Source organism: Roseococcus thiosulfatophilus (assembly GCF_017311575.1).
Classification (GTDB): domain Bacteria; phylum Pseudomonadota; class Alphaproteobacteria; order Acetobacterales; family Acetobacteraceae; genus Roseococcus; species Roseococcus thiosulfatophilus.
The window spans coordinates 1-52,783 of record NZ_JAFFQY010000009.1; the positions used below are offsets into that span (position 1 = coordinate 1).

The 52,783-nt window shown below is 73.0% G+C and carries 41 protein-coding genes; 21 read left to right on the top strand and 20 right to left on the bottom strand.

Annotated features, from left to right (window positions below; all coding sequences use genetic code 11):
- Positions 1-103 precede the first annotated feature (103 nt).
- Entirely contained in the window at positions 104-1,234 is a 1,131-nt protein-coding gene (locus JTN19_RS05190; RefSeq protein WP_206930853.1) for an alcohol dehydrogenase catalytic domain-containing protein, read from the bottom strand.
- A 79-nt stretch (positions 1,235-1,313) separates the two neighbouring features.
- Here JTN19_RS05190 and JTN19_RS05195 point away from each other — a divergent pair, with 79 nt between their 5' ends.
- Positions 1,314-2,075 (top strand): N-acyl homoserine lactonase family protein, encoded by a 762-nt coding sequence (locus JTN19_RS05195; RefSeq protein ID WP_206930854.1) that lies wholly within the window; start codon positions 1,314-1,316, stop codon positions 2,073-2,075.
- Here the strand turns inward: JTN19_RS05195 and JTN19_RS05200 are convergent.
- From JTN19_RS05200 to JTN19_RS05210, 3 genes are read right to left on the bottom strand one after another with little or no spacing between them, the layout of a single operon-like run.
- A complete protein-coding gene (locus JTN19_RS05200; protein ID WP_206930855.1) occupies positions 2,062-2,733 on the bottom strand; it encodes an ATP-binding cassette domain-containing protein in 672 nt (223 codons plus the stop codon). The two genes, JTN19_RS05195 and JTN19_RS05200, sit on opposite strands and share 14 nt — an antisense overlap.
- Positions 2,733-3,902: an FtsX-like permease family protein gene (locus JTN19_RS05205; RefSeq protein WP_206930856.1), complete on the bottom strand. Its 1,170-nt coding sequence runs from the start codon at positions 3,900-3,902 to the stop codon at positions 2,733-2,735. The genes JTN19_RS05200 and JTN19_RS05205 overlap by 1 nt, the downstream gene beginning before the upstream one ends.
- Positions 3,899-5,017 carry an HlyD family efflux transporter periplasmic adaptor subunit gene (locus JTN19_RS05210; RefSeq protein ID WP_206930857.1) on the bottom strand — a complete coding sequence of 373 codons (1,119 nt, stop codon included), beginning with the start codon at positions 5,015-5,017 and terminating at the stop codon, positions 3,899-3,901. The genes JTN19_RS05205 and JTN19_RS05210 overlap by 4 nt, the downstream gene beginning before the upstream one ends.
- A gap of 68 nt (positions 5,018-5,085) precedes the next feature.
- Between JTN19_RS05210 and JTN19_RS05215 the strand changes: the two genes are divergently transcribed.
- Positions 5,086-5,796, top strand: a complete 711-nt coding sequence (locus tag JTN19_RS05215; protein ID WP_206930858.1) for a TetR/AcrR family transcriptional regulator — start codon at positions 5,086-5,088, stop codon at positions 5,794-5,796.
- On the opposite strand, the gene JTN19_RS05220 is transcribed toward JTN19_RS05215, so the two are convergent.
- Positions 5,729-6,625, bottom strand: coding sequence for a fumarylacetoacetate hydrolase family protein (locus tag JTN19_RS05220; RefSeq protein ID WP_206930859.1), 897 nt, complete (start codon positions 6,623-6,625; stop codon positions 5,729-5,731). The genes JTN19_RS05215 and JTN19_RS05220 overlap by 68 nt on opposite strands.
- A gap of 146 nt (positions 6,626-6,771) precedes the next feature.
- On the opposite strand from JTN19_RS05220, the gene JTN19_RS05225 reads away from it, so the two are divergent.
- The 10 genes from JTN19_RS05225 to JTN19_RS05270 all read left to right on the top strand — a co-directional run bounded on the left by JTN19_RS05225 (position 6,772) and on the right by JTN19_RS05270 (position 21,629).
- A complete protein-coding gene (locus tag JTN19_RS05225) occupies positions 6,772-7,836 on the top strand; it encodes a glycosyl hydrolase family 8 (protein WP_242530888.1) in 1,065 nt (354 codons plus the stop codon).
- 100 nt (positions 7,837-7,936) lie between these two features.
- Positions 7,937-8,698 (top strand): hypothetical protein, encoded by a 762-nt coding sequence (locus tag JTN19_RS05230; protein ID WP_206930860.1) that lies wholly within the window; start codon positions 7,937-7,939, stop codon positions 8,696-8,698.
- A 13-nt stretch (positions 8,699-8,711) separates the two neighbouring features.
- A complete protein-coding gene (locus JTN19_RS05235) occupies positions 8,712-9,512 on the top strand; it encodes a cellulose synthase operon protein YhjQ/BcsQ (protein WP_206930861.1) in 801 nt (266 codons plus the stop codon).
- Positions 9,509-14,242: a UDP-forming cellulose synthase catalytic subunit gene (bcsA, locus tag JTN19_RS05240; RefSeq protein WP_206930862.1), complete on the top strand. Its 4,734-nt coding sequence runs from the start codon at positions 9,509-9,511 to the stop codon at positions 14,240-14,242. Before JTN19_RS05235 ends, bcsA begins: the two co-directional genes overlap by 4 nt.
- On the top strand, positions 14,239-15,219 hold the full coding sequence (locus JTN19_RS05245; RefSeq protein WP_206930863.1) for an alginate O-acetyltransferase AlgX-related protein: 981 nt from the start codon (positions 14,239-14,241) through the stop codon (positions 15,217-15,219). Before bcsA ends, JTN19_RS05245 begins: the two co-directional genes overlap by 4 nt.
- Positions 15,216-15,911 carry an ABC transporter permease gene (locus JTN19_RS05250; protein WP_206930864.1) on the top strand — a complete coding sequence of 232 codons (696 nt, stop codon included), beginning with the start codon at positions 15,216-15,218 and terminating at the stop codon, positions 15,909-15,911. The genes JTN19_RS05245 and JTN19_RS05250 overlap by 4 nt, the downstream gene beginning before the upstream one ends.
- Complete coding sequence (locus JTN19_RS05255; protein ID WP_206930865.1) at positions 15,908-19,828, top strand: cellulose synthase subunit BcsC-related outer membrane protein; 3,921 nt, start codon at positions 15,908-15,910, stop codon at positions 19,826-19,828. The genes JTN19_RS05250 and JTN19_RS05255 overlap by 4 nt, the downstream gene beginning before the upstream one ends.
- Positions 19,825-20,595, top strand: coding sequence for a GDSL-type esterase/lipase family protein (locus JTN19_RS05260; protein ID WP_206930866.1), 771 nt, complete (start codon positions 19,825-19,827; stop codon positions 20,593-20,595). Before JTN19_RS05255 ends, JTN19_RS05260 begins: the two co-directional genes overlap by 4 nt.
- A 39-nt stretch (positions 20,596-20,634) precedes the next feature.
- The gene (locus tag JTN19_RS05265; protein WP_206930867.1) at positions 20,635-21,276 is read left to right on the top strand and encodes an alginate O-acetyltransferase AlgX-related protein; all 642 of its coding nucleotides are present in this window, start codon (positions 20,635-20,637) and stop codon (positions 21,274-21,276) included.
- A 32-nt stretch (positions 21,277-21,308) separates the two neighbouring features.
- Positions 21,309-21,629: an alginate O-acetyltransferase AlgX-related protein gene (locus JTN19_RS05270; protein WP_278008359.1), complete on the top strand. Its 321-nt coding sequence runs from the start codon at positions 21,309-21,311 to the stop codon at positions 21,627-21,629.
- Between the two features lie 151 nt (positions 21,630-21,780).
- Here JTN19_RS05270 and JTN19_RS05275 read toward each other — a convergent pair whose 3' ends face one another.
- On the bottom strand, positions 21,781-22,884 hold the full coding sequence (locus JTN19_RS05275; protein WP_206930869.1) for an alginate O-acetyltransferase AlgX-related protein: 1,104 nt from the start codon (positions 22,882-22,884) through the stop codon (positions 21,781-21,783).
- Between the two features lie 10 nt (positions 22,885-22,894).
- Entirely contained in the window at positions 22,895-24,313 is a 1,419-nt protein-coding gene (locus tag JTN19_RS05280) for an MBOAT family O-acyltransferase (protein WP_206930870.1), read from the bottom strand.
- A gap of 169 nt (positions 24,314-24,482) precedes the next feature.
- Here JTN19_RS05280 and bcsD point away from each other — a divergent pair, with 169 nt between their 5' ends.
- The 3 genes from bcsD to JTN19_RS05295 all read left to right on the top strand — a co-directional run bounded on the left by bcsD (position 24,483) and on the right by JTN19_RS05295 (position 26,619).
- Positions 24,483-24,968: a cellulose biosynthesis protein BcsD gene (gene bcsD / locus JTN19_RS20030; protein ID WP_206930871.1), complete on the top strand. Its 486-nt coding sequence runs from the start codon at positions 24,483-24,485 to the stop codon at positions 24,966-24,968.
- A gap of 476 nt (positions 24,969-25,444) precedes the next feature.
- A complete protein-coding gene (locus JTN19_RS20035) occupies positions 25,445-26,194 on the top strand; it encodes a CarD family transcriptional regulator (protein WP_340643280.1) in 750 nt (249 codons plus the stop codon).
- Positions 26,191-26,619, top strand: coding sequence for a SufE family protein (locus JTN19_RS05295; RefSeq protein WP_206930873.1), 429 nt, complete (start codon positions 26,191-26,193; stop codon positions 26,617-26,619). Before JTN19_RS20035 ends, JTN19_RS05295 begins: the two co-directional genes overlap by 4 nt.
- A gap of 9 nt (positions 26,620-26,628) precedes the next feature.
- Here JTN19_RS05295 and JTN19_RS05300 read toward each other — a convergent pair whose 3' ends face one another.
- The 5 genes from JTN19_RS05300 to JTN19_RS20040 all read right to left on the bottom strand — a co-directional run bounded on the left by JTN19_RS05300 (position 26,629) and on the right by JTN19_RS20040 (position 38,478).
- A complete protein-coding gene (locus tag JTN19_RS05300; RefSeq protein ID WP_206930874.1) occupies positions 26,629-27,837 on the bottom strand; it encodes a capsular polysaccharide export protein, LipB/KpsS family in 1,209 nt (402 codons plus the stop codon).
- Positions 27,834-28,556: a formyltransferase family protein gene (locus JTN19_RS05305; RefSeq protein ID WP_206930875.1), complete on the bottom strand. Its 723-nt coding sequence runs from the start codon at positions 28,554-28,556 to the stop codon at positions 27,834-27,836. The genes JTN19_RS05300 and JTN19_RS05305 overlap by 4 nt, the downstream gene beginning before the upstream one ends.
- A 55-nt stretch (positions 28,557-28,611) precedes the next feature.
- Positions 28,612-29,919, bottom strand: coding sequence for an aminotransferase class I/II-fold pyridoxal phosphate-dependent enzyme (locus JTN19_RS05310; RefSeq protein WP_206930876.1), 1,308 nt, complete (start codon positions 29,917-29,919; stop codon positions 28,612-28,614).
- Positions 29,916-37,028, bottom strand: a complete 7,113-nt coding sequence (locus JTN19_RS05315; protein WP_242530897.1) for a type I polyketide synthase — start codon at positions 37,026-37,028, stop codon at positions 29,916-29,918. The genes JTN19_RS05310 and JTN19_RS05315 overlap by 4 nt, the downstream gene beginning before the upstream one ends.
- Before the next feature lie 184 nt (positions 37,029-37,212).
- Positions 37,213-38,478, bottom strand: coding sequence for a glycosyltransferase (locus JTN19_RS20040; protein WP_206930878.1), 1,266 nt, complete (start codon positions 38,476-38,478; stop codon positions 37,213-37,215).
- An 87-nt stretch (positions 38,479-38,565) separates the two neighbouring features.
- On the opposite strand from JTN19_RS20040, the gene JTN19_RS05325 reads away from it, so the two are divergent.
- Entirely contained in the window at positions 38,566-39,015 is a 450-nt protein-coding gene (locus JTN19_RS05325; RefSeq protein ID WP_206930879.1) for a PaaI family thioesterase, read from the top strand.
- A complete protein-coding gene (locus tag JTN19_RS05330) occupies positions 39,012-40,010 on the top strand; it encodes an asparaginase (RefSeq protein WP_206930880.1) in 999 nt (332 codons plus the stop codon). Before JTN19_RS05325 ends, JTN19_RS05330 begins: the two co-directional genes overlap by 4 nt.
- Here JTN19_RS05330 and JTN19_RS05335 read toward each other — a convergent pair.
- The 6 genes from JTN19_RS05335 to gnd all read right to left on the bottom strand — a co-directional run bounded on the left by JTN19_RS05335 (position 40,007) and on the right by gnd (position 44,946).
- Positions 40,007-40,408 carry an acyl-CoA thioesterase gene (locus JTN19_RS05335; RefSeq protein WP_206930881.1) on the bottom strand — a complete coding sequence of 134 codons (402 nt, stop codon included), beginning with the start codon at positions 40,406-40,408 and terminating at the stop codon, positions 40,007-40,009. The genes JTN19_RS05330 and JTN19_RS05335 overlap by 4 nt on opposite strands.
- 4 nt (positions 40,409-40,412) lie before the next feature.
- Positions 40,413-40,826 (bottom strand): hypothetical protein, encoded by a 414-nt coding sequence (locus JTN19_RS05340; RefSeq protein ID WP_206930882.1) that lies wholly within the window; start codon positions 40,824-40,826, stop codon positions 40,413-40,415.
- Positions 40,827-40,909: 83 nt separating this feature from the next.
- Positions 40,910-41,626 (bottom strand): ribonuclease activity regulator RraA, encoded by a 717-nt coding sequence (locus JTN19_RS05345; RefSeq protein WP_206930883.1) that lies wholly within the window; start codon positions 41,624-41,626, stop codon positions 40,910-40,912.
- Between the two features lie 58 nt (positions 41,627-41,684).
- Positions 41,685-43,334 (bottom strand): AMP-binding protein, encoded by a 1,650-nt coding sequence (locus tag JTN19_RS05350; RefSeq protein ID WP_206930884.1) that lies wholly within the window; start codon positions 43,332-43,334, stop codon positions 41,685-41,687.
- Positions 43,335-43,362: 28 nt separating this feature from the next.
- A complete protein-coding gene (locus JTN19_RS05355) occupies positions 43,363-43,836 on the bottom strand; it encodes a gluconokinase (RefSeq protein WP_206930885.1) in 474 nt (157 codons plus the stop codon).
- 111 nt (positions 43,837-43,947) lie between these two features.
- The gene (gene gnd, locus JTN19_RS05360; RefSeq protein WP_206930886.1) at positions 43,948-44,946 is read right to left on the bottom strand and encodes a phosphogluconate dehydrogenase (NAD(+)-dependent, decarboxylating); all 999 of its coding nucleotides are present in this window, start codon (positions 44,944-44,946) and stop codon (positions 43,948-43,950) included.
- Between the two features lie 56 nt (positions 44,947-45,002).
- On the opposite strand from gnd, the gene JTN19_RS05365 reads away from it, so the two are divergent.
- From JTN19_RS05365 to JTN19_RS05380, 4 genes are all read left to right on the top strand, one after another.
- Positions 45,003-46,229 carry a pyridoxal phosphate-dependent decarboxylase family protein gene (locus tag JTN19_RS05365; RefSeq protein WP_206930887.1) on the top strand — a complete coding sequence of 409 codons (1,227 nt, stop codon included), beginning with the start codon at positions 45,003-45,005 and terminating at the stop codon, positions 46,227-46,229.
- Positions 46,226-47,272: an ArsO family NAD(P)H-dependent flavin-containing monooxygenase gene (locus tag JTN19_RS05370; protein WP_206930888.1), complete on the top strand. Its 1,047-nt coding sequence runs from the start codon at positions 46,226-46,228 to the stop codon at positions 47,270-47,272. Before JTN19_RS05365 ends, JTN19_RS05370 begins: the two co-directional genes overlap by 4 nt.
- A gap of 84 nt (positions 47,273-47,356) precedes the next feature.
- Positions 47,357-47,905 (top strand): phosphonate degradation HD-domain oxygenase, encoded by a 549-nt coding sequence (locus tag JTN19_RS05375; protein ID WP_206930889.1) that lies wholly within the window; start codon positions 47,357-47,359, stop codon positions 47,903-47,905.
- Between the two features lie 36 nt (positions 47,906-47,941).
- Positions 47,942-48,232: a hypothetical protein gene (locus JTN19_RS05380; RefSeq protein WP_206930890.1), complete on the top strand. Its 291-nt coding sequence runs from the start codon at positions 47,942-47,944 to the stop codon at positions 48,230-48,232.
- A gap of 10 nt (positions 48,233-48,242) precedes the next feature.
- Here the strand turns inward: JTN19_RS05380 and JTN19_RS05385 are convergent, their stop codons facing one another.
- Together JTN19_RS05385 and JTN19_RS05390 are read right to left on the bottom strand one after the other, a co-directional pair.
- Complete coding sequence (locus JTN19_RS05385; protein ID WP_206930891.1) at positions 48,243-50,885, bottom strand: HAD-IC family P-type ATPase; 2,643 nt, start codon at positions 50,883-50,885, stop codon at positions 48,243-48,245.
- 83 nt (positions 50,886-50,968) lie between these two features.
- Positions 50,969-52,603 carry a sensor histidine kinase gene (locus JTN19_RS05390; RefSeq protein WP_206930892.1) on the bottom strand — a complete coding sequence of 545 codons (1,635 nt, stop codon included), beginning with the start codon at positions 52,601-52,603 and terminating at the stop codon, positions 50,969-50,971.
- Between the last annotated feature and the right edge of the window lie 180 nt (positions 52,604-52,783).

The following is a 52,783-nucleotide window of genomic DNA, read 5'->3' on the forward strand; positions in this document are numbered from 1 at the left end:
ACCTTACTATCTTACCATCTTACCCGTGATGGTCGCGGCGGGCGCGGTGCGCCCGTTGGCGGCCTTCACCATGCGCTCGCGCCCAAGGAAAAGTCCAGAACAACTACCCGTTCGGCCGCAGGATCTGCCGCAGCACACGCCCCTCCGCCAGCCAGTCGAAGCCCTCGTTCATCCCCTCCAGCGTGACGAAGCCGGAGCGCAACCGGTCCACCGGCAGCTTGCCGCGCCGGTAGAGGTCCAGCATCAGCGGCAGGTCGCGCTTGGGCACGCAGCTTCCCATGTAGCTGGTGCGCAGGCTGCGCTCCTCGCTGACCATCGCGGCGGGGGCGACGGAGAGGCGGGCGTTCACATGGGGCAGCCCGGCCGTGATGGTCTCGCCGCCGCGCGCGGTGATGGCCATGGCGAGTTCCAGCGCGGGAATCACGCCCGCCGTCTCGATCACGGTGTCGAGCCCGCCGCGCGTCGCCTCGCGCACCGCGGCCACGCTGTCGCCATCGGCCAGGAAGGCGTCGGTGGCGCCCCATTGCCGGGCCAGCGCCAGCTTCTCCGCGCTGCGGTCCACCGCCACGATGCGCGATGCCCCCGCGGCGACCGCGCCGAGCAGCGCGCTCATCCCCACGCCACCCAGGCCCACCACCGCCACTTCGGCACCCGGGCGCAGCTTCGCCGTGTTGAACACCGCGCCCGCGCCGGTCATCACGGCGCAGCCGAAGATGGCGGCGTCCTCCAGCGGGATGTCCGGGTCGATCTTCACCAGGCTGTCCCGCATCACCACCGCGTATTGCGCGAAGAGCGACAGGCCGGAATTGTGGTTCACCGAAGCGCCGCCGAGCCGCTTGAGACGCCGCGCGCCGGACATCAGCGTGCCCTTGGCGCGCGCGTCGAAGGAGGCCCCGCAGATATTGGGCTTGCCGCGCGCGCAGTCGCGGCACTCGCCACAGCTGGTGACGAACAGCGCCACCACATGGTCGCCGGGCTGGAGGCCCCTCACACCCGGCCCGCATTCGCGCACGATGCCCGCGCCCTCATGTCCGATGATGATGGGCAGCGGGCGCGGGCGCTGGTTCTCGATGGTGGAAAGGTCCGAATGGCAGAGGCCGGCGGCCGCGATCTCGATCAGCACCTCGCCGGGGCCGGGGGGTGCGAGTTCCACCTCCTCGATGGAAAGCGGGCGGGTCTCGGCATAGGGGCGCGGCAGCCCCTGGGCGTAGAGCACGGCGGCCTTCATGCGCATGGCGTGTTTCCTTCCTGCCCTCAAGGCTGGACGCGCCGCGCGCCATTGTCCAGCATCGCCAGCCAGGGAGAACGCGCCAATGACCTGGGACCTCTACGCCATCCGCTACGCCACCAATCCGCGGCGGCTGGCGCGCGACAATTTCATCGCGGCCAGCGGTGATCCGCATGACGCCGCCATGCCGATGGATTTCTTCATCTGGTGCGCGGTGAAGGAGGGGCGCGCGGTGGTGGTGGACAGTGGTGCCGACGCCGCCACCTGCGCCGCGCGCGGCAACGACTTTCTGCGCTGCCCGGCCGAGAGCCTCGCCGCCATCGGCGTGGACGCGACGCGCGTGGAGGATGTGGTGTCCACCCACCTGCATTGGGACCACGCCGGCAATTTCGGAAAATTCCCGCGCGCGCGCTTCCACGCCCAGCCCTGCGAGATCGCGCACGCCACCGGCCCCTGCATGTGCCAGCCCTTCCTGCGCCGCGCCTATGATGTGGAGCATGTGGTGGGCTTCGTCCGCCTGCTCTACGCCGACCGCGTGGCCTTCCACGGGCAGGAGGGCGAGGTGGCGCCCGGCATCACCGTCCGCCAGGTGGGCGGGCATGCGCCGGGGCTGCAGGTGGTGCGGGTGCACACGAGGAAGGGCTGGGTGGTGCTGGCGTCCGACGCCATGCATTTCGCGGCCAATGCGCGCACCGGCAATCCCTTCCCGGTGGTGGTGAATGTGAAGGACTATCTGGACGCGCTGGCCCTGCTGCCGAAGCTGGGGGACCACGTCATTCCGGGCCATGACCCGGAGGTGATGGCGCGGCACGAGGAGGTCGCGCCGGGGATCGTCAGGCTGGCATGAGCCGCCCGTCGCGCATCGTCAGGATGCGGTCGGCCAGGTCCAGCACGCGGTTGTCATGCGTCACCATCAGCGTGGTGGTGCCGCGCGCCTGGCCCAGCCGCTTCAGCAGCGCCACCACGGCCAGGCCGTTCTCGGCGTCCAGCGCGGCGGTGGGTTCGTCGGCGAAGATGATCTCGGGGCTGCCGGCCAGCGCGCGGGCCACCGCCACGCGCTGCTTCTGCCCGCCGGAGAGCCGCGCCGGGTGATAATGCAGCCGGTCCTCCAGCCCCACCAGCGACAGGGCACGTGCGGCGGCGGGCTCGGCCTGCGGCACCGCGCCATGCACGTCGAGGGCGAGGCGCACATTCTGCACCGCCGTCAGGCTCTCATGCAGGTTGTGCGCCTGGAAGATGAAGCCCATGCGCCGCCGCGCCTCGGCCAGCGCCGTGGCGGAGGCGCCGGCCATCTCCCGCCCCAGCACCCGCACCGAGCCGGCCTGCACCGATCGCAGCCCGCCCAGCAGCGTCAGCAGCGTGGTTTTGCCGGAGCCGGAGGCGCCCATCAGCACCACCAGCGCCCCGCGCGCGATGTCGAGGTCGAGGCCGAACAGCACCTGGCGCCGCGCCTCGCCCTCGCCGAAATGGTGGTCCAGGCCGCGCACCGTGATGGCGGGTTCCATCAGAACAGCTCGGCCGGGTCGGCGCGGGCGAGGCGCCGCGTGGCCAGCGCGCCCGACGCCACGCACATCACCACCGTGCCGAGGAAAACGCCCAGCAGTCGTTCGGGCGGCATCAGCACGTCGATGCCCGTCACCGCCGTCAGCAGCGCATAGAGCCCGTAGGCCATGAGGCTGCCGGGGATGAAGCCCAGGCTCGCCAGCACCACCGCCTGCTCCATGATGATGCCGAGGAAGAAGCCCTGCCGGTAGCCCATCGCCTTCATGGTCGCGTATTCGCGCAGGTGGTCCGCCACGTCCGAGGACAGCACCTGGTAGACGATGATGATGCCCACCAGCGCGCCCATCAGCACGCCCATGCCGAAGATGATGCCGACCGGGCGCTGGGTTGTCTGGAAGGCCTGGTCGCGCGCCAGGGCCGTGGCGATGGGCCGGGCCACCGCGTCGAGGCCGGGCAGCGCCGCGTTGATCCGCGCGGCCAGCGCCGCCACGTCCTGCCCAGGTGTGGCCCGCACCAGGATGATGTTCGGCGCGCGGAGCGAGCGGTTGGGGAAGAGGCTGACCAGGCTCTGGTCCGACATCACCAGCCAGCCATCGCCGCTGAAGCTGCCGCCGATGGTGAAGCTGCCGTGCAGCGTCAGCGTGCGCCCCTGGAATTCGAAGCGCTGCGGCGTGCCGGCATCGAGCGCGTCGAAGATCTCGGGCGGCACGTTTCGCGTGGCGCGGTCAATGAAGGCGGCGCCGGGCAGGGTCAGCACATCCCGCCGCCCCTTCAGCGCCCGCAGCGAGGGCAGGCGCGGGTCCACCCCCATCACATCGAGCGAGCGCGCGGAACCATCGGCCGAGCGCCATTCCAGCTTGCCCATGAGGACCGGCGCGGCGGCGGCGACGCCGGGCACCGCGAGCGCATCCAGCATGCGCTGGCGCGGCAGGGGGCTGCCATCGGTCAGGGTGTTCGCGTCGGGCGCCTGGATCAGGATGTCGGCGTCCAGCGCGGCATAGGGAAGGCCGACGGTGCTGGTCAGCGCGCCCATGAAGCCCAGCTGCATGAAGACCAGCAGGTTGGCGAAGCCCACGCCCAGGATGGCGGCGAGGAAGCGGCCGCGCCGGTGCGTGAGCTGCAGCCAGCCGATGGGCAGCCGCCCCAGCAGCCGGGTGGCCAGCGCGATCACGGCGTGATCCGCGCCGTGACCTGGAGGTTGACCAGCGCCGCCGCGCGCCTGGCCGCCTCGCCCTCCAAGGCCACCACGGCGCGCACCACGCGCGCATCGGTGGCGGCGGCCGGGCTCGGGTCGGTCAGGGTCTGGCGCTGCACCTCGCGGCCGAGATGGGCCAGCGTGCCGTGCAGCGGCGCCTCCAGCGCGGGAGAGACCAGCGTGACCGGCGCGCCGGCGCGCAGCCGCGCCACGCGGTCCTCATGCACCTCGATCTCCGCGATCATGTCGTCGAGGCGCGCGAAGGTCATCAGCCCGGCATTGCCAGGGCGTTCGCCGGGGCGGGCGTGCAGGGTCAGCACCGTGCCCGCGCTGGGGGCGCGGATGGTGGCGCGGGCCAGGTCGGCCGCGGCGCGGTCGCGCTCGGCGGCGGCGGCGTCGAGGTTGCGGCGGGCCAGCAGGATGTCCGGCTGGGTGTCGGGGCTGCCGGCGTGGCGGGCCAGGGCGGCGCGGGCGCGGGCGGCGTCCTGCTCGGCCTGGGCATGGGCGAGGCGCCGCTGGTCCAGCGTCTGGGCGGGGGTGGCGCCGCGCGCGGCCAGGGCCTCGGCGCGCTCCAGGTCGCGGCGCAGCACGGGGAGGGAGGCCTCGGCGCGGGCGAGCGCGGCCTCCGCCTCGGCCAGGCTGGTGGCGACGGCGAGCATGGTCTGGGCGAGGGCCGCCTCGCGCTGGGCCCGCTGCGCCTCGGCGGCGGCCAGGGCGGCGGCGAGGGCGGGCGCGCTGTCGAGGGTGGCGAGAATGGCGCCCTCCTCCACCGTGTCGCCCTCGCGCACCCGAAGCTCCGCCAGCCGCGCATCACCACCGCCGAAGGGGGGCGCGATGGTGATGACGCGGCTGCGCGGCACCAGCCTGCCCATGGCGAGCACGGGGGCTGGGCCCCCCTCCGCGGAGCGGAACTGGTGTGTTTCCGCAGCGGGGGCTGCGGGCGGCAGGGCGATGCGTGGCCATGCCATGACGGCCACGGCGCCCACGGCCAGCGCCGCGAGCAGCCCGCCGAGCCAGCCGAGGCGGCGGCGCGCGGGGGGGCGCGCCACCTCCATCGGCAAGGCGCCGTCACGGGTGGTATCGAGGGCCACGCACCATGTTCCTTTGCGATATTGACCCTTTGGTCATTATCATGGTGCGTGCGTGAGGGGAAGCAGTAATGACCGATAGGTCAGCAAAGCCGCGCCGCCGGCGGAAGGAGGCGCGGCCGGGTGAAATCCTGGAGGCGGGCCTCGCCGAGTTCACCGAGCGTGGCTTCGGCCCGGCGCGGATGGAGGACATCGCGCGCCGCGCCGGCGTCGCGAAGGGCACGGTGTTCCGCTATTTCCCGACGAAGGAGGCGCTGTTCGAGGCCGCGGTGCAGTCGCGCCTCGCGCCCGTGCTGGCCGGCGCCCAGGCCGCGCTGGCCGACCCGCCCGGGACCGCCACCGAAATGCTCCGCGCCCTCATCGTGGACGCGCATCGCGGCGTGATGGACAGCGACATGCCGCAGATCATGCGCATGGTGCTGACCGAGGGGCCGCGCTTTCCGCAGCTGCTGGAGGCCTATCACCGCCTGTCCATGGCGCGCGGCCAGGAGGTGATCCAGCGGGTGCTGGCGCGCGGCGTGGCGGCGGGCGAGTTCCGGGACAGCGCCCTGCTGCGGGCGCCCATGCTGATCATGGCGCCCGCGCTGATGGCCGCGATGTGGCGGCTGAACTTCGAGCGCCTGAACCCCGTGCCCCGCGAGGCCCTGCTGGAGGGCCACCTGGAGATGGTGTTCGGCGCGCTGGCCTCCGATGGGAGGCGCGGCGAACCCGCCGTCAGCCCACCGGGTTCACCAGCTCCCCGATCCCCTCGACCGCGATCTTCACCACGTCGCCGGTCTTGAGCACCTGCGGCGGGTCCATGGCATAGCCCACGCCTTCGGGCGTGCCGGTCATGATCAGGTCGCCGGGGCGCAGCGTGAAGCCGAGCGAGAGGTGGTGCATGATCTGCCCCACGTCGAAGATCATCTTGCTGGTGCGCGAGGATTGCCGCTGCTCGTCGTTCACCCAGAGCTGGATGGCGATGTCGGAGGCGTCCAGCTCATCGGCGGGGATGATCCAGGGGCCCATGGGGCAGGAGCCGTCGAGCGACTTGCCCTTGAACCACTGCCCATAGCGGCGCTGCAGGTCGCGCCCCGTCACGTCGTTGGCGATCGTCCAGCCGAAGATGTGCTTCAGCGCGTCCTCGGGCGCGATGTTGGTGCCGGCGGTGCCGACGACGATGGTCAGCTCCGCCTCATAGTCCAGCCACTTGGTCACGCCGGTGGCGCCATGGTCCGGGATGGTGGCGCCATGGGCGATGACCGTGTCCGGCGCCTTGGTGAAGAATTGCGGGAACTTCGGCAATTCGCTGTTGGTGATGCCGCGGGTCCGGTCGCCCTCGGCCACATGGTCCATGTAGTTGCGGCCCACGCAGAAGACGTTGCGCGCCGGGCGCGGGATGGGCGCGCAAAGCGCCACCTCGGACAGCGGCAGCCGGGCGGTGGCCACGGGGTTGGCCATGGCGGCGCGGATGGCGGCCAGCGCCTCGGCCCCGCCCTCGATCACCTGCGTCATCTCGGCATAGGGCAGGCCGGCGGCGGCGAAATCCAGCACCTCGCCGTCATTGAGCAGGGCGCCGGCACGGGCGGGGCCACCACCATGCGGGGCAAAGGTGACGAGACGAAGCGCCATGTCGTGATCCTTCCGGAAGGGTTTCCTGATTAGGGGCGTGCGCGGCACGGCTTGGCAAGCCGGGGGTCTTCACCGATTGGCAAGGCGGGTGCGGGCAAGAACGGCTGCTGGCGCCCCCGCGCCCCGCTGGAGGTTCCACACCCCCCATGATCCCGTGCTTCCTGGCCAAGCGGCGCGCGGTCCTGGCCGCGGGCCCGCTGTTGCTGGCGGCCCGCCCCGCCGTGGCCAGCCCGGAGGACGCGCTGCGCCGCCAATGGGCCCGCTTCCGCGACCAGTTCATGGCGCCGGAAGGGCGCGTGGTGGACACGGGCAATGGCGGCATCTCCCACTCGGAGGGGCAGGGCTGGGCCATGCTGTGCGCCGTCCGCGCCGATGACCCCATCAGCTTCCACCGCCTGCATGGCTGGACGATGCGCGTGCTGAAGCGGCCGCAGGATGAGCTGTTCTCCTGGCGCTACGCCCCCCATGCCGCCACGCCGGTGGGTGATGCCAACAACGCGACCGACGGCGACCTGTTCATCGCCTGGGCGCTGCTGGAGGCCGGCGTCCGCTGGGGCGATGCGGGGCATGCGGCACAGGGCGCCGCGCTGGCGCGCGACATCCTGCGGCGCCTGGTCCGGATGGTGGGGGGGCACCTGGTGCTGATGCCCGGGCTGCGCGGCTTCGAGCACCAGGCGCATGTCGTGCTGAACCCATCCTACTATGCCTTCCCGGCCATCCGCGCCCTGGCCGCCGCGGTGCCGGACCCCGCCTGGCTGCGGCTCGCGGCGGATGGGCTCAGCCTGCTGCGCCGGGCACGCTTCGGCCGCTGGGGCCTGCCGCCCGACTGGCTGAAGCTGATGCGCGACAATGCGCGGCTCCGGCCCGCCTCCGGCTGGCCGCCCCGCTTTTCCTATGACGCGGTGCGGGTGCCGCTCTACTTCGCCTGGGTGGGGCTGACCGAGGAACCCGCGCTGACCGCCGCCGCGCGCTTCTGGTCCGACCGGGCGCACCGCCATCTTCCCGCCTGGGTGGACCTGACCAATGATGTTGTATCGCCCTATGCGGCCTCGCCCGGCATCGCGGCGGTGGCGCAACTGATCCGCGCGCTGCGATCATCGGCGGCAATCCAAGATTGTATTCATCAAGAGGAAAGCGCGGCGGTGGATTATTACTCCGCGTCACTGTCCCTGCTGGTTGCATTAGCTGCAAGGGATTCGGGTCTGTGCTGATCCAAAGTCAACATTTTTGTGCAAAGATGACGAAAATTGCTGTTTCCCCCTGTCCGTTTCCCGTCCATGTTAGACGCGCACGGAAGGTTCGAAAGTCAGCATGGCCATGGAGAATGATGTCGCTCGCATTCGCGCGGCCCTGAATACCCCTGGGCTGAAGTATCGCAGCTTCGGCAACCAGCCCGTGCGCGGGGAGTCCGAGGCCCCGCTCCCCGCCGAGACCATGCCCGCCCCGGAGGCGGAAAAGCCGCAGGACGCCGCGCCCGGGCCGCGTCCCGCCATGGGGCCCTTCGGGCCGCTCGGCGCGGGGACCGGTCCGTTCGGGCCGCTTGCTTCCCCCGCCGCGCCGCCGGCGCCCGCGCCCGACGAGCCCGCTCCGCCCGCCGTGGTGGAGATGGCCGCCGCCCCCGCCCCTTCGGAACCCATGATTGACTGGGCCGCCCTGGCCGCGGCCGCGGCCGAGCCGGAGCCCGCGCCGGCACCCGCGCCGCCGCCGCCGCTGCTGGACCTCGCGCCCGCCGAGCCTCCGCCCCCGCCGTCACCCTCGGTCCAGGTCATGGCCCCGGCGCCCCGCCCCACGCCGGTCCCGGCGCCCGCGCCGAGCGGCAGCGGCTTCTCCCTTCTGGATGCGCTCTCGGGGCCGGACATCGCCGCCCCCGCGCCTTCCGCGGCCCCGCGCAGCACGCTGGCCCTGTTGCGCGGCGCCGTGGCGGCCGAGGACGCGCCCCCGCCCCCGCCGCCGCCCGAACCCTTGCCCGCGGCCGAGGTCACGACGCCGCTCGCGGAGGTGATGCGCATGATAGCCGAAGGCCTCGCCGCACGGCAGGATGCGCGTGCCGCCAAGGCGCCCCCCGCACGCTAGTCCCGGAGCCTCCATGCCCCTCATCTGTTTCGCCTCGCCCAAAGGTGGTGTCGGCAAGACGACGCTCGCGGCGAATATCGCCGATGCGCTGCGCCGCCAGGGGCGCCGCGTGCTCGTCATGGATTTCGACCCGCAGAACACGCTGCGCCTGCATTTCGGCGTGCCGCTGACCGACACGGGCGGCTTCATGGTGGAGCTACCCAAGCGGCCCGACTGGCGCGACCTGGTGCGGCAGACCGCCTCGGGCGTGATGCTGCTGCCGCACGGCTCCGGCGACATCCGCGGCACGCTCGGCCTCGCGCACGCGCTGGACCGTGACCCGGAACTGCTCGCCGCGCCCATGCGCTCCATCCTGGGCGACCCCAACCTGCTGGTGGTGGCGGACACGCCGCCGGGCGCCTCGCACGCGCTCAACATCATCGCGCCCATGGCGAGCCTGGTCTGCACCGTGCTGCTGCCCGATGCCACCAGCGCGGCGCTGATCCCGGACATCGAGAGCGGCCGCTTCCTCGGCGCGGGCACCATGGCGACGCTGTTCGCGGGAAGGCTGCGCGTGGTGCTGAACGGCGTGGACCCCAATGCGCGCCTCTCCCGCGCGGCGGCCGAGACGGTGGCGCGGCATATCGGCCCCCGCCTGCTGGGCGCCGTGGCGCGCGACGAGCTGGTGGCGGAGGCGCTGGCCGCGCAGCGCCTGGTGCTCGACCTCGCGCCCAACAGCCAGGCGGCCGAGGACCTGCGCGAGATCGCGCGCGGGATCGAGGCGGCGCTGCCCAGCGGGCCCGACCCCTTCAGCGCGGGCTGGGGCGCGCGTTGAGCGCGACGCCCTCCCGCAGGTCCGAATGGCTCGCCCGGCTGCCGCTGGCGCGCACGAAGCTGTTCGGCACGCTGATGGCGCTCTTCGGCGGCGTCTTCGCGCTGCTCGTCATCGTCGTGCCGATGGAGGCGGAGCAGCAGGCGGTGTTCGGCCTGCTGGGCTTCCTGGTCTTCCTCATCTTCAACCGCCTGCCGGGCCGCACCGTCACCATCATGCTGGCGGTGCTCTCGGCGCTGGTGTCGCTGCGCTATCTCCATTGGCGCGTCACCGAGACGCTGGACTTCACGGGCTTCTGGCAGAGCTTCCTCGGCACCGGGCTGGTGCTGGCGGAACTCTATGCGCTGGTGGTGCTGGTGCTGTCCTACATCCAGCTGCTCTGGCCGCTGGAGCGCAAGCCGGCCCCCATGCCGGACGACCCGGACGAGTGGCCGGTCGTGGACGTCTTCATCCCCACCTACAACGAGGCGCTGGAGGTGGTGCGCCCCACCGTCTTCGCCGCCCTGGCCATGGACTGGCCGGCCGACAAGCTGCGCGTGCACCTGCTGGATGACGGACGGCGCGAGGAATTCCGCCGCTTCGCCGCCGAGGCCGGGTGCCACTACATCATCCGCCCCGACAACAAGGGGGCCAAGGCCGGCAACATCAACCACGCCATGGCGCAGACCGATGGCGAATACATCGTGGTGTTCGACTGCGACCACGTGGCCACGCGCGCCTTCCTGCAGCTGACCATGGGCTGGATGCTGCGCGACAAGGGGTTGGCCATGGTGCAGACGCCGCACCATTTCTACAGCCCCGACCCCTTCGAGCGGAACCTCGTCGTCGGCCGCAAGGTGCCGAACGAGGGGCTGCTGTTCTACGGGCTGATCCAGCAGGGCAATGACTTCTGGGGCGCGGCCTTCTTCTGCGGCTCCTGCGCCGTGATCCGGCGCGCGGCGCTGGAAGCCATCGGCGGCGTGCCGACCGAGACGGTGACCGAGGACTGCCACGCCTCGCTCAAGATGCAGATGGCGGGCTGGCGCACGGCCTATATCCGCGTGCCGCTGGCGGCGGGCCTGGCGACCGAGCGCCTCGTGCTGCACATCGGCCAGCGGATGCGCTGGGCGCGCGGCATGATCCAGATCCTGCGGATCGAGAACCCGCTTTTTGCCCGCGGGCTCAACCTTCCGCAGCGAATTTGCTACTTCCTGTCAACCATTCATTACCTGTTCCCGCTGCCGCGCTTCGTGTTCCTCACGGCGCCGCTCGCCTTCCTGATCTTCCAGGAGAACGTGATCGCGGCCTCGCCGCTCGCGATCGTGGCCTATGCGGGGCCGCACATCATCCACTCCATCGTGACCGCCTCCCGCATGCAGACCACGACGCGCCACTCCTTCTGGTCCGAGATCTACGAGACGGTGCTGACCGTCTATCTCCTGCCCGTGATGCTCGCCACGCTGCTCGACCCGAAGCGGGGCAAGTTCAACGTGACCGACAAGGGCGGCACGCTGGAGGAAGGCTATTTCGACATCCGCGCCGTCGGCCCCAGCATGATCCTGGCGCTGGCGCTGATCACGGGGCTGATGCTGGGGGTCTATGGCCTCTCCACCAACCCGCCGGCCAGCCTGGAATTCCAGGCCTATGCGCTGAACGTGTTCTGGGCGCTGCTGTGCCTGATCTCGGTTCTGGCCGGCATCGCGGTGGGGCGTGAGCGGCGGCAGTTGCGCGAGCGCGCGCGGGTGCGCGCCACCGTGCTGGCCAGCGCCATCCTGCCCGATGGCCGCCGCGTCGAGGGCGTGACCGAAGACCTTTCCCTGGGCGGTGCCGCCCTGCGCCTGGACCGCCCGGAGGGCGTGGAGGATGACGCGCTCGTGACCATCGAAGTGGATACCGGCATGGACCGCACCCGCGTGCCGGCCGAGGTGCTGCGCTGGCAGGAAGGCCGGCTGCAGGTGCGCTTCGCCCCGCAGGACATGCGCGACGAAGGCGCCATCGTGCGCGTCGTGCTGGGCCGGGCCGATGCCTGGGTGGACTGGGACGACGTGCCGGCGGACCGGCCCCTGCGCTCGCTGCGCGACGTGGTGTTCACCATTGGCGGGCTTTTCGCGGGCGAATCCCAGTTCTCCCGCCCGCGCGCCGTCGCGGCCAAGCCCGTCCAGGCCGCGCCGCCCGTTGCCACCTTCCAGGAGGAGGAGGAGGACGAGGACGAAGCCCCGCCGCCGCGCCGCCGCCGCTTCTGGCGCCGCGCCGCCGCCACCGCCACGGTGGCGCTGGGGCTGCTGGCACCGGGCTTGGCGATCGCGCAGGGCGCGCCCCCGCCCCTGGCACCCCTGCCGCCGCCGCCCGGTGCCACCCGCCCCCAGGCGGCGCCGCCACCCGCCCCCAGCCTCGCACCCCCGCCGGCGCCCGCCTTGGCGCCGCCCGCAGCACCCGTCACCCCTGGGCCTGCCACCCCTGGGCCGATCACTCTCGTGCCGCGGTCGGACGCGCCCCGGCCCGCGCCGGCCGCGCCCGCGCCCGCCGCCCAGCCCTTCGCGCTGCCGCCGCTGGCCCCCGCCGACGCGCCGCCCGCGGCCCAGCCCTTCGGCCTGCCCGGCCTGTTCGGCGCCGCGCCGGCCACGGGCATCCGGCAGGAGACGCGCACGCTGAGCCAGCTCGGCCTCGCCGGGCCCATGCAATTGCGCGGCGTGTCGGACCTGCAGGGCGTGCTGTTCGGCGTGCGCGGCGACGAGGTGGTGACGCAGGCGATGCTGCTGCTGGAGGGCGCGACCTCCCCCGCGCTCATTCCCGAGCTCAGCCAGATCGCCATCACCATGAACGAGCAGTTCGTGGGCGCGGTGCAGCCCGACCGTGGCCGCCCGGCCTTCGGGCCGCTGGAATTCCCGATCAACCCGGCCTTCTTCTCGGACGCGAACCGGCTGAACTTCCGCTTCTCCGGCCGCTACGCGATCGAGTGCAACGACCCCGTCTCGGGCCTGCTCTGGGCGTCCATCTCCAACAACTCCACGCTGACGCTGACGCTGGAGCGCCTGCCCACGGTGCGCGACCTCGCGCGCCTGCCCGAGCCCTTCTTCGACCCACGCCTGCTGCGCGAGCCGCTGGTGCTGCCCATCATCATGCCGGGCAGCCCGTCGGACGACATGATCCGCGCCGGGGCCATCGTCTCCTCCTGGTTCGCCATCCAGGCGGATTATCGCGGCGCCACCTTCCCCGTGGCCTCCGAGATCCCGTTGCAGGGCAATGCGGTGGTGTTCCTGGCGGGGCTGGACAGCGTGCCGGGCCTGGCCATTCCGCGCCTGGATGGCCCCACGCTGGCGGTGGTGGACAACCCCAATGATCCGCTGGGCCTGCTGCTGGTGGTGGCCGGGCGCACGGGCATCGAGATGGTGGCGGCCGCCACCGCGCTGGGCGCGGGGCGCGAGGCCCTGACCGGCGAACTGGCCCTGGTCAGCGCGCAGGACATCCCGGCGCGCCAGCCCTATGACGCGCCGCGCTGGGTCCGCACCGACCGCCCCGTGCGCTTCGGCGAGCTGATGGACCCGTCGGAACTGCAGGCTTTCGGCTATGTGCCGGGCCCCATCGCCGTGCCCTTCCGCACCGCGCCCGACCTCTACACCTGGCGCAGCCGGCCCTTGCAGGCGGATATCCGCTTCCGCGCCCCGCCCGGGCCCATCCTGGACGTGGCCGTCTCACGCATGGATGTGGCGGTGAACGACGTGTTCCTGCGCTCCGTGCCGCTGGCGGGCTCCGATCCCGGCTGGCCGCTGAGCTGGGTGCGCGAGCAGTTCTTCTCGACCGATCGCGGCCAGGCGAATGTGGGCATGCCCACCTACCTGATGTTCGGCCAGAACGAGCTGCAGCTGCGCTTCGACATGCGCCCCCTGCACCGCGGCGACTGCGTGGCCGTGCCGGGCGACATCCGCGCCGCGGTGGACCCGGACAGCACGCTGGACCTGACGCGGGCGCACCGCTTCGCCACCCTGCCCAACCTCGCGCATTTCGTCAGCTCGGGCTTCCCCTTCACCCGGCTGGCGGATTTCGCGCAGACCGCGGCCGTGATCCCGGAACGCCCCACGGCGGCGGAGCTGGAATCCGTCTTCACGCTTATGGGCAAGCTGTCGGCCATCGTGGGCTACCCGCCCATCGGCATGCAGGTGGCCCGGCCCGACGCGTTGCAGGCGGTGGCGGATCGGGACCTGCTGGTCTTCGGGGAACTTTCCCGCCAGCCCGCCCTGGCGCGGCTGCTGGCCGATGGCCCCATCCAGATGGAAGGCAACCGGCTGACGGTGCGCGTCAATGACGGGCTGCCCGCCTTCCGGCACATCTTCGGCGGCGAGCGGCAGGAGATGGTGGACCGCGTTTCCGCCCAGCTCGCCAACCCCGGCGAGGCGCTGGGCGCGCTGATCGGCTTCCAGAGCCCGCTGCGCGCCGGCCGCTCCGTGGTGGCGCTGACGGGCTCCAGCCAGGAGGGGGTGGAGGCGATGATCGTGGCGCTGCGCGACCGCGAGCAGCTGCCGCGCGTGCAGGGCGACCTGGCCCTGCTGTCGGGCGGGCGGGTGGATGCCTTCCGCATCGGCCCGACCTACACGGTGGGCCTGCTGCCGCCCTGGCTCTGGCCGGAATACTACCTGGGCAACAACCCCTGGACGCTGGTGCTGATGACGACCCTGGCGCTGATCCTGCTGGCGGCCCCGCTCTACTGGGTGCTGCGCCGCCGCGCGGCCCGCCGCCTCAGGGAGCGTTCGCTGTGACGCCGCGCCGCGCCCTGCTGGCCGCGCCCGCCCTTGCCCTGGCCGCCGGCGCCGCGCGCGCGCAGGGCACCGGGGATTCCCTGGTGCTCGCCGGGCAGCAGGGCTGGCTGTTCCCCTTCTGGGACAACCTGACCCAGCTGGACGAGGTGGCGATGCGCCAGGTGCTCGGCCTGCACACGGAAGTGATCGCCCTGCTCAAGCGCGGCAACATCGAGGTGGCCTACTGCCTCATCCCGATGAAGGCGCGCATCTATCGCCGCTTCCTGCCGGCCGGGCGGCGCATGGCCCCGGTGGTGGAGCGGCGCTATGCCAGCCTCGTCACCGCGCTGCGGGCGGCGGGCGCGCTGGTTCCGGACCTTGCGGAGGCGCTGGGCCAGGCCTCCGCCACCGACCCGCACTGGCCGGTCTTCTTCCGCAGCGACACCCACTGGACGCCGGTGGGCGCCGAGATCTGCGCCGTGGCGCTGGCCACGCGCATGCGCGCGCAGTTCCGCCTGCCGCCGCCGGCCCAGGCGGGGGTGCGGCTGGGCAGCATCCGCATGCTGCGCCTGGCGGTGGGCGACCTGGTGCAATACCTGCCGCCCGAGCAGCGCGGCGCCTTCGGGCCCGAGGAAAGCCCCATCCGCAACGTGCTGCCCGCCACCGCCGGCGCGGCCGCGCTGCTGGAGGAGGATGCCTCGGACATGCAGGTGGTGGGGACGAGCAACGTCCAGCCGCGCTTCAACTTCGTGCCGGTGCTGTCCAACCAGATGGAGCGCGCGGTGGGCCTGTCCTGGCTGCCCAACAATATCGGCCCCTACGCGGCGCTGCTGGAGTATGTGCGGGGCAGCGAGTTCCGCCAGCGCCGCCCGCGCGTCATCGTCTGGAACCACCTCGAGAGCGACATGTCCACGCCCATCAACAACCCGAACTGGCGGCAATCGGGCCTGACGGCCGAGAGCTTCCTCAATGGCCTGCGGCAGGCGGTGCTGGCATGAGGCGCCTGCTTCCCGCCCTCCTGGCCGCGCTGGGGCTGGCCCTGGCGCCGCCGCACGAGGCCCGCGCCCAGGGCCAGGTCTATGAGCCCGCGCCGCCGCCCGGCTCGGCCTATGTGCGGCTGATGAACACGCTGCCGGCCGAGGTGGCGGTGCGGCCGGACTTCCTGCCGCCGCAGCGGCTTGGCGTCGCGCTGCCGCACCAGCGCGTCACGGCCTATACGGTGGTGGAGAACGTGGCGGGCCGCACGCTGCGCCTCGACCTCACGGAGGGGTCGCGTCGTGGCAGCGGCACGCTGACCGTGGCGCCGGGCAGCTTCGTGACGGTGCTGGTGCATCGCGGCCCGGGCGGCAACCCGGCGGTGACGGCGCTGGTCGAGGACACGGACTTCAACCGCGCCCGCGCCCGCATCGCCTTCTACAACGCCCTGCCCGACTGCCCGGCGGCCGGCCTCGTGCTGCTGCCCGGCGGGCAGGCCGTGTTCAGCGACGTGCCGGCCCTGCAAAACCGCGCGCGCAGCGTGAACCCGGTGCAGGCCCAGGTGCGGGCGGCCTGCGGCGAGCGCGCCTCGCCCGAATTCGGCCTGCACGGGCTGGAGGCGGGCGGCATGTATTCCATCTGGCTGGTGCCGGGCCCAGGGGCCGCGCCGCTCGCCTTCCTGCTGCGCGACAGCACGGCGCCCTTCCGCCGATGACCCGCGCCGCGCCCCGCCGCCGCATGCGCCGCGCCATGGCCGCGCTGGGCCTCGCGCTGCTCATGCCCGTGGCGGGCGCCCAGGCGCAGCGGCCGGAGGACAACAGGCTGAGCGGCACGCTGGGGGCCACGGCCGCCCTGTTCGAGCAGGCGCTCTACTGGCTGTCGCAAAACCAGCCCGAGCGCGCCTTGCAGACGCTGGACCGCATCCTGCTGGTCGAGCCCGACAACGTGGACGCGATGGTGGCCAGCATTGAGGCCGCAGCACTCGCCGCGCAGCCGGCCACGGTGCAGCGGAACCTGGAGAACATGCGCCGCCTCATTCCCGGCGACCCGCGGCTGGCCACGGCGGAAGAGGTGGCGCGCCTGCTCTCCGACGACGCCGCGACGCTGATCGCGGCCCGGCAGCTCGCCACCGCCGGCCGCCAGGCGGAGGCGGTGGAACGCTACCGCCAGCTGGCCGGCGGGCGGGCGGTGCCGGTGGCCATCGCCAACGAATACTACCAGGCGCTCGCCGCCACCTCGGAGCAGGGCTACCGCACCGCCGTGGCGGAACTGCAGGAGCGCGTCTCGGCCGACCCCAATGAAAGCCGCCTCGCCTTGCTGTTGGCCGAGCTGCTGACCTATCGGGAGGACACGCGGTCGGAGGGCATAGACCGCATGCAGTTCCTCTCCGCGCGGCCGGGCATCCGCGATGCCACGCGCAACCCCTGGCGCCAGGCCCTGCTCTGGAGCGGCGACGACCCCGAGACGGCCGCGCGCATCAACGCCTATCTGCTGGTGTTCACCGGCCAGGATGGCGACCTGGACGCCAAGCTGGAACGCATCCAGGACGCGGCGGTGACGCCGGGGCAGGAGGCCCGCGCCCTGGCCTGGGCCCGCATCACCGAGCAGCGCCTGGCCGATGCCGAGGTGCAGTTCGAACGCGCCCTGCTGGAGGACGCCGAGGATGCCGAGGCACTGGTGGGCCTCGCCGTCATCCGCAAGATCCAGAACCGCTTCGCCGAGGCGCGGGAATTCCTCGACCGCGCCATCGCCTTCGCGCCCGACCGGCAGGAGGAGTTCGAGCGTTCGGTGGGCAGCCTCGACCCGGTGGAGGTGGGCGTGCGGCAGGGACCGCCGCCGGTGCCCGCCTCGGTGCTGGCCTGGCGCGCCATGGCCCGCAATGACCTCGACCGCGCCGACCGGCTGGCCCGCGTGGCGGCGCGGCAGCGCGGGGAGGAGCGCATCCAGGGCGAGCTGATCCTGGGCTCGATCGCGCTGCAACGCGGCGACCTGCCGGCGGCCGAGCAGCGCTTCCGCGCCGTGCTGGCCCTGCGCCCGCGGCAGGAGGACGCGCTGCAGGGCCTCTACACCGCCCTGCAACGCCAGAACCGCTTCGCCGAGGCGGAAAGCCTGCGGCGCGAGACGGGCCTCGCCCCCAACCAGGCCGCGCGCGTCGCCCATGCGGGCGCGCTGGTGGAAAATGCGCGCCGCCTCGACCACCCCGAGCAGGCGCTGGAGCAGCTGCGCGCCGCCATCGCGCTGAACCCCGCCAACCCCTGGCCCGTGGTGGACCTGGTGCGGCGCCTCAAGACGCTGGGCCAGGCGGAGGAAGCCCGCCGGCTGGAGCGTGGGCTGGAGGCGCGCACCGACGCGGAATCCTCCATGGCCGCGGCCCTGCTGGCCTTCGACGACGAGCGCTTCGGCGATGCGCTCGCCTTGTTCGAGCGCGTGCCGGCCCGCCTGCGCAACCCCGACATGGCGCGCATCGCCGCGCTGACGCGGCGCGAGTTCGACGCCCAGCAGCTGGAGGACGCGGTGCGCGCCCGCCGCCCGGACGCGCTGCGCGCGATGGTGGCCGCCGCCGGCCAGCGCGACCCGGGCGGGCTGCTGGCGCCCGCCATCATCCGTGCCCTGGCGCGGCTCGACGAACCCCAGGCGGCGGTGGAGGCGGCGCAGGCCGCGCTGCGCGCCAACCCCGATGCCAGCGTGATGTCGCGCATCCTGATCGCGGGCGCGCTGATCCAGGCCAAGCGGCCGGCGGTGGCGCAGGAGATCACCTCGCCGCTCACCCGCGCGCAGAACCTGACGGCGGAGGAGCGGCGCGAGCTGAACGCCGTGCTGGATTTCGAGGCGATGGCCGTGGCCGACGACGCCACCGCCGGCCGCCGCTTCGCCGAGGCCGAGGCGGCACTGACCGCCCGCGACGCCCAGCGCGGCGCGGCACCCGCCGCGCGCAACCAGAACCTCGCCATGGTGCGGCTGCTGATGGCCCGCCGCCGCCTGCCCGAGGCGCGGCGCATTTTGGAGGACATCCTGCGCGAGGACCCGCGCAACCAGGAGGCACGCATCGCGCTGGTGGACATCGCGGTGGAGCAGCGCGACTGGGCGGCCGCCCATGCCGCGCTGGTGGAAGGCGCCTTCTTCTCGCCGGGTGACCTGCGGATGACGCTGGCCGAGGCGCGGCTGAACCGCGCCCAGGGCAACCAGGCCGCGACCCTGCGGCTGATGGAGGCCGCGGCCGCACGGCGCCTCGCGGCCTTGCGCGCCGATGGCGAGGTGGGCGCCGCCGCGGCGGCGGCCGAGGCCATGCGCCCCGGCGCCGGCGCCGCGCGCGCCGTGCGCCTGACCGACGCGCTGACCTCGCAGATCGCGCAGGAGCTGATCCGCGCGCGGGATGAGGCGGCGGTGTGGCTCCAGACCGGCGTGCAGGTGCACACCCGGCCCGGCTCGGCCGGCACCTCGCGCCTGACCACGCTGACCGCGCCGACCGAGGTCTCGGCCCCGCTGCCGGGCGTGGGGGGGCGGCTGACGCTGGGCGCGGACATGGTGGCGCTGCGCTCCGGCACGCTGGGTTCGGGCTTCCGGGAGCAGCAATCCTTCGGCACCAACCCGCTCTTCCTCCAACCGAACTTCGTGGCGCCCGCCTTCAACCGGCCCCAGGGCAACATGGACGGCGTGGCCCTGCGGATGACCTGGCTGCGCGAGAACATGCGCGCCGAGATCGGCTCCACGCCGCTCGGCTTCCACCGGCCCACCTTCACCGGGATGCTGGAGGTGGTGCCGCGCATCACGGAGGGGCTGCGCCTGCGCCTGACGGCCGAGCGCACGCCCGAGACGAGCTCCATGCTCTCCTATGCGGGCTATACGCAATCCTCGGGCACCGGGCCGTTCTGGGGCGCGGTGACGCGCACGGGCGGGCGCGTCACGCTGGAATACTCCACCAGTGACCGGCTGGGCTTCTATGGCGGCGGCGCGGCGCATGCCCTGCGCGGCACCAATGTGGTGGACAACACGCGGTGGGAGGTGTTCGGCGGCGTCTACTACGCCGTGCTGCGCCAGCCGGGGCAGCAGGTGACGGTGGGCGTGGATTTGCGCCACACGGGCCATTCGCGCAACGCGGGCGGCTTCACCTTCGGCCATGGCGGGTATTTCAGCCCGGCGCGGTCCTTCGTCGGCTCCTTGCAGGGCGAGTATCGGGCGCAATGGGGCGACTGGACCTTCCGCGGCATCGGCGCGGTGGGGTGGCAGAGCTTCCGCACCGCGCTGGCCCCCGTCTTCCCGACCAACCGGGGCTACCAGGCGGCGCTGGAGGCGCAGGCGGCCGCTTCACCCGGCGTCTTCGACACGCATATCGGCGGGCAGCGCAGCAGCGGCCCCACGGGCAGCATCTTCGCGAACCTCGAATACGCCATGACGCCCAATCTGCGCCTGGGTGCGGCCGCCCGGTATGAGCGGGTGGGGAATTTCTCGGACACGGCGGGCTTCTTCTATCTGCGCTACCGGCTCGACCGGCCGCGCGCCGACCTGGAGCCGCTCTTCGCCGGCGCGCCCACCGTCTATCCCAATGTGAACGACCCGATGGTGAGCAGCTATCGCGCCGGCGCGCCGGAGCTGGTGCGGATGCCCTCCGGCGCCGCCCGGCCGGTTTGGTGAAGGGGCTTCGCGCCGCCGGCGCCCTTCTGGTCCTGGCCGGGCTGGCGGCGCTGGCGCCCCCCGCGCTGGCCTCCTGCCCCGGCCCGCTGGACATGCGGACCCTGCCGCCGGACGCCCGGCCCGCGCCCCACCCCTGGCCGCAATGGGCCGAGCTGAACCGGGCCCTCTCGCGCCGGCTCGCGGCCACGCGGCTGGAGGAGGTGGAGCTGGTCTTCCTGGGGGATTCCCTGGTGGCGAGCTGGACGCCGGCCCTGTTCCAGCATTTCTACGGCCACCGCCGGGCGCTGAACATGGGCGTGGCGGGCGACACGACCCAGACGCTGCTGTGGCGCCTGCGCCAGGGCGGCTGGCCGGCGGCCCTGCGCCCGCGCGTGGCGGTGGTGCTGGTGGGCACCAACAATGCGGGCTTCGGCTGGCACGCCGCGCCCACGGCCCAGGCGATATTGAGCGTGGTGGAGGAGGTGCGGTCCCGCGCCCCCGGCGTGCATGTGATGCTGGTCGGCCTGTTGCCCCGGGGGGCGGAGCCCGATGATGCCGGGCGCCTGCTCAACCACGAGGTGAACCGCCTCCTGGCCCCCTGCCATGACGGGCGGACGCTGTTCTGGCTGGATGCCGCGGATGTGCTGCTGGACGGGCGGCAGCGCCTGACCTCCCTGGTGTCCTATGACCAGCTGCATTTGACACCCTATGGTTACGCGATACTTTCCACCGCAATGGAAAGCGCCCTGCGGGCCGCCCTGGAGAGTGCCGCGCCGGCCACCCGGTAGCGTGGCAGCACGACTCCATCACGACGGGAGACGCCGCCAATGACCCATGCCCACACGCCTATCCTGACGCGACGTGGCCTTGCGGCGCTGGCGGGCGGTGCCGCCCTCGCCGCACCGCCCGCGCGGGCGCAGCGCCTCTCGGCCATCCAGGGCCGGGAGGGATGGCTCTTCGCGCCCTGGGACCATGTGCAGCAGGCCGACACCACCAACCTGCCCCGGGTCTGCGAAATCCTCGCCGAGGCGGTGGGGATGCTGCGCGTGGCCGGCGTCGAGACGGTCATCGCCCTCATCCCGTCCAAGGCCATGGTCTATCGGAACATGCTGCCGCCCGGCATGGCGCCCTCGCCGGTGGCGCTGCGGCGCTATGAGGCCACCCGCGCCGCCCTGACCCAGGGCGGCGTGCGGCTTGTGCCGGACCTGATGACGCCCATGGCGCGCGAGGCCGCCGCCAGGCCGGAACCGCGCCTGTTCTTCAAGGCCGACACGCATTGGACGCCGGCCGGCGCGGAGCTGGCCGCGGGGGTCATGGCCTCGGCCATCCAGTCGGCCTTCCGGTTTCCCGCCAGCCCCGGTCCTGGCGAGCGGCTAGGGCCGCCGGAGCGGCGCGTGCGGGGCCGCAATGACCTGCTGGATTTCGTGGCCCCGAGGAGCGGCGCCGCTTCCCGGCGGAGGCCTTCCTGATCCGCGCGCCCATCCCCGCCGACGGCGCGGCGCTGGTGCGGGAGGATCGCGCCGATGTCGCGGCCGTCGGCAGCAGCTACCTGGCGCCCGAGTTCAACTTCGCCGCCGCGCTCTCCGCGGGGTTGGGCCGGCCGGTGGCGCTGGACTGGAAGACGGCGAATGTCGGGCCCTATGAGACGCTGCTGGCCTATCTCCGCTCCCGCACCTTCCAGCGGCAGCGGCCCTTGCTGCTGGTGCTGAGCCTGCTGGAAGGCGCGATGGTCCTGCTGCCCAGCAACCGCTCGGCCTTTCCGCAGCACGCCGTGGGCACGGACGCTTTCCTGGGCGGGGTGCGGTCGGCGTTGGGCGGGTAGCGCCTGATCGCCTTTGGCGGACGCCGAAGGCGTGAATCAGTCGCACGGTGGCGCCTGATCGCCTTTGGCGGATGCCAAAGGCGTGAATCAGCCGCTCGGCAGCGCCTGATCGCCGCAACGGCGTGAATCAGCCGCCCGGCAACACGTAGCCCTATCGCCAACCGTCCAGGAATTCCCGCTCGGCGGGGCTGATGGGCTGGCCCATGACGCGCTCCGGGAATTCCCAGATGACCAGGCGCGGCGGCGTCTCGCGGAAGGTCGCGCCGCCGAAGAAGGCGGCCGCCGCGCCGTGGAAGCCGCCGCCCGCCTGGGCCAGCGAGGTCACGGCCGCCCCCAGAGCCTGTTGCAGGGCGCCGTGGAAATTGGCGTTGAGCGAGTAGGAGGAACCCAGCAGCACCACCTCCGGCACCGCCTCGTCCAGCAGCCCGCCGCCTTCGCCGGCCGGCACGGTGGTGGTGGCCTCGTGCTGGCGGTCGCGGCGGGGGCGCCAGGGGTCGGGGATGATGTCGAGGCCCATCAGCCGCAGCAGGTCGGCCGGCGCCTCGGTCTCGGTGGGCGCCCGGGTGGTGGCGATGCCGGGGCGGCGTTCGAAGGGCAGGGTGCGCGTGGCCTCGGCGATGGCGGCGGCGGCCGTGGCCGCGCCCTGCTGGTTCCAATGGGTGTCGGTGCGCCAATAGGCGGGCGCGCGGGCCGCCAGCGCGGAGAGCGCGGGCAGCAGCGGCGCCTGGGGCAGGCCGGAGAGCGCGGCCTCCAGCGCCGGCAGCCGCGCCTCGGCCTGGGCGGAGCGGGGGGCGCCGCAGAGCATGTCCTGATGCACCCGCGCCTTGTCGGGCACCACCGCCACCACGAGCGCGATGCCGCGAGCTTCCAGGGCGGCCTGGATGCGGCGCAGCGCGTCCACGCGCGCGGCCATGGCGGAATCGGCGCCGTCAAAGGGGCGAAGTTCCTCGGTCAGGAAGAGCCAGCCCTCGCAGCCCACCCGCACCGCCGGCCCGCCGGAGTTGAAGATGCCCCAGCGGAACAGCCCGCCCGCGGCGCGCACCCAGGGGTCGGCCGGGAGGTGGTGCGCCAGGACGTAGTTCACCGCCGCCATGGTGCGGCCCTCCAGGAAGGCCTCGAGGTTCAGCGTGGGGGCGAGGCGCGCCTGCGCGGCGTCGGAGCGCAGGGCGGCCACGCCCTGGTAGACGCCCCAGCCCAGCAGCGCCGTGGTCAGCAGCGCCAGGGCGGTGGCGGGGGTGCGGGTCCAGCTGGTCATGGGCGCCCCCTCAGAACTGGAAATACAGGAAGGGCACGGCCGCGCGGCTGTAGAGCAGCACGAGGCCGAGCAGGAAGGCCGCGAAGGGCCACCACATCCAGACGGGGCGCGACAGGCCGGACAGCCCCTCGGGCGAGAGGCGCAGGAAGGGCAGGCGCCCCGCCAGCAGCGGCAGGTATACGAGGCCCAGCGCCAGCCAGAGGAACCACCATTGGTCCGGCGTGACCTGCCAGGAAAGCGCGTCGGAGATGCCGCCCCAGTTCGCGCCGAACATGGCGGCGTAGAAGGCGAAGGCGGTCGCGAAATCCGGCGCGCGGAAGGCCACCCAGCCCAGGATCACGGCCAGCATCAAGAGGGCGTGGCCCGCGATCCAGGGCAGGGGCCCGCCGCCCGAAGCGCGCCAGAAGCGGTGCAGGGCCAGCAGCCCGCCATGCCAGAAGCCCCAGACGATGAAGGTCCAGTTCGCGCCATGCCAGAGCCCGCCGATGACCATGGTCAGCAGCAGGTTGGCATAGGTCCGCACCTGGCCGTGCCGGTTTCCGCCGAGCGAGATGTACAGGTAGTCCCGCAGGAAGCGGCTCAGCGTCATGTGCCAGCGCTGCCAGAATTCCTGGATGTTGCCGGCGAGGTAGGGGTTGTCGAAATTCTCGGGGAAGCGGAAGCCGCACATCATGGCCAGCCCGATGGCCATGGCCGAATAGCCCGCGAAGTCGAAGAAGAGCTGCAGCGTGTAGGCGATGGCGCCGACCCAGGCCTCGGCGGTGGTGGGGGCGGGCAGGGCGAAGACGGAATCCACCACGGGCGCCAGCGTGTCGGCCACCAGCACCTTCATGGCGAAGCCCACCATGAAGCGGCGTGCGCCCAGGCCGAACTTCTCGAAGGAGTGGGTGCGGGCGCGCAGATCCTCCGCCACCTCGGCATAGCGCACGATGGGCCCGGCGATGAGCTGGCTGAACATGGCCTTGTAGGCCGCATAGGCCACGAAATCGCGGCTGACGGGCACGTCGCGGCGGTACACGTCCACCAGGTAGCTGACCGATTGCAGCACGTAGAAGGACAGGCCCACGGGCAGGATGATCTGCGCCCAGGGCATGGGCGTGCCGCCCAGGGCCATCACCGCGTCATTGAAGGTCTGCACGCCGAAATTGGCGTATTTGAACCAGCCCAGCACGCCGAGCTGCCCCGTGAGGCCCAGCACCAGCAGGCGCGTCCGCGCGGCCTCGCTCCGCCCCTCCATGGCCTGCGCGATCCAGAAGCTCCAGACCGTGACGCCCACCAGCAGCGCCAGGAAATCCACGCGCCACCAGGCGTAGAAGCCCCAGGAGAAGACCAGGATGACGGCGTTGCGCGCGCGCGCCGGGCTCAGGAAATAGACGAGCAGGAAGGCCGGCAGGAAGAGGAACAGGAATTCGAAGGAGGCGAAGATCATGCGCGGCGGGCCCGGACGGGGCGGAAAAGGTGGCGCATGGGGCGGGTCCGGCCTCGGAAAACCTGGGGTTTCCGGCTAGAACAGAACGCGGCGCGCCGCAATCGGTGATGACCCGGCCGCGCGGGCCGCCTATGATGAAGTTGTCGCAAGGAACAGCGGGAATGCGGGCGTGAAGGCGAAGTTGCAGATGGCCGACCAGGGTGCGCTGTCCTACCTCGCGCGGCGGGGCGTCTCGCCGCAATGGCGCGGCTTCGTGCGCGCCCTCCTGGGCATCGCGCGGGCGCACCTGCCGGAAGAGGCACGCCAGACCTTCCTGCGCGCCCTGGGCGAGGGCATGGCGCGGGAGATGACGCTGCCGCCCTGCGAGAGCCTCGCGGCGCTGGAGGCCGCGATGAACGCCGCCCTGGCCGAGGCCGAGTGGGGCTATGTGGAGGTCGCGCTGGACGAGGCGCAGGCCGCCATGGTGCTGCGCCACGCCGCGGCCCCCCACATCTCGCTGCCGGAGGACCCGTCCGGCGCCTGGATCGTCCCGGTGCTGGAGGGGCTCTACCAGGCCTGGCTCGACGCGCAGCCCGGCGCGGTGGCGGGCGTCCCCGTGCGGCAGGCCGCGCATGAGGGCGCGCTGGTGGTGCTGCGGTACGCCCAGGCCGCCTGAGCCGTTCCGCCTGACCCATTCGCCGGGCGCGCGCGTGACGGCGCGTCATTTTTGTGCTAGGGTACCGCGATTCGTGAGGATCGGCCGGCGGATGCCAGGGCCTGATGCGCCGGAGGGCGAATTCCGGGCTGAGGCACAGGTGGTCACGCTGCCCCATCTGTCGGACGGCAGGAGCAGCGAACGCCATGGCCACCTCTTCCCGCGGCAAGAAGGCCACCGCGGCTTCCGCCAAGAAGGCACCCGCGGCCAAGGCGAAGGCCGTGAAGCCCGCGGCCGCGAAGCCCGGGCCCGTGAAGTCCGCCCCCGTGAAATCCACTCCGGCCAAGACGGCCGCCAAGACCAGGCCGGCCCCGGCCGCGAAGGAACCACCGCCCCGGGCAAGGGTTGCGAAGGCGCCCCCGGCCCCCGAAATCAAGGCGTCCGCCGCGCCGCCTCCGAGCCCCCCAGAATCCCACAGCAAGGTATCATCCCGTCCCGTGACCAAGTCCAAGGCGTCCACCACCGCACCCGACACCAACCGCCCCGCTTCCGAGCCGGCCGCGGAGGCCCCGGCGACGCCCCGGCCCTCCATCGTGATCGCCGCGCCCACCGACACGCCCTCGCGCGGGGGCGGGTCCATGGCCGCGCGCGCGGCGGCGGGGCGGCCGAACATGCCGCCCTCCTTCGCCGTGCGCAGCCCGGGCCGGCCGGGCTTCGCCGAGGGGCAGAACCCCGCCCCGCGCCCGCCCGCCGCCAAGATCGAGCTGAAGGCCGGCGACCACGTGGTCTATCCGACGCATGGCGTGGGCATGGTGCAGGGCATCGAGACCATCGAGGCCGCGGGCCATGCGCTGCAGATGGTCGTCGTCACCTTCGAGGAGAACCGCATGACGCTGCGCGTGCCCGTCACCAAGGTGGCGACGGCAGGCCTGCGGAAGCTGTTCACGCCCAAGGAGTTCGAGCAGGCCATTGATACGCTGAAGGGCCGCGCGCGCATCAAGCGCACCATGTGGTCGCGCCGCGCCCAGGAATACGAGGCCAAGATCAACTCCGGCGATCCCATCCAGATCGCGGAGGTGGTGCGCGACCTGCAGCGCAACGCCGGCCAGCCCGACCAGTCCTTCAGCGAACGCCAGATCTACGAGCAGGCGCTGGAGCGCCTGGCCGCCGAATACGCCGCCATCGAGAAGATCGACCGGGTGGAGGCCAGCGACCGCCTGGTGGCCTTCGCCAAGTCGAGCGCATGAGCGCAGCGGAGGAGGTCATCGCCGAACTCGAGGAAGGCTTCGCCCTCTTCGACGACTGGGAGGACCGCTACCGCTACCTCATGGAACTCGGGCGGGAGCTGGAACCGCTGGCGCCCGAGGAGATGGTGGAGGCCAACCGCGTCTCCGGCTGCCAGTCCCGCGTGTGGCTGACCACGCGCGCGGAGGGCGGGCGCCTGCGGCTGCGCGCGGCCAGCGACGCGGCCTTCGTGCAGGGCATCCTGGCCCTGCTGCTGCGCGTCTATGACGGCCGCACCCCCGCCGAGATCATGGAAACGGGGCCGGAATTCCTGGGCCGCCTGGGCCTCGACGAGGCCCTCAGCATGTCGCGCCGCAATGGCGCGGCGGCGGTGGTGGGGCGCATCCAGGCGGCGGCGCAGCGCATGGAGGCCGGGGCCACGGGCTGAGGCCTGCGGTCACGCGCCCAGCAGCGGCAGCCCCGCTTCCAGCCGGTCGGCTGCGCCCTGGACGGCGTGGCGAAGCGCCTCCGCGTCGTAATACCCCCCCACCACATGCAGATGGTGGGCGATGGCCCGCCGGAAGGCCGTGAACAGGGCGCAATCGGGGGGCTCGGGGGCGGTCCAGAAGCGGTCGCGGCCCGATTCATGCGTCAGGCCCGGCACGCGATACACCGCCTCGCCCAGCGCCAGCAGCGGCTTTCCGGCCTCCAGCGCGTTCAAGCCGGCGGTGCTGTTCACCGTGATCATCCCCGCCGACCGCGCCAGCACCGCGCCGAGCGGCACGCCGTCCAGGAAATGCACCCGGCCCGCGACGCCCGCGGCGCGCGCCATGCGCGCCACCCGCCGCTTCCACCACTTCAACCCGGGGTCGAGCGGATGGACCTTGAAGGCCAGGTGCGCCTGCGGGGGCGCGTGGGCGGCGAAGCTCGCCACCGTCTCCCGCATGGGCGTGTCCTGGTCCGGGAAGGGCGAGTAGGCGCGGAGCGAGAAGTCCATCTCCATCTGCATGGCGAAGACGAAGAGGGGGGCGTCCGCCGGGAGCCGTTGCAGCAGGCGCTCGCCGAGCCGCCGCGCCAGCGGCCGCAGCGCCAGCCGCACCCCGGTCCCCATGTAGATGGGAATGGGCGAGTTCAGCAGATGCGTCTCGAAATGCCGGAAGGGCCAGGGCAGCAAATTGGCCAGGTGGAATTCCATGTCCCAGAGGGCCTGGCGCGCGAAGCTGTCGCGGAAGACCATGGGCGGGGCGAGCGGCGGCGAGGCCTCGGCCAGCCGCAGCACCTCCGCCGGTTCGCGCGGGAAATGGGACATGGCGTTGTGCCCGTCCCGCTCCAGGATGATGCGGTCCGGCCGGAGATAGCCGTAGTCCGTGGCGGCGACCGGGATGGAGCGCGCCTGCGCCGCCCCGATGGCGATGCGGTGATAGACCCGCTGCTCGCCCAGCAGCACCAGGTCGGTGATGGCCTCGCGGTCCAGGAAATCGCTGACGAAGCGCGGCCAGTCGGCCAGCGTCCCGGTGAAGTCCACCGCACCAGGCCCGCGCCAGAACATCTTGTCGCCCAGGCAGAGGTTGATCCGGTGGGCCGCGTGGCCCCGCGCGCGCAGCTCCGCCGCGAGGTCCGCGAAGAAGGGGCTGATGGGGCCTTGCAGGAAGAGGAAGCGCTTCACGCCCACCCTCCCGCCGGGGCGCGCCAGGCGGCGGCGACATCGCCCTTGCCCAGCAGCCTCACGCCCGCCGCGCGCCGGACGGCGGGGCTGGGCCAGCCGCGATAGGGCAGGGTTTCGGGCGGGGCGGGCGGGGCCTCGCCGGCCGCGATGCGCGCCAGCACGCCCTCCAGCAGCGGCAGGGCCGCCAGGTGCAGAGCGCGGGCGGCGGCGGAGGCGCTGGTGCCGGGCGGCAGGGGCACTTCCCGCTGCGCCCAGATGCCGCCCGCATCAATGCGCGTCGCCATCTGGTGGATGCTGACGCCCGTCGCGCCCTCGGCCAGGCCGTGGAAGGCGGGGATGGGACCGCGGTGGCGCGGCAGCAGCGAGGGATGCACGTTGATGGCGCCCCGTGCCGGCACCGCCAGGGTCTCGGCGTCCAGGATGCGGTCCAGGTGGAAGCAGACCAGCAGTTCCGCCCCCGAGGCACGCAGCGCCGCCCGCATCGCCTCGGGCGCGCCGAGCCGCAGCGCGGGGATGCCGCGGGCGGCGCAGAGGGCGGAGAGGCGGGGCGGCTTCCGCAGCGCCCCGCCCAGCATGGGCAGGGCGTGGTTCACCATCAGGTAGGGAAGCAGCCCGGGGCCGCCGCGCCGCAGCGCGCGCCAGGTCGCGCGGGCGGCGCGGAGGGGGGAGGAGTGCCCCACCAGCACGAGGCGCGGGCCCAGGCCTTCGGCGAAACGCAATGTGGCCTCCGCGCTGGCGGCGCCCTCCAGGGTGAACAACGCGACCCGCAACGCCTCACGCGGCCTCCCGTGCGGCGGCGCGCAGCGCCTCGATGGTGCGGTCGAGGTCGGCCTCGCTGTGCTCGGAGGAAAGGAAGAAGCGCAGCCGTGCCTGGCCCTCCGGCACCACGGGGAAGCAGATGGGCTGCACGTTGATGCCCGCGCCCACCAGCCGGTCCGCCACCAGCATGGCCGTGTAGGAATCCCCCAGCACGATGGGCACGATGCCGAAGCCGGCCGATTGCCCGGCGTCGAACCCCGCCGCCCGCGCCTGGTCGCGGAAGCGGCGCGCATTGGCCTGGAGTTTCGTCACCCGCCAGGGCTCGGCCGCGATCAGGCCCAGCGCCGCCTCGGCCGCGACCGCCAGCGGGGGCGGCAGCCCCACCGAATAGACGAAGCCGGGTGCGGTGTGCCGCAGCATGTCCACCAGCACATGGCTGCCCGCGATATAGCCCCCGGTGGAGGCCAGCGCCTTGGACAGCGTGCCCATCCAGATGTCCACCTCGCGCGGGTCCACGCCCTGCGCCTCGGCCACGCCGCGGCCCGTCGGGCCCAGCACGCCCAGCGAATGCGCCTCGTCCACCATCAGCCAGGCGTCGTGGCGGCGGGCGAGCGCCACGAAGGCCGCCAGGTCCGGCACTGTGCCGTCCATGGAGTAATGGCCCTCGATGAGGATCAGCGCGCGGTTGTGCCGCCCGCGTTCCGCCGCCAGCAGGGCGCCGGCCGCGGCCGCGTCATTGTGCGGGAAGGCCGCGCGCCGCGCGCCGGACAGCCGCATGCCCTCCGCCGCGCTGTTGTGGATCAGCGCGTCGTGCAGGATGAGGTCGGCGGGGCCCACCAGGTGGCCGATGGTGGTGACGTTGGTGGCGTGGCCCGAGACCATCGCCACCGCATCCTCCACCCCATGGTGCCGGGCCAGCGCGGCCTCCAGCGCCGCATGCACCGGCCGCTCGCCCGAGACATAGCGCGAGGCCGAGGCCGAGACGCCATAGCGCGCGATGGCCTCCCGCGCCGCCGCATGGATGCGCGGGTCCCCGTTCAGCCCGAGGTAGTTGTAGGAGGAGAAGTTGATCATCTCCCGCCCCGCGATGCGCGTATGCGCGCCCGCGATGCCCTCATGGCTGTGGAAATAGGGGCTGCTGATGCCGGTCTGGCGCGAGAGGTTCCGCACCGCCGCCACCTCGCGCGCGGCGGGCAGCGTCGAGAAGTCGCGCGCGCTGGTGCTGGTGCCGCTGGGCGTGGGGGTGGGCGTGTTCATGCGCCCCAGCAGCGCCGCGCGCTCCTGCGGGGAAAGGCCGCGGCGGCGTGGGGGCCCGCCGCTCATTCCGCCGCCTCGCGGCCGGGCTTCAATCCATCCAGCAGCAATTGCGCCACCCCCTGCACCGTCAAACCCTCGCCCACGCCCTGGAGGGGCAGGGACACCGAGAAACGCCGTTCCAGCGCCGTCCGCAACTCCAGCCCGCCCAGGCTGTCGAGGCCAAGCCCGGCCAGCGGCGCGTCGAGGGCGATGCTATGGGCGGGCAAGCGCAGGATCCGTCCGATTTCGACGCCCACCATACGCTGGATCGCGTCCCGTGCGGCATCTTCTCCCATGGCGCGCAGCGCGGGGAGCGAGATGTCCTCCGCCTCGCCTTCCGCGCCCACCTGCCCGGCCAGCGCCAGGAAGGGCGGTTCGGCCAGCAAGGCGAGGCTGCGCCGGGCGGCCGGCCAGTCGAGCCGTGCCACGCCGGCCACCGCCACGCCGGACTCCAGCAGGGCGGGCAGGCGGTCCAGCGCCTCGCGCGCGGTCAGCGCCACGGCGCCGAGGCGGCGGGCCAGGCCCTCGGCCCGGGCCTCCTCGCCGGCCAGCATACCGGCATCGGAGATCGGGCCCCATTGCACGGCCAGCGCGGGGCGGCCCTGGGCCTGGCGGCGGCGGGCCAGCGCCTCCATCCCCGCATTGGCCGCCACATAGGCCGCCTGGCCCGGGCTGCCGATGGGCACGGTGGCCGAGGAGAACAGCAGGAACAGGCCGGGCTCATCGGCCTCGGTCAGCCGGTCCAGGTTTTCCGCCACCACCACCTTGGCGTCCCACACCGACCGGGCGGCACGGGCGTCGAGGCGGGCGGCCACGCCGTCCGACAGCACGGCGGCGGCATGGACCACGCCCGTGATGGGCGCCTCGGCGCGCAACTGCTCCAGCGCGGCGGAAAGCGCCGCGGCATCGGTGGCGTCACAGGCCAGCAGCCGCGTCATGGGGCCGAGGCTTTCGGCCGCCTCCACTGCCCCCGGCGCCGCCGCCCCCCGGCGCGAGAGCAGCGCGAGCCGCCGCGCACCCTGCCCGGCCAGCCAGCGCGCCGCCTCCAGCCCGAAGCCCGTGGTGCCGCCGACCACCACCACCCAGCCCTCACCCATGCCGGCCTGGGGGGGCATCCAGCGGGGCCGGGCGCCGGCCTCGGCGGCTTCCTCCGGCGGGCGGATGACGAGCTTGCCGACATGGCCCCCCGCCTGGAGGCGGCGGAAGGCGTCCTCCACCGTCGCGGCCGCGTGCACGCGCACCGGGAGCGGGCGGAACACGCCCTCCTCCAGCCGGCGCATGAGGCTTTCGAGGTGGCGCCGGGCCAAGGCGGGGCGGGCGCGGGCCAACTCGTCCACATCCACCGCGAAATAGCTGACATTGCGGCGCAGCGGGCGCAGGGGCGCGCGCCGCGCCTCGGCATAGTCGCGCTTGCCCAGTTCGAGGAAACGGCCGAAGGGCGCCATCAGGGCCAGGCTGCGCTCCATCGCCTCGCCCGAGAGCGAGTTCAGGCAGAGGTCCACGCAGCCCTCGCCCGGCGGCGCCTCCCAATGCGCGCGAAGCTCCTCGGCGAAGCCGGCGGAGCGGCTGTCCAGCGCTACCTCCGCCCCCGCCGCCCGCAGCAGGGCGCGGCGGGCTTCGGTGCCGGCGGTGGCGGCCACCCGGGCGCCGGCGGCCAGCGCCACCTGCAACGCCGCCAGCCCCACCGCGCCCGCCCCGCCATGGATCAGCACGCGGTCGCCGGGGGCGATGCGGCCCAGCTCCTCCAGCGCATGGACGGCGGTGAGGAAGGCCACGGGCAGGCCGGCCGCCTCCTCGGGCGCGAGCCAGCCGGGGCGGGGCACCAGGGCCTCCTCGCGCGTCACCGCGCGGGTGGCCAGCGCCCGGGGGGCGACGCCCAGCACCGGCTGGCCGGGCGCGAGGGCGCAGCCCGGCCCCACCGCCTCGACCACGCCCGCCAGTTCCATGCCGAGGCCCGGCCCGGCGAAGCCGGCGCGGAGGATGTCCTCCGGCAGCAGCCCCTGCGCCCACATCACGTCGCGGAAATTGAGGCCCACCGCCTGCACGGAAAGCCGCACCTCGCCGGGGCCGAGGGGGTGGGCGGCCACCTCCGGCGCCGGCTGCCAGGCCAGCGTGCCGAGCTGCCCGGGCATGCCGACGGCCAGGCGCAGCGGGCCGGGCGGCGGCGGCGGCGCGGGCACCCCGGCGGCCACGCGCGGCACCAGGCGCCCGGCCTGGGTCAGAAGCTGCTCGGCCTCCGCATCGGGGGGCGTGAGCAGGGCGGCGGCGAGGCGCCTGGCCGCGGCCTGCGGATCCAGCCCCAGGTCCAGGTCATGCCGGCGCGGGCGCAGCGCCGACATCTCATTGGCCAGCACGCGGCCCAGCGCCAACAGCCCCGCGGCACCCGGCCGCGTGGCGCCGCCGCGGGTGACGAGGTGCAGCCCCTCCGCCACGCCCTCGGCCGTGGCGGCAAGCTGCGCGGTGGCGGCCAGCCCCTCGGGCCCCGGCTCCGGCCAGGCCAGGAGGGTGGCGCCGCGCAGCGTGGCGGGGGCGGGGTTCTCGGGCAGGCGGGTGACGCGGGCGCCGGCGGCGGCGAGCGCCTCGGCCAGGGCATTGGCCCATTCCTGCTTCGCGGGGCCGTTCCAGAGGGCGAAATGCCGGCCCATGGCGGCGGGCAGCAATTGGCCGCTCTCCGGCATGGCGGCGGCGACCAGCGCCGCGGGCCAGGGCGAGGGCGGCAGGGGCAGGATGCGCGGCCGGTCCCAGCCCGCGCCGAGCAGGGCGGCGTTCCAGCCGGCCGCGTCCAGCAGCCGGCGCGTAGTCCACCATTCGGCGGCCAGCCCCTCGGTCATGTCCCAGAACAGGCTGGGCAGGGGTTCGGCCAGCAACAGGGCGCCGCCCGGCGCGGTGGCGCGGCGCAGCCCCTCGGCCAGGGCCTGGCCGCCCGCGCGCCGGGGCGAGAGGGCGAGGGCCAGCACCAGCTCCGCCTCGGCGGGCGGGGCATCGGGGCCGGCGGGGTCCCATTCCGCCAGCTCCACCCCCGGCGGCACGGGGGGCGGGCGCTGGCCGGGCAGGTGGGTGGCGATGAGGCGCGCCTCGGAAGGCAGCGCCTGGCGCAGCGCGGGCAGCAGCGGGCCTTCCGTGGCGCCGGCCAGCAGCACGCGGCAGGGACGGGCGGCGGGCCAGCCCTCCAGCAGCCGCGCCGCGCCATGGGCCAGGGCCGCGCCCAGCCGGTGCAGGCTTTCCGCATCGGGCGAGAGGCGCGCGGGCGGCATGGGCAGGCCCGGCAGGGCGGTGGGCAGCGCCTCCGCCGCCTCGGCCAGGGTGGCGAGTTCCTGCGCGAGGGCGGGCGCCTCCAGCATCACCTGCTGCCAGATGGCGTGGGCGGCCGGCAGCTCCTGCGCGGCGGCGCCCAGATGGGCGCGCAGGGCATGGGCCAGCGGGCCCTCGGCGGTGGCGAGCCCGGCCTCCTGCGCCGCCGCCGCCGCATGGGCGTCCAGCAGCAGCGCGGCCTCCTCCAGCGGGGGGCCGGGGGGCGGCAGGTCGAGCATGGCGGGATCGAGCGCGGGGGCCGCCTCGGGCCAGCCCAGCGGCACCGGCGCCGGCACCCATTCCCCATGGAAGACAGGGGGTGCCGCGGCGCGCTCGCCCAGCGGCACGCGCTGGAAGGTGGCTTCCTCCAGCCGGGCGACGGCCCGGCCCAGCGCGTCGCGGAGCGTGATGCGGGCGGCCACGCCGCGCTCGCCCGGGGCGGTGATGGCGATCTCGGCCGCGACGGCCACGCCGCCCTCGCGCCGCGCCAGCACGCGGCCGAAGCGCACGGGCAGGAAGCCGTCGCGCGCGGGGCCTTCCTGCGCATCGCCCAGCAGGCCGAGCAGCCCTTGCAGCGCGCCGTCCAGCCGCACCGGGTGCAGGTGGAAGGCCTCGTCGGGCGGGGCGGTGGCGGGCAGGTCCAGTTCCAGCCGCACCTGGCCCGTCTCGCGGCGGGTGGCGAAGCGGGTGACGGGCCGGAAGGCCGGGCCGTATTCGAGGCCGAGCCGCGCGGCCGCCTGGGTCAGCGCCGCGCCGCCCTGCCATTCGCCGACAGGCTCGGCGGCGCCCTCCGGCTCGGGCGGGGGCGGCAGGGGCGAGAGGCGCGCGGTGGCGTGCAGCGCCCAGGCCTCGGTCCCCAGGCGACGGCGGGATTCCAGGCGGAAGCCGCCTTCCTCGTCCAGCCGCGCGCGCAATTCCCGCAGCGCGTCGGACGCCAGCGGCATGGGGCGCAGGATGGTGAAGTCCGTCACCTCCAGCCAGGGAGTGGCGGGGTGGCGCAGGAAGCCGGCCTCCAGCGCGATCTCCACCATGGCCGCGGCGGGCAGGATGGGCTGCAGGCCCAGCGCATGGTCCGCGAGCCAGGGGGCGCCGGCGGTGTCGAGCGTGTTGCGCCATTCCTCGCCCGCCTCGCCATGGCGGTGGCCGAGCAGCCCGCCCTCGGGCGGCGTGTGCAGCAGGGGGCGGGCCTCGACGCTGCGCGGCAGCCAGTGCGGCTGGGGTTCCAGCGGCAGGGCGGGCAGGGCACGGAATTCGGCGGGGCCCTGGAAGGCGCGGCCGCCGCGCGGGTCGGCGCCCTGGGCGGTGGCGGCGTCGGCCAGGGCGGGGAAGGGGTCCGCCTGCCGGGCGCGGTGCGGGCGCAGCGTGGCCATGCTGGGCACCTCGCGCCCCGCCGCGCGCAGCAGGGTGCGGAGGTAGCCCTGGAGCAGCGGCCGCGGCCCGATCTCGACCAGCAGGGCGGGGTGGCGCGCCAGCCCCGTGGCCATGGCATCGGCGAAGCGCACCGGCTCCCGCAGGTTCCGCCACCAATAGGCGGCGTCGCAGGCATCGGGGTCCAGCAGCTGGCCCGTCACGGTGGAGATCAGGGGCACGCCCCCCTCCCGCCCGCGCAGCCCGCGCAAATCCCGCAGCAGGCCGGCCCGCACCGGGTCCATGGCCGCCGAATGGAAGGCGTAGTCGAGGTCGAGCGGCAGCCAAGCCCAGCGCCGGGCGGCGGCGGCCTCGGCGAGGCGCGCCAGGGCGGGTTCCGGCCCGGCCACCGTCAACGAGGCCGGGGTGTTCACGGCCGCGATCTCGACGGGCCAGTCCTCGCCTTCGGAGCATTCGGCCAGCACCGGCCGCGCCTCCTCGGGCGTGGCGCCCAGCACGGCCATGCGGCCCACGCCGCGCCGCGCCTCCTGGTGGCGGCTGCGCGCGGCGATGAGGCGCGCGGCCTGCCGCAGCGAAAGCAGGCCCGCCGCCTCGGCCGCCGCCACCTCGCCCACCGAATGGCCGATGCAGAAGGCGGGGGTGATGCCCTCTTCGGCCAGGGCGGCCACGATGGCGTGCTGGAGGGTGAAGAGCAGCGGCTGGGCGATGGCGGTGCGCGCCAGCTCGGCCTTGGTCACGCCGCGTTCCAGCAGGGCGGCGACGGACCAGCCGAGCTGTGGCGTCAGCGCGGCGTCGGCGCGTTCGACGGCGGCGCGGAAGGGGGCGCTGCCGCGCATCTCGGCCGCGCCCATGCGGGCCCAGGCGGCGCCATTGCCGGTGAAGAGGAAGCCCACCCCCGCCCCATGCCCGGCCTTGCCGGTGGCGGCGCCGGCCACCTCCTCGCCTCGCGCGAAGTTGGCGAGCGCGCGGGCCGGGCGCGGGCCGCGCAGGACCAGCCGGTGCGCGCGCAGGGCGCGGTGCCGGGCCTGGCCGCGCGCCATGGCGGCCGCGCGGGCCGGCGGGGCCTTGGCCAGCAGCGTGGCCCAGTCGCCCGCCAGCCTTCGCAGCGCGGTGGGGGTTTGCGCCGAGAGGACCAGCGGCGGCGCCTCACGCCCGTCCTCGCGCGCCACGGGGGGAGGGGGGGCCGCGCCCAGCAGGGCGCAGGCATTGGTGCCGCCGAAGCCGAAGGAATTCACCGCGACCGCCCCGCCCGCCAGCGGCATGGGGTGCGTGGCGGGCATGAGGCCCAGCCGGTCGAAGGGAATGTTGGGGTTGGGCGTCTCGCAATGCAGCGTGGCCGGGATGCGCCCCGTCTCCAGCACCACCAGCGCCTTCAGCACGCCCACCAGCCCCGCCGCCGCCTCGGTGTGGCCGATATTGCTCTTGGCCGAGCCGATGGGCAGCACGGTGCGCCGCCCCTGCACGGCCTGGGCGATGGCCGCGGCCTCGATGGGGTCGCCCGCCGGGGTGCCGGTGCCATGCGCCTCGAAATAGCCGAGCCCGGCCGGCCTCACGCGCCCCGCCCGCAGCACGGCCGAGATCAGCGCCGCCTGCGCCCCCGCATCGGGCAGGGAGATGCCATTGGTGCGCCCCGCCCCGTTCACCCCGCTGGCGAGGATGACGCCGCGCACGAGATCGCCATCGGCCAGGGCGGCGGCCAGCGGCTTGAGCACCAGCACGACGCCGCCCTCGGCCCGCACATAGCCATCCGCCCCCGCGCCGAAGGCCTGGCAGCGGCCACGGGCGCTGAGCATGCCCGCGCGCCAGAAGCCGCCGAAGGGGAAGGGCGAGAGCAGCATGTTCACGCCGCCCACCACCGCGGCCGGGATGCGCCCGTGGCGCAGCGCCTCGCAGGCCTCGTGCAGCGCGACCAGGGCGGAGGAACAGGCCGTGTCCACCGTCATGGCCGGGCCGCGCAGGTCGAAGACATTGCCGATGCGGTTGGACAGGATGGAAAGCGCGCTGCCCGCCATGGTGTAGCGGTCGCCCGCGCCGGTGTCCTCCTGGTGGAGGTTGCCGTAATCCGTCGTGGAGCCGCCAACATAGACACCGACGGGCTGGCCGGAAACGCGGTCCTCGGGCCAGCCGGCGTCTTCCAGCGCGCGGCGCGTCAACACCAGCAGCAGGCGCTGCTGCGGGTCCGTCTCATCGGCCTCGCGCGGGGAGATGCCGAAGGCCGGCGCGTCGAAGCCCACCACGTCGCCGATGGTGCCGGCGCGGAAATGCGGCGCGCGGCCCACCTCGCCCGGGCGGGGGTGCAGGAAGCGGGCCTGGGCGAAGCGGTCGGCCGGCACCTCGGTCACCGCGTCCAGCCCCGCCTCCAGCAGGCGGGCGAACGCCGCGAGGTCCGGCGCGCCGGGCAGGCGGCAGGCCGCGCCGACAATGGCGATGGGCGGGCCACCGCCGGCCATCGCCCCGGGCATGCCGTGACGGACCATCGTCACGCCCCCATCTCCGGCCGGTGCCGAGTGCCGGCGGCGGTGCCGCGGAGGGTCCTGTTACTCACGTCATCCGGATGGATGAAAGCAGCCAGCGAAGTCAACCCTACGTATATCCCGCTCCGACAAAAATATATGCCAGAATCATGTGTTACGGATCTCAAGGCCACGCGCGACGGCACAGCTATTCCTGCAACAGCGTGGCGAGCGCCCGTTCCTGAACCTCGGGGCGCGGCTCGCGGCCGCAGAGGCGGTCCAGGAAACGCTCGGTCTCGCGGAAATGGCCGCTCCAGCTGGGCGGGCGCCACTGGGCGAGGCGCTGGAACTGGGCCTGGCGGCGGGCGCTGCCGGGTTCGGACAGGGCGCGCACGGCCTCGGACCAGCCGTGGAAGTCGAGCGGGTGGAAGAATTCCGGCACATTCCCGCCCACCTCCCGCGCGGGCGGGATGTCGGAGGCGATGACGGGCGTGCCGCAGGCCAGCGCCTCGGCGACGGGAATGCCATAGCCCTCGGCGAAGCTGGGGGCGAGCAGGGCGGAGGCGCCGCGCATCAGCCGCGCCACCTCGGGGTCCGGCAGGCGGCCGCATTCCTCGACCAGCCCGCCGAAATCCACGCGTTCCAGCATGCGGAACACGTCCTCATTGTCCCAGCCGCGGCGGCCGATGATGCGAAGCCGGGGCGTGCCGGGCTGCCCCTCCCGCGCGAATTGCCGCCACATCTGCAGCGCGAGCAGGTGGTTCTTCCGCGGCTCGATGGTCCCGACCATCACGACATAGGGGCGGCCGGGCGGGGCCTCGGGGACGGGCGGGGAGGCGTCCGGCAGGTCGAGGCCGAGGCCCACCGCCTGCACCGGCGGCTGGGCGAGGCCCGCCTCACGCAGCCGGGCATGGAATTGCAGCGCCACATGCCGGGTGGGGGTGATGACCCCGGCGGCGAGGGAGGAGATCACGCGCAGGCGCTGGGCATGTTGAACGGTGGAGTGGGGGCGGCAATACTCCGGGAAGCCGAGCGGGATCAGGTCATGCAGCATGGGCACGAAGCGCGCGCCAGCCGCCACCACCCCCGCGATGGCGCCCTCCTTGTGGACGGCGCGGTGCGAGGTGACGAGGAAGATGCTGTCCTTCTTCTGGCCGAGGCGCTGCGCCAGCGCCCAGCGCCCGCCGCCCCAGAGCCGGCGCGACAGCGCGGCCGCCGCCATGGCCCGGAACCGCGCGAGGCCGCCCTCCTTGCCCGGGGCCACCACCGCGTCGGCCTCGGTCAGCAGGGAGCGGGCGAAACCATCCGGCAAGGCCGCGAACCATCCCCAGGGCGACTGCGCGACGAAGGTGACGCGGCTTTCGGGCAGGGCACGCCAATGGCGCGCATGTGCGATCTCGACACGATCCACGCCGCTCGGCTGCCCATGCCATGCGAGCCCCAGCAGGCGGGAGATGTCGAGGACGATATGCACGCCTCAATTGTCCTCATTTTTGCGGTGTTGGAAAGAGATCGTTTACGCGGCACGTAAGGCTAGGCACGGGATTCAGGGCCAGCGCAAATGAAGGATGATGAAACAATGAGCATTTGGCGTCAGCCTACCACTATCGAACAGATCACTGCCCGTGCCACGGGCACCGTAAATGGATATCTTGGCGTCCGTGTGACCGAAATTGGCCCTGATTACATTCTTGGCGAATTGCCGGTGGATGAACGACACGTTCAGCCTTTCGGCGTGATCCACGGCGGCGTTTCGGTCGTGCTGGCGGAGACGCTGGGCAGCCTCGCTTCCATGATGGCCTGTGAACCGGGTTTCACCGCCGTGGGGCTGGAAGTCAACGCCAATCACCTGCGCCCTGTTCCAAAAGGAGATGTGGTGCGCGGCCGCTGCACCCCCGTCCGGATTGGACGCAGCGTGCAGGTCTGGAACATCGAGCTGCGGCGCGGCGACGGGCATCTTTCTTGCGTGTCCCGTCTGACCACATCCATCATAGAGGCACGCCCCGCATGACACGATCCAGGATTGCGCTGATCGGAACCGGCGGCACCATTTCGTCCCTCGGGGAAGATCCGTTCGACATCATTGACTACGGGCGGCATGGCCGCATCATGAACGCGCAGCAATTGCTCGAATATTGGCCACAAGTCGCGCAGGTCGCGGATGTACGCCCTGTGAAATTTTCCGCCATGCCCTCCACCGCCATCGGCCCCGCGCAATGGCTGGAGCTGGTGCGCGCCTGCCACCAGGCGGCGGCGGACATGCCGGACCTGGACGGCATCGTGGTGACGCATGGCACCGCCTCGCTGGAGGAGACGGCCTATTTCCTCTCGCTGACCGTCAAGCTGGACATTCCGGTGGTGGTGGTGGGGGCGCAGCGGCCTTCCTCCGGCCTGTCGTCCGATGCGGGGATGAACCTCGCCAATGCCTGCCGCGTGGCGGGCGACCCGGGCGCGCGGGGCCTGGGCGCGCTGGTGCTGCTGAATGACGAGATCCATGCGGCGCGCGAGGTGACCAAGACCAGCACGAGCCGCCTTCAGACCTTCCGCAGCCCGGATTTCGGCTGCCTGGGCCATGCGGACGCCGACAAGATCGCGTGGTATCGCCGCCCGCTGCGGCCGGTGGGCAAGGCCACCGAGTTCGACGTGGCGGGGCGCGAGAGCCTGCCGCGGGTGGACATCGTCTATTGCTATGGCGGGGCCGATGGCGCGGCGGTGGAGGCCTTCGTGGCGGCGGGGGCGGAGGGGCTGGTCTCGGCCGGCTTCGCGCCCTCCTTCGTGACGCCCGAGATGGCCGAGGCCTTCACCCGCGTCATGGCCGGCGGCGTGCCGGTGGCGGCCAGCACGCGGGCGGGCTCGGGGCGAATGTTCTACACCACCCGCATGCGTGAGCCGGGCTTCGTGAACGCCGACAACCTCAACCCGCAGAAGGCGCGGGTGCTGCTGATGCTGGGGCTGACGGTGACGAAGGATGTCGCGGGGCTGAACGCCATCTTCGAGCGGTATTAGGCCAGTTTGGAATACCCCGCGCGCCAGGCCTCGGGCATGGGCGCGGGGCGGCGCGTCTCGCGGTCAATGAAGACGATGACGCTCTCCGCCGTGGCGAAGCAGGCATCGTCCTTGAACAGCCCCTGCGCGATGGTGATGGAGGAATTCCCCACCCGCGCGATGGCGCTGCCGATGCGCACCTGGCCGGGATAGAAGATCTCGGCCAGGTATTCGATGGACACCTTCCGCAGCGCGGACGCCATGCCACGTTCGTGCGGCAGGCCCGAGACGGCGCAGATGATGTCGCCGCGGCCCGCCTCGCACAACGCCGCGATGGAGGCGTTGTTCACGTGGCCGTTGAAGTCGGTGTCCTGGATGCGGAGCTTTTCTTCCGTCCAGAAGGGGTATTCGCTCCGCATCGCCTCAGAACGCGCTGAGACCGGAGTTGCGGATGGTCACCTGCCGGGCGGCGCAGATGTTCACGCCCCGCAGTTCCGCCGCGCGGCCATTCACCCAGACCACGCGGAAGTCATAGCGCGTCGCATTCGCCGCCTGGTAGTTCACGAAGCGGCCGGGCGGCAACATGGAGCTGCCCAGCTGGTCGCGCCCCCAGGCGTTGATGGCGGAGGGGCTGAAATACACCTCCCGCACCGTCAGGCCGGACTGGTTGGCGATGCGGAAGCGCGTGTCGCAGCCCGGCGCGGGCCGGATGGGCATGACCTGCTGCTGCACCGGGGCCACATAGACCGGCTGGACCACGGTGGGCCCCTGCTGCGGCACGCAGGCCGCGAGCAGGGTGGAGGCGGCGAGAACCGCGGCGGCGGCAAGGGTCTTCATGGTCGGTTTCCTACCCGTTGACGCCGCCATGTTACCCAGGATTTCCTGACGGTAAACCTAGGGTAATGTCAGGCCTCGCGCCGTCAGGCGCGGCCAGCCGCCTTATCGGCCTCGTAGCGCGCCTTGTTCTCGGCATTGGCGGGATAGAGGCCGGGCAGGGCGTGGCCCGCATCCACCTGCTTCATGATCCAGCCTTCCAGGCGCTCCTGCTCGATGGCCTCGGTGGTCACGGCGTCCACGATGTCGGCGGGGATCAGCACGCAGCCATCGGCGTCGGCCACGATGATGTCACCGGGGAAGACGGCCACGCCGCCGCAGCCGATGGGCTCCTGCCAGGCGACGAAGGTCAGGCTGGCGACGGAGGGGGACGCGGCGCCGCCGGCGCACCACACCGGCAGGCCCGTACCGTTCACGCCCGCCACGTCCCGCACCGCGCCATCGGTCACCAGCGCGGTCACGCCGCGCTTGGCCAGCCGCGCGCAGAGGATGTCGCCGAAGATGCCGGCGTCGGTCACGCCCATGGCATCCGCCACGGCGATCACGCCCTCGGGCATGGCTTCGATGGCGGCGCGGGTGGAGATGGGGCTGGCCCAGGAGGCGGGGGTGGCCAGGTCCTCGCGGGCGGGGACGAAGCGCAGCGTGAAGGCCTCGCCTACCAACCGCTTGCCCTGCGCGGCGGGGGTGAAGGGGGCGGCGCCGCGCATCCAGACGGAGCGCAGCCCCTTCTTCAGCAGCACGGTGGTCAGCGTCGCGGTGGTGATCTTCTCCAGCGCGGACTTGGTCTCGGGCGAAAGCGGCATGGGGCGGGCTCCAGTCTGAATTCGCGCCGGTTTTCCGCCCGCCCGGCCGCTGCGTCAATCAGGCGGTCTTTTCCACCACCAGGCCAAGCTCCTCGATCATGCGTTCGCGCATCAGGAATTTCTGCACCTTGCCGGTGACGGTCATGGGGAATTCCTCCACGAACTTCACGTAGCGCGGGATCTTGTAGTGGGCGATCTGGCCCTGGCAGTAAGCGCGGATCTCCTCCGCCGTCGCGCTCTCGCCGGGCTTGAGGCGGATCCAGGCGCAGAGTTCCTCGCCGAACTTCGCATCGGGCACGCCCACCACCTGCACCTCGGCCACCTTGGGGTGGCGGAAGAGGAATTCCTCCACCTCGCGCGGGTAGATGTTTTCGCCGCCGCGGATGACGAGGTCCTTGATGCGGCCGACGATGTTGCAGAAGCCTTCCTTGTCGATCACCGCGAGGTCGCCGGTGTGCATCCAGCGCGCGGCGTCGATCGCCTCCGCCGTGCGCTCCGGGTCGCCCCAATAGCCCTGCATCACCGAGTAGCCGCGGGTGCAGAGTTCGCCCGCCGTGCCGCGCGGGACGATGCGGCCCTCCGCGTCCACGATCTTCACCTCCACATGCGGGTGGATGCGGCCCACGGTGGAGACCCGGCGCTCGATGCTGTCCGTCGTGCTGGACTGGAAGCTGACGGGGCTGGTTTCCGTCATGCCATAGGCGATGGTGACTTCGGACATGTGCATGTCCGTGATGGCGCGGCGCATCACCTCGATGGGGCAGGGCGAGCCCGCCATGATGCCGGTGCGGAGGCTCGTCAGGTCGAACTTGCCGAAATCCGGGTGGTTCAACTGCGCGATGAACATGGTGGGCACGCCATAGAGGGCGGTGCAGCGTTCCGCCTGCACGGCCTCCAGCGTGGCCAGCGGGTCGAAGCCCTCGCCGGGATAGACGATGGCCGCGCCATGCGTGGTGCAGGCGAGGTTGCCCAGCACCATGCCGAAGCAGTGATAGAGAGGCACGGGGATGCACACCACGTCCTGCTCGGTGAAGCGCTGCGCCTCGCCGATGAAGAAGCCGTTGTTCAGGATGTTGTGGTGCGTCAGCGTGGCGCCCTTCGGCGCGCCGGTGGTGCCGGAGGTGAATTGGATGTTGATGGGGTCGTCGCATTGCAGCGTGGCCGAGACCTCGCGCAGATGCGCGCGGGCCGCGTCGGAGGCGGGCTCCATCAGCGCGGAGAAGTTCAGGTAGCCCTTGTGGGTCTCGGCGCCGATCTGGATGCGGTGGCGCAGCAGGGGCAGTTTCTCCGCGCCCAGCACCTCCAGCATGGTGACGTATTCGGAGGTCTTGAAGCGCGTGGCCGTGATGATGGCCGCGCAGCCCGCCTTGTTCAGCGCGTACTCGACTTCCGTCAGCCGGTAGGCCGGGTTGATGTTCACCAGGATCAGCCCCGCCAGCGCGGTGGCGTATTGCGTCAGCGCCCATTCGCTGTTGTTGGGCGACCAGATGCCGATGCGGTCGCCAGGCTTGAGGCCGAGCGCCAGCAGGTTGGCGGCGACGTCCTCGGCGCGGCGCAGCATCTCCCCATAGGTCCAGCGCACGCCCTGGTGGCGGACGATGAGCGCCGGGCGGTCGGCGAATTGCTGCGCCGCGCGGGTGAAATGCGTGCCGATCGTCTCGCCGAACAGGGGCGTGGACGAGGCGCCATGGACGTAGCTGTCGGCCATTCGGCCCTCCCTGGGATTTGATGCGATTCTACAGGGATTCTTGGGCCCGCGCGATGAGGCTTTCCAGCGGTTCGGCCACGTCCAGCACCAGCGGGTCTTCCTCCGCGCCGGGGGGTTCGAGGGTGGCGAACTGGCTGGCCATCAGGCTGGCCGGCATGAAATGGCCGGGGCGGGCGGCCTGACGCGCGGCGATCAGCGCCGGCGCGCCTTCCAGGTAGATGAGGCGCAGCCCCGGCGCGGCCTGGCGCAGCCGGTCGCGATAGGCGCGCTTGAGCGCCGAGCACGCCACCACGCCGGGTTGCGCCGCCAGCCAGGCGCCCAGCGCGTCCAGCCAGGGCCAGCGGTCCTCATCCGTCAGCGGCGTGCCGGCCTGCATCTTCTGGATGTTGGCGGGCGGGTGGAAAGCGTCGGCATCGGCGAAGGGGAGGGAGAGGGCCTTGGCGAGCGCCGCGCCGAAGCTGGACTTGCCGGAGCCGGAGACGCCCATGACGAGCAGGCGCATCAGCGGCACCCGCCGGCGAGGCGTGCGGATGATGTGCTCATCCTTGCGTCACCCTCAGAGGATGCGGCCGCACGGCGGCCGCCGCGCCCGGACCAACCGCCGTCCACGTCGCTACTCCCGCGGCGCGGAAGCCAAGCCGCCGGAGGCGGCGCCCGGCGTCTGAGGGCTTTCCAAATGCCCGCCGAAGCCCTTCCGCATCGCGCTCAACGCCTTGTCGGCGAAATTCTCCTCGCCGCGGCTGCGGAAGCGGGCGAAGAGGCTGGCGGCCAGCACCGGCACGGGCACGCCATTTTCCACCGCCGTGTCCACCGTCCAGCGCCCCTCGCCGCTGTCGCCCACATGGCCGGAATAGGTGGACAAAGCCGGATCCTGCGCCAGCGCCTGGGCTGTCAGGTCCAATAGCCAGGACGCCACGACGCTGCCGCGGCGCCAGGCCTCCGTCACATCCTCCAGCGCGAAGTCGAGCGGCGCGGGGGCGCGGCGCAGCAGGTCCAGCCCCTCGGCCATGGCCTGCATCATCCCGTATTCGATCCCGTTATGGACCATCTTGGCGTAGTGCCCGGCGCCGTTCGGCCCGCAATGCACGTAGCCGCGCGGCGGGCGCGGATCGCCGGCGCGGCCGGGGGTGGGCGAGGCGGCCGCTTCGCCGGGGGCGAGAGCCGCGAAGAGGGCGTCCAGCCGCGCCACCACCTCGGCCTCGCCGCCGATCATCAGGCAATAGCCGCGCTCCAGCCCCCAGACGCCGCCCGAGGTGCCGATGTCCAGGTAATGCAGCCCATGGGCGCGCGCCTCGGCGGCGCGGCGGGCGCTGTCCTTCCAGAAGGAATTGCCGCCCTCGATCAGCACATCGCCGGGCGAGAGCAGGGTATGGAATTCGCGCAGCGCGGCCTCGGTAGGCTCGCCCGCCGGCAGCATCACCCAGACGAGGCGCGGCGCGGGCAGGGCGGCAACCAGCGCGGCCAGGCTGTCGGCGCCCGCCGCGCCCTCGGCCACCAGCGCCGCCACCGCCGCCGCGTCACGGTCGAAGCCCGCGCCCGGGATGCCCGCGCGCATGGCCCGCCGCAGAAGGTTGGCCCCCATCCGTCCCAAACCGACCATTCCCAGGCGCATCGCGCTTCCCCCTCTGATCCCGCCATGATGTGATGCCCGAAACACGGAGGAAAGCCATGCGTGCATTGCCCGCCCAAGGCCAGGACTGGCCCGCCCTCAAGCAGGCGCTGCTCGACGCCAAGACGCGCGACTATTCCTGGAAGCGCGGCCGCATGGCGGTCTTCTTCTACTACCTGGACGAGGCGCTGGAGCGCATCCAGCAGGAGGCCTACATGACCTTCTGGACCGAGAACAATCTCGGCCAGCGGGCCTTTCCCTCCCTGGCGAAGCTGGAGGGCGAGGTGGTGGAGATGGCGCTCTCCCTCATGCACGCGCCCGAGGGCGCGGCGGGCAGCTTCACCTCCGGCGGCAGCGAGAGCATTTTTCTGGCCATGCTGGCGGCGCGCGAAAGGGCGGGCAAGGCCAGGCCCAACATCGTGATGCCCGACACCGCGCACCTCACCTTCGACCGCGCCTGCTGGTATCTCGGCATCGAGCCGCGGCGCGTGAAGGTGGACCATGAGCGCCTGAGCGACGTGGCCGCCATGGCGGCGGCGGTGGATGAGGGGACCATCGCGCTGGTGGGCTCCGCGCCCAACTACCCCTTCGGCGGCGTGGACCGCATCGCGGCCCTGGGCGAGCTGGCGGAGCAGCACGGGCTCTGGCTGCATGTGGATGCCTGCGTGGGCGGCTTCCTCAACCCCTTCCTGTCGAAGCTGGGCGTCGAGCTGCCGGAATGGGATTTCCGCGTGCCCGGCGTCACCTCCATCAGCGCGGACATCCACAAGCACGGCATGGCGCCCAAGGGCGCCTCGCTGCTGCTGGTGCGGGACGCGGCCCTGCGCCAGCACCACCGTTTCGAGAGCAGCGCCTGGGCGCGCGGCACCTATGCCGCCTACACCTTCCAGGGCACGCGGCCGGGGGGCGCGGTGGCGGCGGCCTGGGCGGTGATGATGCATCTGGGCGAGGCCGGCTACCTCGACTGCGCGCGGCGCATCATGGCCGCGCGCGCCACCATCGCGGCCGGCATCGCGGAGCATGCGGGGCTGGAGGTGCTGCCGGGGAACCACGCGCTGCTGGTCTATCGCAGCACGGACCCTGGCCTGCCCATCGGGCGCATCGCCACCGCGCTGGATGCGCGCGGCTGGCTGGTGTCCCGCCAGGCGGAGCCGGACGGCATCCACCTGCACCTCAACCCGCTGCATGCCGAGGTGGCGGAGGAATACCTGGCCGACCTCCGCGCCGCCGTCGCTGAAGCGCGGGAAGGGGCGGCGCCGGAGATGGCCGCGGGCCGCGCCTATTGAGGCTGGACGTCCTCGTCATCGGGGACGGGCAGGCCGGGCTGGCGGCGGGGTATTTCCTCTGCCGCACCGGGCTGGTCTTCGAGATCTGGGACGCGGGCGAAACGCCAGGCGGCGCCTGGCCGCGCGCCTGGGATTCCATGACGCTGTTCTCGCCCGCCGCGCATTCCTCGCTGCCTGGCTGGCCCATGCCGGCGCCGGAGGGCGGCGGATATCCGCCGCGCGATGCGGTGGTCGCCTACCTCGCGGCCTGTGAGGCGCGCTACGCCCTGCCGGTGCGCCGCCCGCGCCGCGTGACGGCGGTGCGCGCCGGCACGGAGGCGCTGGTGGTGGAGGCCGAGGGCGCCACGGCCCAGGCCCGCCACGTCATCAGCGCCACCGGCACCTGGGCCGCGCCCTTCATCCCGGAGGTGCCCGGCCGCGCGGAGTTCCGGGGCGTGCAGCTCCATTCCGCCCGGTATCGCCGGCCGGAGGCCTTCGCCGGGCAATCCGTGCTGGTGGTGGGCGGCGGCAATTCCGGCGCGCAGATCCTGGCCGAGGTCTCGCGCCACGCCGCAAGCTGCACCTGGATCACGGAACGCGAGCCCGTCTTCCTGCCCGACGACGTGGACGGGCGCGTGCTGTTCGAACGCGCCACCGCCCGCTGGCAGGCCGAGCGCGAGGGCAGGCCGCCGCCGCGGCAGCTGGGCGGCCTGGGCAACATCGTGGCCGTGCCGCCGGTGCGCGAGGCAAGGGCGCGCGGCGTCCTCGTCGCCCGCCCGCCCTTCGCGCGGCTGGAGGCCGACGCGGCGGTATGGCCCGATGGCACGCGCATCCCGGCCGACGCCATCATCTGGTGCACCGGCTTCCGCCCCGCCCTCTCGCACCTGGCGCCGCTGGGCGTGGTCGAGGCGGATGGGCTGGTGCGGGTGGACGAGGATGGCCGCAGCCTGCGCGAGGCGCGCCTCTGGCTGCTGGGCTATGGCGATTGGACGGGCATGGCCTCCGCCACGCTGGCCGGTGTCACGCGCGCGGCGCGGGCGGTGGCGCGCGGGGTCACGGGGTGATGTCATGCGCCGGGCATGCGGCTGTCATCGTCGCGTCACGCGCGACGCCTAGACATCCGGAGGAATTCTCGTGAAGGGCCAGCCATGACCGACATCGCCAGCGACATCCAGCGCCTGCTCGAACACAAGGCCAATGGCGCCTATGGCCTCAGCGGCGTGAACCAGCAGCAGCACGCGCTCCAGGCCGCCTGGCTGGCCGAGCGCGAGGGCCACCCCGAGGCGCTGGTCGTCGCCGCCCTGCTGCACGACATCGGCCACATGGTGCATCATCTGGGCGAGAACCCCGCCGCGCGCGGCATTGATGACCGGCATGAGGAGGTAGGGCAGGAATTCCTGTCCGCGCATTTCGGGCCGGAGGTGACCGAGCCGGTGCGGCTGCACGTCGCCGCCAAGCGCTACCTCTGTGCCAAGGAGGCGGATTACTTCGCCAAGCTCGCCCCCGACAGCGTCCGCAGCCTGGAATTGCAGGGTGGCCCCATGTCGGCGGAGGAGGTCGCGGCATTCGAGGCCCTGCCGCAATACGCCGAGGCCGTGCAGCTGCGCCGCTATGATGAGCAGGCGAAGGTGAAGGGCCTTGAGACGCCGCCGGTGTCGCACTTCATGCCGGCGGTGCGGCGCTGCCTGCGCGCGTAAGCCTTCCTTCACCACCGGCGCGCGCATGCTGCGGCGATGCGCACCCTTCTCCTGCTGCTTCTCGCCACCCCGGCCCTGGCCCAGCCCGTCTGCGACGCGGCGCGGCTTGGCACCGTCTCCTGCCAGGCCGGGCGCATGTGCGAATGCCGCTTCGAGCGCGGCGGCAGCCTGACCGGCCTGCCGGACGGGTATCGGTGGGATTGCGGCGCGCTGCGCCCCAGCTGCCCCAGCCAGGAACTCCGCCCGCAAGGCGCCTGGCCGCCCTACATGCCCCCGCCGCAGATCCTGCTGGAGCGGCAGATCAATCCGCCACGCCCGCGTTATTGAGGCGCAAGGTTCACCGCCCCGGCCGCAGCCGCTTCTCCGCCTCCACCACCAGCAGCAGGGCCACGCCCAGCCCCAGCACGATGGCGCCCTCGCGCCAGCCCAGCGGCGCCGTCTCGAACAGGAGTTGGAAGGGCGGCAGGTAGGTCAGCGCCAGCTGCGCGGTGATGGCCGTGGCCAGCCCGACCAGCACCGCCGGCGTGCCCACCACGCCCACCCAGGTCAGCGAGGAGCCATGCACGTAGCGGACGCTGAACAGGTAGGCGATCTGCATGACCACGATGCCGTTCACCACCATGGTGCGCGCCACCTCCAGCGGCAGCCCCTGGTTCTCCGCCCAGAAGAACACGCCGAAGGCGCCACCCGCCATGACGAAGGCGGTGAAGACGATGCGCCACGCCAACTCGCCCGTCAGCAGGGGTTCGCCGCGCGGGCGGGGCGGGCGGCGCATGGTGCCCGGCTCGGTCGGCTCGAAGGCGAGCGGCGTGCCCAGCGCGACGGCGCAGATCATGTTCACCCACAGGATCTGCACGGGCGTGATGGGCAGCGTCAGCCCCACCGCGATGGCGGCCAGGATGGTCATGGCCTGGCCGCCATTGGTCGGCAGCGTCCAGCGGATCACCTTGCGGATGTTGTCATAGACCGTCCGCCCCTCGCGCACCGCGGCCACGATGGAGGCGAAGTTGTCGTCGGCCAGCACCATGTCGGCGGCCTGCTTGGCGGCTTCGGTGCCCTTGGCCCCCATGGCGACGCCCACATCGGCGCGCTTCAGCGCCGGCGCGTCATTCACGCCATCGCCCGTCATGGCCACCGTCAGCCCCTCGGCCTGGAGGGCGGTGACGAGGCGCAATTTGTGCTCGGGCGTGGTGCGGGCGAAGACCGTGACGCGGCTTGCGGCGTCGCGCAGTCCGGCTTCGTCCAGCGCGTCCAGCTCCTGGCCGGTCATCGCCACCGGGTCTTCCGCCAAGCCCAGCTGCCGGGCGATCTCGCGCGCGGTGGCCGCATGGTCGCCCGTGATCATCACCACGCGGATGCCGGCGGCGCGGGCGTCGCGCACCGCCTCCAGCGCCTCCGGGCGGGGCGGGTCCATGAAGCCCACCAGGCCCAGCAGGCGCGCCCCGCCGGGGAGCGCATCGGGCGCCGGCAGGCCGCCGGCGGGCACGGGCAGGGCGGCGAAGGCCAGCACGCGCTGGCCCCGTGCGGCCAGGGCCTCGGCGCGGGCGTGCCAGTCCGTGCCATCCGGCGCGCAGAGGTCCAGCACGCGTTCGGGCGCGCCCTTCAGGTAGGCCATGTCGGCGCCCTCATGCAGCGTCGCCATGAAGCGGTGGGCGCTGTCGAAGGGGATTTCGTCCAGGCGGGGGCGGACGGCGCGCTCGGGCTCCGGGTCGAGGCCGGCGCGATGGGCCAGGGCCAGCAGCGCGCCCTCCATCGGGTCGCCCTCCACGCGCCAGGCGCCGTCCACCGCGCGCAGTTCCGCGTCGTTGCAGAGCAGGCCGGCGCGGACCAGTTCCAGCAAATCCGGATGGTCGGCGGCCAGCACCGGCGCCGTGCCCTTCGTGACCTCGCCCGTGGGGGCGTAGCCGGTGCCCTGGGCCGCGTATTCGCCCTGGGGCGTGAGCAGGCTGGTCGCCACCATCTCGTTGCGCGTCAGCGTGCCGGTCTTGTCGGTGCAGATGACGGCGACGGCGCCCAGCGTCTCCACCGCCGGCAATTGCCGGATGATGGCCTGCCGCCCCGCCATGCGCCGCACGCCCAGCGCCAGCGTGATGGTCAGCATGGCCGGCAGGCCCTCGGGGATGGCCGCCACCGCCATGCCCACCACGGCCATGAAGCTTTCCTGCAGCGTCTGCGCGCGCACCAGCATGGCGAAGGCCAGCAGCGCCGCCGACAGCGCCAGGATGACCGCCGTCACCTGCCGCGCGAAGCGCGACATCTGCCGCAGCAGCGGCGTCTGCAGCGTGTCCACCTGGCCCAGTAGCGCGCTGATGCGGCCGAGCTCCGTGCCCGATCCGGTGGCCACCACGACGCCCATGCCCGCGCCGGCGGCGACCAGCGTGCCGGACCAGGCCATGCAGTTCCGCTCGGCCAGGGGTGTCTCGGGGGCGAGGGGCGCCACATCCTTGTCCACCGGCACGGATTCACCGGTCAGCGCGGCCTCGTCCAGGCGCAGGCTTTTCGCGCGCAGCAGCCGCAAATCGGCCGGCACGCGGTCCCCGGCCTCCAGCAGCACCAGGTCGCCGGGGACGATCTCGGCCGCCGGCACGCGCTGGCGCGCGCCGTCGCGCAGCACCTGGGCCGTGGGGTCTATCATGCGACGGATGGCGTCCAGCGCGCGGGCGGCCTTGCCCTCCTGCACGAAGCCGATGGTGGCGTTGATCAGCACCACGCCCAGGATCACCGCCGCATCCAGAAAATGGCCCAGCACCAGGGCCAGCGCGGCCGCGCCCAGCAGCACATAGATCAGCGCGTCATGGAATTGCAGGGCGAAGCGGTGCAGCGCGCCGCGGCCCGGCGCCTCGGGCAACAAATTGGGGCCGTGGCGCGACAGGCGCTCGGCCGCCTCCCGCGCGGCGAGGCCCTGGCGGGTGGTGGCCTGGGCGCGCAGCGCCGCCTCGGCCGTCAGGGCATGGGGGGGCGGGGTGTTTTCATCCGGCATGGCAATCCCTTAGCCGGGCAGGGTTCGTCCGCCGTTGCGTCAGGTCAAGGCGCGGCGCCGGCAGACGGCCGGGGGAGGGAGCCCTATGCGGGCATGACCACCGGCGGCACCACCCTTTCGATGGCCGCGAAGTGCGAGATGGTACCGCGCCGGTCGCGCAGCGGCACGATCCGCATCTCGATCCAGTAGGGCACCCCGTCGCGCCGGTAGTTCAGCACGGTCGCCTGCGCGATGCGCCCCGCGCGCAGCTCCTCGCTGACCCGGCGCAGCACCTCCTGGTCCGTGCCGGGGCCTTGCAGCAGGCGCGGCGAGCGGCCCAGCACCTCCTCCGCCGGGTAGCCGGTCATCTCGGTGAAGGCGGGGTTCACATAGACGATGGTGGGGCCGGGCGTGTCGAGGTCGGCCGCGGTCACCAGGATGATGTCCTGCGTCGCGGCCATCACCTGATCCAGCGGGAAGCTGGCACGGGCCGGGGTGCCGGGCCGCGGCGCGGGCGGGGCATGGGCCGCGGGCGGCGGCGCGGCGTCGAACGCCATCGGCATGGCGAGGTGGAAGCCCGGCGCCGCGCCCTCGCGCCCAGCCTGGATCAGCAGCTGCCCGCCATGGCCGCGCAGCAACTCCCCGGCGGAAGCGACGGAAAGCCCCATGCCTTCCAGCCCGCGGGCATAGGTGTCGCGGTCGGCGCCGGCGAAGGGGGTGTCGAGGTCCGCCAGCAGGTCGGGCGGAAGGGTGAGGCCGGGGCAGGCCACATGGACGAAGGCGATGCCCTTTTCCGCCGCCACGCCCCATTCCATCGTCACCTGCCCGCCCTCGGGCATGTGGCGCAGCGCCTCGCGCAGCACGCCCAGCAGCGCCTGGCGCGCGGCGGCGGGATCGAGCGCGGCCGATGCCGCGCCCGCGGTGCCGCGCAGGGTCAGCCCCACGCCGCGCCGGGCGAAGGCGGGCTGGACCGTGCTGGCCACGTCGGAGACGGTCTTGCCCAGCAGCGTGGAGCGCCGCGGGCCCTGGGGGCGGGCGGCGGCGACCGAGGCCTGGGCGAAGTTGATCGCGTCATCCACCAGGCCCAGCAGGTGCTGGCCGGAGGCGCGGATATCCTCGATCCAGCTGAGCTCCTCCGCGCCGAGGCGCTTTCCCTCGGCCGCCGTGGCGGCCAGCAGCTCGGACAGGCCCAGGATGCCGTGGATGGGCGTCCGCAGCTCATGGCTCATGGCCGAAAGGAAGCGCGTCTTGGCGATGGCGGCCGCGCGCGCCCGTGCCTCGGCCTGGCGCTGGCCCGACGTGTCGAGCAGCAGGACGACCGCCCCCAGCAGCGCGCCCGCCGCGTCACGGAAGGGGCAGGCATGGGCGGAGAGGGGCAGCCGCGCGCCATCACGCCGGCGCACGACGATGTCCACGCCACGGATGGGCTGGCCCTCGGCCAGGGCCCGCGCCACGGGGTATTGCTCGGGTGCGAGAAGCTGGCCGTCGGCCGCGAAGATGGCCTCGCTGCCGCACCAGCGCGTGGCGCGCAGCGGGGGCGACCAGCCCCAGAGCTCCGCCGCCGCCGGGTTGTAGGCGGTGAGCCAGCCTTCGCGGTCGGTGGCGAAGAGCGGCTGGCTGATGGCGGCGAAGAGATGCGCCAGTTGCGGCGCCAACTCCTGGTCGAAGCCGGGCCCCGAAGCGGCATCGCCACCCGGTGCGAGGTGGGTCGGGCAGGGAACCGGGGAGGCACACGACATGGCACTGACTTTCGAACACCGTGCGGCGAGGAGCTTCCCATTCCGGACAGGTTCAGGCCAGATGAAGTTTATAGGGAGAGATGTCCAGCGTAGATTGAGGCGAGTCGCCTACTCGGAAATTACGCCATGATACTGAATTTTTTCATATGTGAGAAAATCACACGCAAGATTGTTACAATT

Coding starts and splice junctions, on each gene's coding strand:
- JTN19_RS05250 (WP_206930864.1), top strand. CDS start 15,216: ATGAGGCGCCTGCTTCCCGCCCTCCTGGCCGCGCTGGGGCTGGCCCTG.
- JTN19_RS05225 (WP_242530888.1), top strand. CDS start 6,772: ATGATCCCGTGCTTCCTGGCCAAGCGGCGCGCGGTCCTGGCCGCGGGC.
- JTN19_RS05295 (WP_206930873.1), top strand. CDS start 26,191: ATGAGCGCAGCGGAGGAGGTCATCGCCGAACTCGAGGAAGGCTTCGCC.
- JTN19_RS05330 (WP_206930880.1), top strand. CDS start 39,012: ATGACACGATCCAGGATTGCGCTGATCGGAACCGGCGGCACCATTTCG.
- JTN19_RS05345 (WP_206930883.1), bottom strand. CDS start 41,626: ATGCCGCTTTCGCCCGAGACCAAGTCCGCGCTGGAGAAGATCACCACC.
- JTN19_RS05380 (WP_206930890.1), top strand. CDS start 47,942: ATGCGCACCCTTCTCCTGCTGCTTCTCGCCACCCCGGCCCTGGCCCAG.
- JTN19_RS05215 (WP_206930858.1), top strand. CDS start 5,086: ATGACCGATAGGTCAGCAAAGCCGCGCCGCCGGCGGAAGGAGGCGCGG.
- JTN19_RS05265 (WP_206930867.1), top strand. CDS start 20,635: ATGACCCATGCCCACACGCCTATCCTGACGCGACGTGGCCTTGCGGCG.
- JTN19_RS05220 (WP_206930859.1), bottom strand. CDS start 6,625: ATGGCGCTTCGTCTCGTCACCTTTGCCCCGCATGGTGGTGGCCCCGCC.
- JTN19_RS05325 (WP_206930879.1), top strand. CDS start 38,566: ATGAAGGATGATGAAACAATGAGCATTTGGCGTCAGCCTACCACTATC.
- JTN19_RS05375 (WP_206930889.1), top strand. CDS start 47,357: ATGACCGACATCGCCAGCGACATCCAGCGCCTGCTCGAACACAAGGCC.
- JTN19_RS05310 (WP_206930876.1), bottom strand. CDS start 29,919: ATGAGCGGCGGGCCCCCACGCCGCCGCGGCCTTTCCCCGCAGGAGCGC.
- JTN19_RS05275 (WP_206930869.1), bottom strand. CDS start 22,884: ATGACCAGCTGGACCCGCACCCCCGCCACCGCCCTGGCGCTGCTGACC.
- JTN19_RS05255 (WP_206930865.1), top strand. CDS start 15,908: ATGACCCGCGCCGCGCCCCGCCGCCGCATGCGCCGCGCCATGGCCGCG.
- JTN19_RS05340 (WP_206930882.1), bottom strand. CDS start 40,826: ATGAAGACCCTTGCCGCCGCCGCGGTTCTCGCCGCCTCCACCCTGCTC.
- JTN19_RS05315 (WP_242530897.1), bottom strand. CDS start 37,028: ATGGTCCGTCACGGCATGCCCGGGGCGATGGCCGGCGGTGGCCCGCCC.
- JTN19_RS05230 (WP_206930860.1), top strand. CDS start 7,937: ATGGCCATGGAGAATGATGTCGCTCGCATTCGCGCGGCCCTGAATACC.
- JTN19_RS05365 (WP_206930887.1), top strand. CDS start 45,003: ATGCGTGCATTGCCCGCCCAAGGCCAGGACTGGCCCGCCCTCAAGCAG.
- JTN19_RS05385 (WP_206930891.1), bottom strand. CDS start 50,885: ATGCCGGATGAAAACACCCCGCCCCCCCATGCCCTGACGGCCGAGGCG.
- JTN19_RS05350 (WP_206930884.1), bottom strand. CDS start 43,334: ATGGCCGACAGCTACGTCCATGGCGCCTCGTCCACGCCCCTGTTCGGC.
- JTN19_RS05190 (WP_206930853.1), bottom strand. CDS start 1,234: ATGCGCATGAAGGCCGCCGTGCTCTACGCCCAGGGGCTGCCGCGCCCC.
- JTN19_RS05280 (WP_206930870.1), bottom strand. CDS start 24,313: ATGATCTTCGCCTCCTTCGAATTCCTGTTCCTCTTCCTGCCGGCCTTC.
- JTN19_RS05390 (WP_206930892.1), bottom strand. CDS start 52,603: ATGTCGTGTGCCTCCCCGGTTCCCTGCCCGACCCACCTCGCACCGGGT.
- JTN19_RS05195 (WP_206930854.1), top strand. CDS start 1,314: ATGACCTGGGACCTCTACGCCATCCGCTACGCCACCAATCCGCGGCGG.
- JTN19_RS05235 (WP_206930861.1), top strand. CDS start 8,712: ATGCCCCTCATCTGTTTCGCCTCGCCCAAAGGTGGTGTCGGCAAGACG.
- gnd (WP_206930886.1), bottom strand. CDS start 44,946: ATGCGCCTGGGAATGGTCGGTTTGGGACGGATGGGGGCCAACCTTCTG.
- JTN19_RS05335 (WP_206930881.1), bottom strand. CDS start 40,408: ATGCGGAGCGAATACCCCTTCTGGACGGAAGAAAAGCTCCGCATCCAG.
- JTN19_RS05355 (WP_206930885.1), bottom strand. CDS start 43,836: ATGCGCCTGCTCGTCATGGGCGTCTCCGGCTCCGGCAAGTCCAGCTTC.
- JTN19_RS05200 (WP_206930855.1), bottom strand. CDS start 2,733: ATGGAACCCGCCATCACGGTGCGCGGCCTGGACCACCATTTCGGCGAG.